39 protein-coding genes and 3 tRNA genes (1 of these 42 running past the window's edge) are annotated in these 57,671 nt (G+C 47.1%); 38 read left to right on the forward strand and 4 right to left on the reverse strand.

Going from position 1 to position 57,671, the window contains the following annotated elements; all coding sequences use genetic code 11:
• Positions 1 to 17: 17 nt before the first annotated feature.
• The 17 genes from hpf to rpoC all read left to right on the forward strand — a co-directional run bounded on the left by hpf (position 18) and on the right by rpoC (position 20,169).
• Positions 18 to 1,214, forward strand: a complete 1,197-nt coding sequence (hpf, locus tag POREN0001_RS08395; protein ID WP_004335245.1) for a ribosome hibernation-promoting factor, HPF/YfiA family — start codon at positions 18 to 20, stop codon at positions 1,212 to 1,214.
• A gap of 457 nt (positions 1,215 to 1,671) precedes the next feature.
• On the forward strand, positions 1,672 to 3,141 hold the full coding sequence (locus POREN0001_RS08405; RefSeq protein WP_169307838.1) for a fimbria major subunit: 1,470 nt from the start codon (positions 1,672 to 1,674) through the stop codon (positions 3,139 to 3,141).
• 250 nt (positions 3,142 to 3,391) lie between these two features.
• Positions 3,392 to 4,957: a hypothetical protein gene (locus tag POREN0001_RS08410; RefSeq protein WP_147286670.1), complete on the forward strand. Its 1,566-nt coding sequence runs from the start codon at positions 3,392 to 3,394 to the stop codon at positions 4,955 to 4,957.
• 5 nt (positions 4,958 to 4,962) lie between these two features.
• Positions 4,963 to 5,610 carry an ATP-binding cassette domain-containing protein gene (locus tag POREN0001_RS08415; RefSeq protein WP_004335212.1) on the forward strand — a complete coding sequence of 216 codons (648 nt, stop codon included), beginning with the start codon at positions 4,963 to 4,965 and terminating at the stop codon, positions 5,608 to 5,610.
• Positions 5,607 to 6,827, forward strand: a complete 1,221-nt coding sequence (locus POREN0001_RS08420; RefSeq protein ID WP_004335305.1) for a hypothetical protein — start codon at positions 5,607 to 5,609, stop codon at positions 6,825 to 6,827. Before POREN0001_RS08415 ends, POREN0001_RS08420 begins: the two co-directional genes overlap by 4 nt.
• Before the next feature lie 191 nt (positions 6,828 to 7,018).
• Positions 7,019 to 7,101 (forward strand) — tRNA-Tyr (locus tag POREN0001_RS08425).
• 43 nt (positions 7,102 to 7,144) lie between these two features.
• Positions 7,145 to 7,216, forward strand: a tRNA-Thr gene (locus tag POREN0001_RS08430).
• Positions 7,217 to 7,304: 88 nt separating this feature from the next.
• Positions 7,305 to 8,495, forward strand: coding sequence for an elongation factor Tu (gene tuf / locus POREN0001_RS08435; RefSeq protein WP_004335339.1), 1,191 nt, complete (start codon positions 7,305 to 7,307; stop codon positions 8,493 to 8,495).
• 125 nt (positions 8,496 to 8,620) lie between these two features.
• Positions 8,621 to 8,693 (forward strand) — tRNA-Trp (locus POREN0001_RS08440).
• Positions 8,694 to 8,708: 15 nt separating this feature from the next.
• Complete coding sequence (gene secE, locus POREN0001_RS08445; RefSeq protein ID WP_004335266.1) at positions 8,709 to 8,912, forward strand: preprotein translocase subunit SecE; 204 nt, start codon at positions 8,709 to 8,711, stop codon at positions 8,910 to 8,912.
• A 56-nt stretch (positions 8,913 to 8,968) separates the two neighbouring features.
• The gene (gene nusG, locus POREN0001_RS08450; protein ID WP_004335282.1) at positions 8,969 to 9,523 is read left to right on the forward strand and encodes a transcription termination/antitermination protein NusG; all 555 of its coding nucleotides are present in this window, start codon (positions 8,969 to 8,971) and stop codon (positions 9,521 to 9,523) included.
• A 114-nt stretch (positions 9,524 to 9,637) separates the two neighbouring features.
• The gene (gene rplK / locus POREN0001_RS08455) at positions 9,638 to 10,081 is read left to right on the forward strand and encodes a 50S ribosomal protein L11 (protein ID WP_004335256.1); all 444 of its coding nucleotides are present in this window, start codon (positions 9,638 to 9,640) and stop codon (positions 10,079 to 10,081) included.
• A 16-nt stretch (positions 10,082 to 10,097) separates the two neighbouring features.
• Entirely contained in the window at positions 10,098 to 10,793 is a 696-nt protein-coding gene (gene rplA, locus POREN0001_RS08460) for a 50S ribosomal protein L1 (protein ID WP_004335293.1), read from the forward strand.
• 15 nt (positions 10,794 to 10,808) lie between these two features.
• Positions 10,809 to 11,333: a 50S ribosomal protein L10 gene (gene rplJ / locus POREN0001_RS08465; protein WP_004335325.1), complete on the forward strand. Its 525-nt coding sequence runs from the start codon at positions 10,809 to 10,811 to the stop codon at positions 11,331 to 11,333.
• 41 nt (positions 11,334 to 11,374) lie between these two features.
• On the forward strand, positions 11,375 to 11,752 hold the full coding sequence (rplL, locus tag POREN0001_RS08470) for a 50S ribosomal protein L7/L12 (RefSeq protein ID WP_004335333.1): 378 nt from the start codon (positions 11,375 to 11,377) through the stop codon (positions 11,750 to 11,752).
• A 117-nt stretch (positions 11,753 to 11,869) separates the two neighbouring features.
• Positions 11,870 to 15,691 carry a DNA-directed RNA polymerase subunit beta gene (gene rpoB, locus POREN0001_RS08475; protein ID WP_004335236.1) on the forward strand — a complete coding sequence of 1,274 codons (3,822 nt, stop codon included), beginning with the start codon at positions 11,870 to 11,872 and terminating at the stop codon, positions 15,689 to 15,691.
• A gap of 26 nt (positions 15,692 to 15,717) precedes the next feature.
• Positions 15,718 to 20,169, forward strand: coding sequence for a DNA-directed RNA polymerase subunit beta' (gene rpoC / locus POREN0001_RS08480; RefSeq protein WP_004335286.1), 4,452 nt, complete (start codon positions 15,718 to 15,720; stop codon positions 20,167 to 20,169).
• 596 nt (positions 20,170 to 20,765) lie between these two features.
• Here the strand turns inward: rpoC and POREN0001_RS08485 are convergent.
• Both POREN0001_RS08485 and POREN0001_RS08490 read right to left on the reverse strand, forming a co-directional pair.
• Positions 20,766 to 24,929 (reverse strand): serine protease, encoded by a 4,164-nt coding sequence (locus tag POREN0001_RS08485; protein ID WP_115321296.1) that lies wholly within the window; start codon positions 24,927 to 24,929, stop codon positions 20,766 to 20,768.
• Positions 24,910 to 26,103: a ComEC/Rec2 family competence protein gene (locus POREN0001_RS08490; protein WP_040581624.1), complete on the reverse strand. Its 1,194-nt coding sequence runs from the start codon at positions 26,101 to 26,103 to the stop codon at positions 24,910 to 24,912. Before POREN0001_RS08490 ends, POREN0001_RS08485 begins: the two co-directional genes overlap by 20 nt.
• Positions 26,104 to 26,486: 383 nt before the next feature.
• Here POREN0001_RS08490 and POREN0001_RS08495 point away from each other — a divergent pair, with 383 nt between their 5' ends.
• From POREN0001_RS08495 to POREN0001_RS08590, 19 genes are all read left to right on the forward strand, one after another.
• Positions 26,487 to 27,167, forward strand: coding sequence for a TetR/AcrR family transcriptional regulator (locus POREN0001_RS08495; RefSeq protein WP_004335301.1), 681 nt, complete (start codon positions 26,487 to 26,489; stop codon positions 27,165 to 27,167).
• A gap of 19 nt (positions 27,168 to 27,186) precedes the next feature.
• Positions 27,187 to 29,520: an efflux RND transporter permease subunit gene (locus POREN0001_RS08500; protein ID WP_040581639.1), complete on the forward strand. Its 2,334-nt coding sequence runs from the start codon at positions 27,187 to 27,189 to the stop codon at positions 29,518 to 29,520.
• Positions 29,521 to 29,566: 46 nt separating this feature from the next.
• On the forward strand, positions 29,567 to 30,349 hold the full coding sequence (locus tag POREN0001_RS08505) for an outer membrane lipoprotein-sorting protein (RefSeq protein ID WP_040581626.1): 783 nt from the start codon (positions 29,567 to 29,569) through the stop codon (positions 30,347 to 30,349).
• Positions 30,346 to 31,620 (forward strand): DUF1302 family protein, encoded by a 1,275-nt coding sequence (locus POREN0001_RS08510; RefSeq protein WP_004335226.1) that lies wholly within the window; start codon positions 30,346 to 30,348, stop codon positions 31,618 to 31,620. Before POREN0001_RS08505 ends, POREN0001_RS08510 begins: the two co-directional genes overlap by 4 nt.
• A gap of 494 nt (positions 31,621 to 32,114) precedes the next feature.
• Positions 32,115 to 32,948, forward strand: a complete 834-nt coding sequence (gene murI, locus POREN0001_RS08515) for a glutamate racemase (protein ID WP_004335295.1) — start codon at positions 32,115 to 32,117, stop codon at positions 32,946 to 32,948.
• A gap of 49 nt (positions 32,949 to 32,997) precedes the next feature.
• Positions 32,998 to 33,432 (forward strand): META domain-containing protein, encoded by a 435-nt coding sequence (locus POREN0001_RS08520; RefSeq protein WP_004335299.1) that lies wholly within the window; start codon positions 32,998 to 33,000, stop codon positions 33,430 to 33,432.
• A 33-nt stretch (positions 33,433 to 33,465) separates the two neighbouring features.
• A complete protein-coding gene (locus tag POREN0001_RS08525; RefSeq protein WP_004335369.1) occupies positions 33,466 to 35,676 on the forward strand; it encodes a S9 family peptidase in 2,211 nt (736 codons plus the stop codon).
• A gap of 43 nt (positions 35,677 to 35,719) precedes the next feature.
• A complete protein-coding gene (lipA, locus tag POREN0001_RS08530) occupies positions 35,720 to 36,604 on the forward strand; it encodes a lipoyl synthase (protein WP_004335331.1) in 885 nt (294 codons plus the stop codon).
• A gap of 32 nt (positions 36,605 to 36,636) precedes the next feature.
• Entirely contained in the window at positions 36,637 to 37,404 is a 768-nt protein-coding gene (locus POREN0001_RS08535; protein ID WP_004335242.1) for a type III pantothenate kinase, read from the forward strand.
• Entirely contained in the window at positions 37,385 to 38,686 is a 1,302-nt protein-coding gene (bamG, locus tag POREN0001_RS08540) for a BamG family beta-barrel-assembly machinery protein (protein WP_040581628.1), read from the forward strand. The genes POREN0001_RS08535 and bamG overlap by 20 nt, the downstream gene beginning before the upstream one ends.
• Before the next feature lie 65 nt (positions 38,687 to 38,751).
• Positions 38,752 to 40,122, forward strand: coding sequence for a tetratricopeptide repeat protein (locus POREN0001_RS08545; protein WP_004335320.1), 1,371 nt, complete (start codon positions 38,752 to 38,754; stop codon positions 40,120 to 40,122).
• A gap of 86 nt (positions 40,123 to 40,208) precedes the next feature.
• Positions 40,209 to 40,808 carry an LPS export ABC transporter periplasmic protein LptC gene (gene lptC, locus POREN0001_RS08550; protein WP_004335252.1) on the forward strand — a complete coding sequence of 200 codons (600 nt, stop codon included), beginning with the start codon at positions 40,209 to 40,211 and terminating at the stop codon, positions 40,806 to 40,808.
• Positions 40,805 to 42,094, forward strand: a complete 1,290-nt coding sequence (locus POREN0001_RS08555; protein WP_004335343.1) for a hemolysin family protein — start codon at positions 40,805 to 40,807, stop codon at positions 42,092 to 42,094. Before lptC ends, POREN0001_RS08555 begins: the two co-directional genes overlap by 4 nt.
• A gap of 1,084 nt (positions 42,095 to 43,178) precedes the next feature.
• On the forward strand, positions 43,179 to 45,083 hold the full coding sequence (locus POREN0001_RS08565; protein WP_004335254.1) for an InlB B-repeat-containing protein: 1,905 nt from the start codon (positions 43,179 to 43,181) through the stop codon (positions 45,081 to 45,083).
• A gap of 352 nt (positions 45,084 to 45,435) precedes the next feature.
• Positions 45,436 to 47,187, forward strand: a complete 1,752-nt coding sequence (locus tag POREN0001_RS08570) for an ABC transporter ATP-binding protein (RefSeq protein WP_004335218.1) — start codon at positions 45,436 to 45,438, stop codon at positions 47,185 to 47,187.
• Positions 47,188 to 47,209: 22 nt separating this feature from the next.
• Positions 47,210 to 48,937, forward strand: a complete 1,728-nt coding sequence (locus tag POREN0001_RS08575) for an ABC transporter ATP-binding protein (RefSeq protein WP_004335268.1) — start codon at positions 47,210 to 47,212, stop codon at positions 48,935 to 48,937.
• A 94-nt stretch (positions 48,938 to 49,031) separates the two neighbouring features.
• Entirely contained in the window at positions 49,032 to 49,853 is an 822-nt protein-coding gene (locus POREN0001_RS08580) for a class I SAM-dependent methyltransferase (RefSeq protein ID WP_004335249.1), read from the forward strand.
• A 43-nt stretch (positions 49,854 to 49,896) separates the two neighbouring features.
• Positions 49,897 to 51,192: a tyrosine--tRNA ligase gene (gene tyrS / locus POREN0001_RS08585; protein WP_004335355.1), complete on the forward strand. Its 1,296-nt coding sequence runs from the start codon at positions 49,897 to 49,899 to the stop codon at positions 51,190 to 51,192.
• 23 nt (positions 51,193 to 51,215) lie between these two features.
• On the forward strand, positions 51,216 to 52,289 hold the full coding sequence (locus tag POREN0001_RS08590; RefSeq protein ID WP_004335336.1) for a glycosyltransferase family 2 protein: 1,074 nt from the start codon (positions 51,216 to 51,218) through the stop codon (positions 52,287 to 52,289).
• 69 nt (positions 52,290 to 52,358) lie between these two features.
• Here POREN0001_RS08590 and POREN0001_RS08595 read toward each other — a convergent pair whose 3' ends face one another.
• Together POREN0001_RS08595 and POREN0001_RS08600 are read right to left on the reverse strand one after the other, a co-directional pair.
• Positions 52,359 to 55,037, reverse strand: coding sequence for a transglutaminase-like domain-containing protein (locus tag POREN0001_RS08595; protein WP_040581632.1), 2,679 nt, complete (start codon positions 55,035 to 55,037; stop codon positions 52,359 to 52,361).
• A 29-nt stretch (positions 55,038 to 55,066) separates the two neighbouring features.
• Positions 55,067 to 55,936 carry an NAD(+)/NADH kinase gene (locus tag POREN0001_RS08600; protein ID WP_004335318.1) on the reverse strand — a complete coding sequence of 290 codons (870 nt, stop codon included), beginning with the start codon at positions 55,934 to 55,936 and terminating at the stop codon, positions 55,067 to 55,069.
• Positions 55,937 to 56,244: 308 nt separating this feature from the next.
• Here POREN0001_RS08600 and POREN0001_RS08610 point away from each other — a divergent pair, with 308 nt between their 5' ends.
• Both POREN0001_RS08610 and POREN0001_RS08615 read left to right on the forward strand, forming a co-directional pair.
• Positions 56,245 to 56,964 carry a pyridoxine 5'-phosphate synthase gene (locus POREN0001_RS08610; RefSeq protein ID WP_004335372.1) on the forward strand — a complete coding sequence of 240 codons (720 nt, stop codon included), beginning with the start codon at positions 56,245 to 56,247 and terminating at the stop codon, positions 56,962 to 56,964.
• Between the two features lie 37 nt (positions 56,965 to 57,001).
• Positions 57,002 to 57,671 carry the 5' portion of a MotA/TolQ/ExbB proton channel family protein gene (locus POREN0001_RS08615; protein WP_004335361.1) on the forward strand. 59 nt of this gene lie beyond the right edge of the window, so the window shows 670 of its 729 coding nt (coding positions 1-670); it begins with the start codon at positions 57,002 to 57,004; its stop codon lies off the right edge, out of view.

Raw genomic sequence — 57,671 nt, forward strand, 5'->3', positions numbered from 1 at the left:
TTCTTTTTTAGGAGCTTATGCCTCATTCGAGTATAGAACGTTTCCTTGGCTACCTCCGCTACGAGCGCAATCAGTCGGAGCATACGGTTGCAGCATACGAGTTGGATTTGCAACAGTATGTACGGTATGTGGAGGAGGTGCTAGGAGAGGAGTTTGTCCCCAGCGACGGGGATAGAGATCTGATCCGAGGTTTCTTGTCGTCTCTAATAGAGCAGGGGCGGAAGAGAAGTTCCGTGCATCGCAAATTGAGTTCCCTCAAGAGTTACTATCGTTATCTCGTAAAGATCGGACTGTTGGAGCAGAGTCCTGCTCGCTTGGTACGTGGCCCGCGAGGGGAGAGCCCGTTGCCTGCAGTGCTCTCGGAGCAAGAGATTAGTAACTTGCTTTATGCGCAAGAGGTAGACAAAGACGATTTTGTCGCTCTGCGGAATCAATTGATCCTAGAGATGTTCTACGAGACGGGCATGCGTAGAAGTGAATTGGTGGGCCTTTTGGAGGGGGGCGTTGATTTGTCTTCGAGGGTGCTACGTGTTTTTGGTAAGGGGCGGAAGGAGCGAATAATCCCCTTCGGAGATCGTCTTGCCGCACGTATCTCAGAATATCTTGCACTCAAGCACCAAAAGGTAGGCTTATCTCAGATTTTTTTTGTTTCTTTGGGTAACCAACCTCTTAGCGGAGAGGTAGTGTATCAGATTGTACACGAGCGGTTGCAATCTATCCCAGGTTTGGCACGTCGAGGTCCTCACGTATTAAGGCATACATTTGCCACGGCTATGCTCAACAATGGAGCGCAGCTAATGGCGGTAAAGGAGCTTTTGGGGCATAAAAGTGTGGCTACAACGGTACTATATACACACACTTCGCTAGCAGAGTTGCAACAGATGTATAACGCTCATCCACGAGCATCAAAGAAGAAGTCTATTATGGAAGTTAGGATTCAATCAGTACATTTTACCGCTACTATGGCACTAGAAGAGTTTGTACAAAAGAAGCTCGATCGTTTGGATCGTCTCTATGGAGGTGTAGTTAAAGCTGAGGTGGTGCTAAAGGTTGCCAAGGGAGGCGAAGATAAGAATAAGGAGGCTTCGATTCGTTTGGAAGTACCTGGTCCCGACCTTTTTGCAGAGAAGCAGGCTTCTAGTTTTGAGGAGGCTGTGGATTTGGCTGTAGATGCTCTTAAACGTCAAATCGAAAAGATAAAGGATCAGCATTAAGTATAGTCCTCAATCTTTGTTGAGGAGGATCCTCCCGATGTCTCTATTGAGGGACGTGGAAGTATTGCGCCGGAGGGAGGAGATCTGTAGGTTGTCTTTGAGACTTGCTTCACTCCTTCCAGTATTGAGGATTCAAGATATTTGTGACATAGATTGAGAGGACTTTTTTTTCGATACCGTGGGAGGGTATTTACTTCTAGAGTAAGCCCTCCCATTTTTATATCTTCTCTTTTCTCCAAAACGACCTCTAAACAACTTCTTTTGCCTTGAATCTCTCCTACAAAAAAGACCTAGAGAGACCTGTATGGTCATCCACATTCGGATGGTTTTGCCTAAACCGGAACCCCACGCTGAGCGTCTCTTCCCAGAGTTTATAGTCTAATTCCCAGTCGTACGGAAGAGGTCTCTTTTGAAAAAATCCCTAACTTTGCATAGGAATAAACAATATAAAATGTATATGAAATCTACAGCAAAGATTCTATTTGGAGGTCTTTTTATGGGCGTTTTGTTGTTGGCTTGCCACACTTCGTCTCCCAATAAGGGAAAGACCACAACCTCTAGTGCAGACTCTGCCTACATCTCTTTCTCCTTAGATTGCCCCCAAGGGGTATTGCGCGACGGGAGTGAAGATCCTATCCATCAGGTTCGTTGCCTTTCTCTTTACATCTTCGATGGGGATAAGCCCGAGAGCAAATTGTTCGGGATTAAGAAGCTGGAGGGCAACATGGCTTCACCAACACCCATCAAACTCGTTCGCAAAGAGTGCTACATTCTCTCCTTTGTCAATGTTACAGAAACGTTGGAAAGAAAGTTGCAAGGCTATACACAGCTCAAAGACTTCCGTGAGGCTATCAAGGGGGATATCGCCTATCTCGCAGACCTGGAGGGGGGTAAATTCCGTAGTGTAACCATGTCTCCCGTAAATAGCGCACCCTGCCATGTTACGGAAGATCAGTTTAGTGAAACAATAGAAGGGCTAGGGGGAAAACCAGCCTGTAAGCTAGAGGTAGAGCCGATGCTCGCTCGTGTTTTCGCTTATGGCACACCCCGCGTTGCGAACCAAGAAGCCCTGTTGTTGGATGAAAATATCTCTTTTCGTACGATATGTTTCTCTCGGGATTTTGATTTAATACGTCGGACAAAGATGGAGGGAGAGGTGCAGCCTCTTGCCAAAGATTATGCCTACAGTCCCGGTTATGAGGAGATAAAGGCTCAGTCTGCTGGCGCTTTGACGGATGAGTTTATAGGTAAATATCGAGTTGCTCCCAATCCAACGTTGTCTTTTGTTTCTGTGGGAAAGGATCGCAATAGCACAGACTTATCCAACAAGAGACTATACATAAAGGAGACAACTTGCCCACCCAATCATTTCCTTGTTTCCCTAATTCCCCATATTGTCGTAAGGGCAAAGGTGGTACCAAAGTCACTAAAAGATCAACTAGGGACAGAAGAGGGTTGGATCCGTTATAAGGGAGGAGCGATGAGGGAGAGCGCATTTGCTTCTCTCGTACAAGAGGTGCTGAAAAATATAGATGCCTATGATAAGCCTGTAAATGGGATGCCTTCTGGATTTTTAGAGGCTTTGAAGCAGGGTTTGAAAGACTCGAAAAAGAAAGGTTTGATCACAGTTCGCAAAGCCTCCTTTACCATTAATGAGATACAATTCTATCACCAGTCTTACAATTATTACCTTCTCCCGATTCGCCATTTCGGGCAAACAGAAGCGCCTTTGTGGAACTCCTTCGGGCGTTACGGAGTGGTGAGAAATAACGAATACGCCATCCATCTTAATACAATTCTAGGATTTGGAAGTAACCTTTTCCCCGACAAGCTGACCACAGATCGTATAGCAGAAAAATCCTCTCTCTCCTTTACCCTCACTGTCAAGGAGCTCTCTTCGCATACAATTGAGGCTGATTTGGAATAAAATCTCTCCCTAATAAGAGATCCGGTGCAGCCCTAAATCTGAAAAGGTTTAGGGCTGTTTTGTTTTCGTTCTTCCCCTGAAACTCCAGGAAAATCAGCCTTAAAGTGCTCAAGGAGAGTAGGCTGCAATTTTGTGCCTAGAGGGGGAGTGGGGAGGAGTGTCCATCTAAATGCCATTATATACATACCTTTGTTGCCAAAAGTGCCAGCCAATAATGGGCTGGGAGTTTAAACTAAAAGATGATATAGAGATGAAGACTTTTCGTTACACTTGGCTTGTGGCAACTTTGCTAGTTGTAGGACTTCTTGCCTCTTGTAGCCCTAAGGGCGCTAAGAAATTACTCGAGACGATCCCTCAAGAGAGCCTATTTGTTGGCTATTGCAACGGGGCAGATTTGATCAAAAAGGGGAACTTTGAAAAATATCTCCCCAAAGATGCTACCATAGATGAGGAGTTTAGCCTTATGATGGATTTGACCAAATCAATAAAGTTGCACGACCTTTTCTTCTTTATCACTCCGGAAAAGAATCTTACTTTTACCTTTTTCGTAAAAGACTTCAAGCAGTTTAGAGAAGCCTCTTCTAAGTTGGGCTATGGCGAACAAGGAGAGGAAAAAGATGGGTATTGGATTGCCTCTAATAATAATTCCACGATTGTAAGTAATAAAAAACAGGTCTGGATTTTTTCGAATGACATGGGCTTGGCGCCTCTTGAGGCAGTCAAGAAATATGTAGAAATAAAGCCTGAGAATAATGCTAATACCATACCGCACATCAGCGATATCTATGCTAAAGATGCCGGTATGTATATGAATTATGCTCTTATTACTGACCTAGAAGAACTTCGCGGTCTGAACTTTAACCACAACTATGCAGCGGACCAAGATATAGATTGGCGAGACTGGGAAGAGGATTTGGAAGAACTCTCTAAAGAGGGGGTAGAGCAAGATGAAGTAGAAGCCATTGAGGAAGAAGCTCCTCAAACCATGGACCTTGAAAAAGCGCTCCCCATGCTCAAAGAGCAAAAGGACATGCGTGTAATTGCTACCATCTCTTTTGAGAAAAAAGAAATCAGGAGCGAAATCAAACTTTATGATCCAGAGGGGAAGCCCTACACTAGTCCTTTTATGAGTGATGTTAAGGTGACAAAGGAACTTCTTGCCAACTTCCCAAAGGATGTCGCACTTATTGCTGTTTCGTCTCTTGGAGAGAAAGCCTTAGACGCAGTGTGCCAGGCATTGGCTCTTACAAGTGCATCGGAATCTGAGGCTCTCTTGGCGAAGCAGGTTATTTGCCGTCTTGGGGGAGAAATAGCAGGAGGCGTAAAGTTGCCAAGCTCAATCATGGATTGGGATTCTGCCCCTGAGTACATGTTGCTCGCTCAGAGCAAGAATAGCGCCGAACTTCTTCTGCATCTGGATACCCTCTTGTGCCAAGGGACCGGGATGAAGAGTTCGCAAAATAATGGAGTGTATCACCTAGATGAAGACTTCTTTAATAGTGACAATGGTGCTTACTATGGGACTCTAAACAACTACGTGTACTACCGAAATGCACCTTTTGTTCAGCCCAAAGAAAGTGCTCTTGAGAACAAGTATATTGCCTCTTTTGTGGGGAGTTATGGGGGATTGTTCGTTGATTTGTCTTCCCAATCTTCTCTAAGCACGCTTGTAAAGCAATTTACAGAGTATAGTTTGGATGGATACCTAATGGTGCATATGTCTTCTCCGCACGAATCTACTATCGTCTTCCGCAACGATGCTGCCGAGGGGGATAATATTCTAGAAGGATTCGTAAAACGCATGCTCCAAGCATAAGCAAAGTGCAAACAATTACCTTACAAGATACCCTGCCTTGTGTCTTCTCGGTAGAGCCACCTCTCCGGTCGGAGGTCTGGCTTCAGCCCGGGCTAGATCTAAAGCAGGGTGTCTCCTATCTTGTGTCGGCGGAGAGCGGTGCCGGCAAGTCGTCGCTGTGTGCCTATATCTGTGGTTACAGACGCGACTATAAGGGCTCGATTCTCTTTGATGGAAGGGATATAAACTCCCTTACCGTGAAAGATTGGTGCAGGATAAGAAGGGAAGAAATTGCCTATTTACCCCAAGATTTGGCGTTGTTCCCTGAGCTTTCGGCGGCGGACAATGTATTCCTCAAAAACCGACTTACCCATTACAAGTCCAAAGAGGAAATAGCTCGACTTTTCGATACCCTTGGGCTTAAGGATAAGTGGGATAGTCCCGTAAGTAAGTTGTCCGTGGGGCAGCAGCAGCGTGTGGCCATCATACGCCTACTTTGCCAAGCATGCCAATTCTATCTGATGGATGAGCCTGTGAGCCACTTAGATGAGGAGAATAATAGGATCGTTGCAGAGCTTGTTCGGGACGAGGCGAAGAAGCAGGGTGCGGCTATTATATCCACCTCTGTTGGTAACCCCTTACTCCTCGATTATACGCATACACTCAAGCTATGAACCGCAATCTATTAGGGAAGCTCTTGCGTAAAAACGTAAGTGCAGGACAATTGATCGGCTTTGCTCTTGCTAATGTGATAGGGCTATGTATCGTGATGATAGGGCTGCAATTCTATGCTGATGTACGCACTGTTTTCTCTAGCGAAGATAGCTTTATCAATAAGGATTATCTGGTGCTCACCAAAAAGGTGGGGGGATTAGATGCCGTAGGCGGCCTTTTCTCGAGGGGGAATAGCAAGACCGGGGTGTTTGCATCCAAGGAGATAGCGCAGCTCTCATCCCAGCCCTGGGTGCGTAAGTTAGGCACTTTCTCATCCTCCAAGTACAATGTGACGGCTGTTGTTGCTCAGCCGGGGCAGGGGGGCTTGGAGGCACAAATGTTTTTCGAATCCATGCCCGAGGAGTTTCTCGATGTAGAGGGGGCTGCTTGGCATTTCGATCCGGTTCAGCCTCAAGAGGTGCCGGTTATCATCCCGAAAGATTATCTAGCTCTCTACAACTTTGGGTTTGCCTCGTCGCAAGGCTTGCCACGCGTTAGCGAAGGAATGGTGGGGTTAATCCCGATTCAATTCTATCTGACGGGGAGTGAGGGACAGAGCTTGAGCGTTACGGGACATATCGTGGGTTTTTCTAGTCGTATCAACACAATAATAGTGCCGGAGAGCTTTATGGAGTGGAGTAGTAGGCAGTTGGGGACATACTCTTCTGCAAACGAAGTAAGCCGAATAATCCTAGAGGTCTCTCAGCCCGGGGATGCAAAGGTGGAGCAATACCTCAATGCACATAATTATGAGGTGGCAGGAGATAAGATGAATAGGAACAAAGCAAACTACCTCCTAACCATTAGTCTCGTTATTGTGCTCGCTGTGGGACTTCTTATCTCCACGTTGTCGTTTTTTATTCTCACCTTGAGCATCCATTTGCTCCTGCAGAAGAATACAGAGAAGCTGCGTATTTTGCTTCTATTGGGGTACTCTCCTTTTGAGGTTGCTCTCCCCTATGAGAGGCTTGTTTCTCTAGTGAATCTTGCCGTTTACATTCTTGCTGCGGGCGTGCTTTTTTTTGTGCGTAATCTATACCTTCCGAGGTTAGATGGACTTGCAACTCCCGGCAGTATATTCTCGTCTCTCAGTCTAGGTTTAATCATCATTCTTCTTATCTCTGTGGGGAATATCATTGCTATCAGACGCTTCATGAGGCGCCTTAGGTACCTATGAGTTTCTCAGAATCGAAATCTGCAAAGAAGTTTTTTTTCGCTAGAAGTTTGGTGATTTCTGATTTTGTGTGTACCTTTGTCCTCGATTCTTGAATGCCCTCCTGTGGATTGGTGTGTTTACAAGAGAATGCAGATCGTCCTTCCCACTCAGAGGAGTGATAGTAGATAAGGGATGATGCGCTATAGACGGAGGGGCAGTTACCAGAGTGGCCAAATGGGGCTGACTGTAACTCAGCTGGCTTACGCCTTCGGTGGTTCGAATCCATCACTGCCCACTCTTGAAGAGTGTAAATATAAGTCTCATTACGACTATAAGATGCCTGTGTAGCTCAGCGGTAGAGCACTTCCTTGGTAAGGAAGAGGTCCCGGGTTCAAGTCCCGGCACCGGCTCTCTGGAGTAGGGCAAAGAGATCGTTGTGTTGCTCAAGTGAGAGGGTGCGCAATCTCCAAAGTAAGATCAATAAGAATATAAATTGCTATGGCAAAAGAACATTTCAACAGAACGAAACCGCATGTAAACATCGGTACTATTGGTCACGTAGACCACGGTAAGACTACTCTTACGGCAGCTATTACGAAGGTGCTTGCTGATGCAGGTCTCTCGGAGGCTCGTTCGTTTGATTCAATTGACAACGCTCCTGAAGAAAAGGAACGTGGTATTACCATTAATACTTCACACGTTGAGTACGAAACAGCTAATCGTCACTATGCACACGTAGACTGCCCGGGTCACGCCGACTACGTTAAGAACATGGTAACGGGTGCTGCTCAGATGGACGGTGCTATCATCGTAGTTGCTGCTACTGATGGTCCTATGCCCCAGACTCGTGAGCACGTGCTTCTCGCTCGTCAGGTAAACGTTCCTCGTATCGTTGTGTTCTTGAACAAGTGTGACCTCGTTGAAGACGAAGAAATGCTTGAACTCGTAGAAATGGACATGCGTGAGCTTCTCAGTTTCTATGACTACGATGGCGATAATACTCCTATCATCCGTGGCTCTGCTCTTGGTGCTCTCAACGGAGATCCTAAATGGGTTGCCAAGATTATGGAACTAATGGAAGCTGTAGATACTTGGATTCCTCTGCCTCCTCGTGATGTGGATAAACCATTCCTTATGCCTGTAGAAGACGTGTTCTCTATCACAGGTCGTGGTACTGTAGCTACGGGTCGTATCGAAACCGGTGTTATTCACGTGAATGACGAAGTTCAGATGATCGGTCTCGGTGCTGAAGGTAAGAAGACTGTTGTTACAGGTGTGGAAATGTTCCGCAAGCTCCTTGATCAAGGTGAAGCTGGTGACAACGTAGGTCTCCTCCTCCGTGGTGTGGATAAGGATGAAATCAAGCGTGGTATGGTGCTCGCTCACCCCGGACAGGTTAAGCCTCACGATCACTTCAAGGCTGAGGTTTATATCTTGAAGAAAGAAGAAGGTGGTCGCCACACTCCTTTCATGCGTCACTATCGTCCTCAGTTCTACATCCGTACCCTCGACGTTACGGGTGAAATCAACCTCCCCGAAGGCGTTGATATGGTAATGCCTGGTGACAACGTGACGATCGACGTTAAGCTCATCGCTCCTGTAGCATGTAGCGTAGGTCTCCGCTTCGCTATCCGTGAAGGTGGTCGTACGGTAGGTGCAGGTCAGATTACAGAACTTATCGAAGACTAATTCTTCCTCCTCTTTTAGCTCTCGTTAGAAGAGTGTAGAGGATGTACATAATAAGAAGGGCACTTATCCTTTTGAGTGATCTCTTAGGGCTCTCGATGGAGGAGGGTGCTCTTCTTTTTAAGGATACGGGTTTAGCTCAGTTGGTAGAGCACTGGTCTCCAAAACCAGGTGTCGGGAGTTCGAGCCTCTCAACCCGTGCTAATATCGTAGTATATGAAGTTTTTTAGCAAGATCGGAAAGGCCTTCAAAGATTCTTACAATGAATTGGCGCACAAGGTGTCTTGGCCTACCAGAAGTGAACTGACAAACAGTGCGGTGGTGGTTATGATTGCCTCCGTGATTATTGCTGTCTGTATCTTTGCTGTTGATACGGTATTCAACTTTGGGATGGAACAGATCTACAAGTTGATTATCTAATCAGAGTAGACTAAAGCGATAAGCAGAGCATTCGTGCTGTGTAAGTTTATTGTTGTATGATTGAAGAAAGTAACGAGAAGCGCTTTTATGTGCTTCGTGCTATATCTGGGAAAGAGAAGAAGGTAAAAGAGACGATCGAGCGTGAGATGTCTCTTCCTGAGCCCTCTACCATTTCTCAGAGAGTGTTTCGGGTTGTAGTACCAACCGAGAAGGTGATGACGCAGCGTAAGACCAAGAAGGTTATTATAGAGCGCCCTTATCTCTCGGGCTATGTGCTTATTGAGTGCATGATGAGTCAGTTGCTTATCAATGCCCTTCGCGACTTGCCCGACGTTATTGGCTTCCTTGGTAATGACAATCCCAGCCCTCTCAGCTTGGCCGAAGTGGAGAAACTCCTCCACGAGGTAGATACGACGAACGAAGGTCCCGATGTCGTGGATATGCAGTTCGTGCTCGGAGAGAGCGTAAAGATCATAGATGGAGCCTTTGTGGGCTTCTCTGCTACGATAGAAGAGATATTATCAGAAAAGAAAAAGCTCAAGGTGATGGTGAAGATTTTCGGTAGAAAGACTCCACTAGAGCTTGGCTACGCACAAGTTGAAAAAGAGTAATCTGTTACGAGTATTGCTCTCTAGAGTCTATTGCCCTTGAGCTTCCAACAAGGAGATAGAATCTACTAGCAACGTGTGCAAAACTGTTTTATTCATAGATAAGACATTAAGACAATGGCAAAAGAAATTGCAGGACAAATCAAATTGCAAATTAAAGGTGGGGCTGCAAATCCTTCACCTCCCGTTGGCCCAGCACTTGGTGCCAAGGGGATTAACATCATGGAGTTTTGTAAGCAATTCAATGCCAGAACGCAAGACAAGGCCGGTAAGGTACTCCCTGTAGTAATTACTTACTATGCCGACAAGTCTTTCGACTTTATCGTTAAGACTCCTCCTGTGGCTGTACAACTCCTCGAAGTCTCCAAGGCTAAGACGGGTAGTGCGGAGCCTAACCGAAACAAGGTGGCTGAGATCACTTGGGAGCAGGTTAAGACGATAGCCCAAGACAAGATGACAGACCTAAACTGCTTCTCTATTGAGGCTGCCATGCGTATGGTTGCCGGTACAGCTCGCAGTATGGGTATTGCTATCAAAGGTGATTTTCCCGAACAACTATAAGATTCAATTGTAAGACATGAGTAAACTAAGCAAAAAGCAAAAGTTGGCTGCCGAGAAGATTGAACCCGGGAAGCTCTATACCCTTGATGAGGCATCATCATTGGTTAAGGAGATCACTTTCACGAAGTTCAATGCCTCTGTAGACATTGATATTCGTCTTGGTGTAGATCCTCGTAAGGCTAATCAAATGGTACGTGGGGTGGTAACCCTCCCTCATGGTACCGGTAAAGAAGTACGCGTTCTAGCGTTGTGTACACCCGACAAGGAAGCCGAAGCACAAGCTGCCGGTGCTGACCATGTTGGACTCGATGAATATATTGATAAGATCAAGGGTGGCTGGACAGACATCGACGTGATCATCACAATGCCCTCTGTAATGGGTAAGATTGGTGCTCTCGGTCGTGTGCTTGGTCCCCGCGGTTTGATGCCAAACCCTAAGAGTGGTACAGTAACGAACGAGATTGGTAATGCTGTACGCGAAGTGAAGGCAGGGAAGATCGATTTTAAGGTAGACAAGAGTGGTATCATTCATACCTCTGTAGGTAAGGTGTCTTTCACCCCCGAACAGATTAAGGAGAATGCACGCGAGTTTATCAATACGATCATTCGTCTCAAGCCAACCTCCGCAAAGGGTACCTATCTCAAGAGCATTCATATCTCTAGCACGATGAGTGCTGGTATCAAGATCGATCCTAAATCAGTAGACCTTTAATAAGAGATTCTAAAGATGAGAAAGGAAGTAAAAGGTACCGTAGTTGAGAAGCTCTCAGACTATTTGGCTCAATATCCCCACTTTTATCTTGCAGACATTGAAGCTCTTGATGCTGTGAAAACTGCTGAGCTTCGCGCTGTTTGCAATAAAGAAAATGTTAAGCTTGTCGTAGTTAAGAACACCCTTATGCGCAAGGCTCTCGCCGAAAGCGAGACTGACTTTGCAGAGCTATATGGTGCGCTCAAGGGCAATACTTGTGTAATGTTTACGCAGAATGCTAATGCACCTGCTCGCATTATCAAGGAGTTTGCTAAGGCTAATAAAGAACTCGGTAAGCCCGCTCTCAAGGCTGCTTATGCACAAGAAAGCATCTACCTTGGTCCTGAGAACCTCGAAGCTCTTGTTTCTATCAAGAGCAAAGAAGAGCTCGTGGCAGAAGTGGTTGCCCTCTTGCAGTCGCCTGCTAAGAACCTGATCTCAGCCCTCCAGGGCGCTGGTCAGACGATCCATGGTGTTCTTAAGACCTTGGAAGAAAGATAAGTAATAACAAAGAAATCAACGAATAATCCATTCATACTACAATGGCAGATATTAAAGCAATTGCTGAAACCCTCGTTAACCTTACTGTAAAAGAAGTAAGTGAATTGGCTAACGTTCTTAAGGAAGAATACGGTATCGAACCCGCTGCCGCTGCTGTAGCTGTAGCTGCTGCTCCCGGTGCTGCTGGTGCTGCTGAAGCTGAAGAAAAGACCTCGTTCGACGTGGTTCTTAAGAGCTTCGGTTCTGCTAAGCTCCAAGTTGTTAAGGCTGTAAAGGAACACTGCGGTCTTGGCCTCAAGGAAGCTAAAGATATCGTAGATGCTGCTCCTGCTACCCTCAAAGAAGGTGTAGACAAGGCTACTGCTGATGCAATGAAGGCTGCTCTCGAAGAAGCTGGTGCAGAAGTAGAATTGAAGTAATCCCCCTTACTGCCTGATTATCAGGTAATCAATGGTTGAGAACCCTGCTTGCAGGAGTTCTCGACCTTTTCTTGTCTTTTTCCACCTACTCGTAGAGAATCAATAATCTAGCAACAGATGGCTAATACTACTGATACTATCAGAGAGAATTTTTCCAAGATACAGAATACATTGCCCTATCCCGATTTCTTGGAAGTGCAGCTTAAGTCTTTTCAAGACTTCTTCCAGCTGCAGACTGCTACAGAATGCAGAAAACAAGAAGGGTTGTACAAGGTATTTGCCGAAAACTTTCCTATAAAAGACACACGCAATAGCTTCACTCTCGAGTTTATAGACTATTGTGTAGACCCTCCTAAGTATTCTATCGAGGAGTGTATTAGCCGGGGGCTCACTTACAGTGTTCCCCTTAAAGCAAAACTCAAGCTTTCTTGTAATGACCCTGAGCACGTAGACTTCGAGACGCAAGTCAAGGACGTGTATCTTGGGCCTATCCCCTATATGACACCGAGCGGCACCTTTGTGATCAATGGTGCAGAGCGTGTAGTGGTATCTCAGCTTCACCGCTCTCCCGGTGTTTTCTTTAGCTCCAATATCCTCCCCTCGGGTGTGCGTACCTTCTCGGCTCGTATCATCCCCTTCCGTGGAACTTGGATCGAAATTGCAACCGACCCCAACAACGTTCTTTATGCTTATATAGATCGTAAGAAGAAGGTGCCCGTAGCTACTCTTTTGCGTGCTATTGGCTATAGCTCCGACCGTGATATCTGGAGTGCTTTTGGGATTGGAGAGGTTGTAGAGACATCGAAACTTAAGAACTATATCGGACGACGTGTGGCAGAACGAATCGGAGTCCGCAATTTAGAAGAAGAGTCTCTGGACGCCGCTGCCGGAGAAGTAACGGCGCAGATGCGTTACGAACTTCGAGTGGAAAGAGACACGCTTCTTACCGAAGAGGTTGTGGAAGAAATCCAGAAGTTGCAAGAAGAGCGACTCACAATTCCCGACGTATTGCTCTTTAAGGAGTCTGATAATAGCAATGTTATCAATCTGCTTGTGCAGACTTTGAGTAAGGATAGCACGATCTCCGAAGTTGAAGCTTGGAGACAGTTCTACCTCATCCAGCGCAGTGTAATCGCTCCGGATGACCTTACGGCTAAGGAATCCTTCAATAATCTATTCTTCTCTGATAAGCGTTACGATCTTGGGGATGTAGGGCGTTACCGCATCAATTCCAAGCTCAATTTGGATGTTGATCCCGATGTTCGTGTGCTTACCAAAGAGGATATTGTTTCCATTGTTAACCACCTTCTATTGTTAGCAACAACGGGTGCTAACGTTGATGATATTGACCACCTTTCTAATCGTCGTGTTCGTACGGTGGGTGAGCAGCTTGCCGCCCAATTCGGAGTAGGACTAGCCCGTATGGCTCGTACTGTCCGTGAGCGTATGAATGTGCGGGATAATGAAGTGTTTGGTCCTACAGATCTTGTTAATGCCAAGACTATTAGCTCGGTAGTAAGTTCGTTCTTTGGTACCAATCAGCTCTCTCAGTTCATGGACCAAACGAACCCGCTTGCCGAGATTACTCATAAGCGTCGTCTCTCCGCTCTTGGACCTGGCGGTCTTACTCGAGAGCGCGCAGGCTTTGCCGTTCGAGACGTTCACTATACTCACTATGGCCGTTTGTGTCCTATTGAGACTCCGGAAGGTCCGAACATCGGCCTTATTTCCTCTCTTTGTGTTTATGCCAAGGTTAATAGTCTTGGATTTATAGAGACGCCCTACCGTGCTGTTAAGGATGGGAAAGTCGATTTCTCAGAGGAGGGGCTTAAGTACTATACGGCAGAGGAAGAAGAAGAAATGAACGTTGCTCAGGGTAATGCACCGCTTAATCCTGATGGAACGTTTGTTCGCGACAAAGTAAAGTCACGCTACGCTGCGGACTTCCCCATCGTTGCTCCTAATCAGGTGCACCTGATGGACGTTTCTCCTTCGCAGATCGCCTCTATTGCTGCTTCGTTAATTCCTTTCTTGGAGCACGACGACGCCAATCGTGCTCTCATGGGATCTAACATGATGCGCCAGGCAGTGCCCCTCATCCAGCCCGAGGCGCCTATCGTAGGTACCGGGGTGGAAGGCAAATTGGTTCGCGACTCTCGTACCCAAGTTATGGCAGAAGGAGCCGGCGAGGTTATCTACGTGGATGCAGATCAAATCAAGGTTCGTTACGACAAGACCGACGAGGAGCTTTTCGTTAGCTTTGAAGAACCTGTTGTTACCTATCCTCTCCCCAAATATCGCAAGACGAACCAGAGTACAACGATTGACCTCAAACCTATCTGTCGCAAGGGCGATCGCGTGGAAAAGGGAGATATCCTCACCGAGGGCTATGCAACTCAGAATGGAGAATTGGCTCTTGGGCGTAATATCCTTGTTGCTTACATGCCCTGGAAGGGATACAACTACGAGGATGCTATCGTGCTTAACGAGCGTATCGTACGCGAAGACTTCTTCACCTCGGTACACGTAGAAGAGCAACAACTTGAAGTGCGTGAGACCAAACGAGGCCTCGAAGAGCTTACGAGCGACATCCCCAACGTGAGCGAAGATGCAACGAAAGATTTGGCAGAAAACGGGATCGTGCGCATTGGTGCACATATTGTTCCCGGAGACATCCTCGTGGGTAAGATAACCCCCAAGGGCGAATCTGATCCCACACCAGAAGAGCGTCTTCTCCGTGCCATCTTTGGTGACAAGGCGAGCGATGTAAAGGATGCTTCCCTCAAAGCTTCTCCCTCATTGCGCGGGGTCGTTATTGATACCAAGCTCTTCTCCAAGAATTTGGATAAGAAGCGCAAGGACATCAAAGAGATCACAGAGCGTATCGAAGGTGAGTATAGCAAAAAGAAAGAGCAGCTTCGTAAAGTATTTATTGATAAGTTGCTCAAGCTCACCGATGGGCATACTTCCAATCTTGTAGAGGACTTCGCTTCTCTTGAGATCATTGCTGCCGGTAAGAAGTTTAACCGCACCATGCTCGAAAGTATTGACGAGTATAGCAACATTAAGAGCAGTAACTGGACAGAAGACGCCCATACAAACGAACTTATCACAACCCTTATTGCTAATTACATCCGTAAGGATAAGGAGTTGGAAGCAGAGTTCCGTCGTCGTATTCAAGACGAAACAATCGGAGACGAACTTGCTAGCGGCATCGTACAGACTGCAAAGGTTTATATCGCCAAGAAGCGTAAGATCCAAGTGGGAGACAAGATGGCAGGGCGCCATGGTAATAAGGGTATTGTATCTAAGATTGTACGTCAAGAAGACATGCCTTTCCTCGAAGATGGTACTCCGGTAGACATCTGTCTTAATCCTCTAGGGGTACCCTCTCGTATGAACCTTGGTCAGCTCTTCGAAGCTGTCTTGGCTCGTGCCGGACGTAAGTTGGGCAAGCGCTTTGCTTCTCCTGTATTTGATGGGGCTTCTCCCGAAGACATCGAAGAGTACATCAAGGAGGCTGGGATTGATCCCGGTGCTAAGACGCAGCTCTACGATGGTGGTACGGGAGAGCCCTTCAAGCAACGTGCTACGGTAGGGGTAACTTACTTCTTGAAGTTGGGTCACATGGTCGACGACAAGATGCACGCTCGCTCTATCGGTCCCTACTCATTGGTTACACAACAACCTCTTGGGGGGAAGGCCCAGTTCGGGGGACAGCGTTTCGGGGAAATGGAAGTTTGGGCCCTCGAAGCCTTTGGTGCGGCCCATATCCTACAAGAAATTCTCACGATTAAGAGTGACGATACAATCGGTCGCTCACGTGCCTATGAGGCAATCGTAAAGGGAACTCCTATGCCTACTCCCGGTATCCCCGAGTCTCTCAATGTGTTGATGAACGAGCTAAAAGGCCTCGGTTTGAGCCTTTCTCTGGATTAATCTAAACGCTCAACGTTTCTATATATATGGCTTTTAGAAAGGATAATAAGTTAAAGACAAACTTCTCCAAGATCAGAGTGTCATTGGCATCTCCTGAGCAGATTCTGGAGAACTCTTATGGGGAAGTCACAAAGCACGAAACGGTAAGTTACCGCACGCTCAAACCCGAGCGTGATGGGCTTTACTGTGAGCGTATCTTTGGTCCGGTAAAAGATTACGAATGCCATTGTGGTAAGTACAAAGGCAATAAGTATCGTGGAATTACGTGCGACCGATGCGGTGTTGAGGTGACCCAAAAGATGGTTCGCCGCGAGCGTATGGGGCACATTGCCCTCAAGGTGCCTGTGGTACATGTTTGGTACTCTCGCTCCATCCCCAATAAAATTGCATATCTACTAGGGTTCTCTTCCAAGGAGCTTGAGTCTATCATTTACTACGATCGTTACGTGGTAATACAGCCCGGTGTCTTTGCAGTTCCTGAAGGAGAGGCTCCCGAGTCTCACCCCGTTAATTCGCAAGAATGCCCCAAGTATCTAGAAGCAAAGCAGCTTCTAAAGAATGAACATTACGAGCAATTCTGCGATCGTATTTACGAAGACTTCCCAGGCAATGACAGCTTGGAGAACTCAGATCCAAATAAGTTTATCGCAAAGTCGGGTGCCGAGGCTATCTACGATTTGCTGGCCAACATCGACCTAGATGCTCTTGCAGACGACTTGCGCAACATAGCACAAACGGCTACTTCTCAGCAGAAGAAAGCTGAGGCTCTTAAGCGTCTTCCCGTGGTGGAAGCCTTCCGCGCTTCGGCAGGAATTAACCGCCCGGAGTGGATGGTGCTTAAGGTAATCCCCGTAATTCCTCCCGATCTTCGTCCTCTTATGCCTTTGGATGGAGGGCGTTTTGCCACCTCGGATCTCAACGACCTTTACATCCGTGTCATCACGCGAAATAACCGTTTGGGACGTATGATTGAGGCGAATGCACCCGAAGTGATCATGCGAAACGAAAAGCGTATGTTGCAGGAGGCTGTGGATGCTTTGTTCGATAATTCGCGCAAAACCAGCGCTCTCAAGAGTGATCAGGGACGTGCTCTCAAATCGCTCTCAGATAGCCTTAAGGGTAAGCAAGGGCGTTTCCGTCAAAACCTTCTCGGTAAGCGTGTAGACTATTCTGCGCGTTCGGTTATTGTCGTAGGCCCTGAGCTGAAGATGAACGAATGCGGTCTGCCTAAGGATATGGCAGCCGAGCTTTACAAGCCGTTTGTGATGCGCAAGCTTATCGAGCGTGGTATTGTAAAGACAGAAAAAAGTGCGAAAAAGATTGTAGATCGTCGTGATCCCGTTATTTGGGAGATTGTCGAAAATGTAATCAAAGGGCATCCTGTTCTTCTTAACCGTGCTCCGACGCTTCACCGTCTTGGTATCCAAGCTTTCCAACCCAAGCTGATTGAGGGTAAGGCTATTCAGCTACCTCCTCTCTCGTGTGCCGCCTTCAATGCCGACTTTGACGGCGACCAGATGGCTGTTCACCTCCCCTTGGGTAATGAAGCTATTGCCGAAGCTCAGCTCCTAATGTTGGCTTCACATAATATCCTGAATCCTGCTAGTGGTGAGCCTATTACCGTGCCTTCGCAAGACATGGTGCTCGGGCTTTACTACATCTCTAAGTTCCGCAGCTTGACTCCTCAAGAGCAAGAGCTTGAGCAGCAGGTTATTGACAAGAAACGTATCCCCTCCATTTTCTATAGTGCACAAGAGGCCTATATCGCTTACGACAATGGGCGTATAGATATCCATAAGCCCATTAAGGTAATGGTGCCCAATGCAAGAATTGTGGATGGAGAGCCTCAACGTGATGTTGTAGAGACCTCGGTTGGGCGACTTATGTTCAACGACCTTGTCCCCAATGAGGTTGGTTATATCAACGAACTCCTCGGGAAGAAGTCTCTCAAGAGGATCATTAAAGATGTGCTCAAGGTCTGCGGAGTTGCTCGCACAGCTCAGTTCCTTGACGACATAAAGAACCTCGGTTATCGTATGGCGTTCCTTGGCGGTCTTTCCTTTAACCTCCAGGATGTGCTTATCCCTGCCGAGAAGAAGAGAATTATCACAGAGGCTACGGCTGAGGCAGATAGTATTATCGAACAGAACCGTATGGGGGAAATCGATAATCAGACGCGCTACAACAAAGTCGTGGCTATCTGGAATGAAGCCACCGATCTCCTCTCTAATTTGGTGATGGAGGGCTTCAAAAAAGACAACGACGGCTTCAATAGTATTTACATGATGCTTGACTCCGGAGCCCGTGGTTCTAAGGAGCAGATCCGTCAGTTGGCTGGGCTTCGTGGTCTTATGGCTAAGCCTCAGAAGAGTGGTAGCGAAGGTGGGGCTGTTATTGAGAACCCTATTACTTCGAACTTCCTCGAAGGACTTTCTGTACAAGAGTACTTTATCTCTACCCACGGTGCTCGTAAGGGTCTTGCGGATACGGCTCTTAAGACTGCCGATGCCGGTTACCTTACTCGTCGTTTGGTGGATGTATCTCATGATGTGATCATTAACGAAGAAGATTGTGGTACCCTCCGTGGTATCGAAGTCTCTGCCGTGGTAGACGAAAGCGACAACGAAGTGGCTTCTCTCGAGTCTCGCATCATTGGGCGTACTTCTGTACAAGATATCTATAATACGAACGATTATACAGACCCCAACCGCAAGCTTATTGTGGCTGCCGGTGAAGAGATCCGCGAACAAGAGGCTGAGCAAATCAAGGCTGCCAACATCAAGAGTGTTGAGATTCGCTCGGTATTGACGTGCGACTCGCGCTATGGCGTTTGTGCAAAGTGCTACGGTCGCAATCTCGCTACGCACCGTCCCGTTCAGATTGGGGAGGTCGTAGGGGTAATTGCAGCTCAGTCCATCGGTGAACCCGGTACACAGTTGACCCTCCGTACATTCCATGCGGGAGGGGTTGCAGGTAGCGAAAATACGAACCGTTCGATTGTGGTTAAGGAAGAAGAGGCTATCGTAGAATTGAGTCTGGACCTCCGTGCGATTGAGATCCCTGGACAAGACTATCGTGTGATTGCCAGCCGAGAGTCAGAAATCTTCCTCTATCATCCCGAGTCGCACAACCTTTTGAAGACCTACGACCTCCAGTATGGATCGAAGCTTCATTGCAAGACCGGCGATAAGGTAGTAAAGGGGCAAACCCTTGCTGAGTGGGATCCTTTCAACTCCGTAGTAGTGGCAGAAACTGCCGGTACCCTCGAGTATGTAAACCTCGAAGAGGGCGTTAACTACAAGGATACGGTCGATGCTACTTCGGGTTACCACGACGTGATGGTTATTGAGTCCAAGGAAAAGAGCAAACTCCCCGAGTTAAAGATCATCGATCCTGCCACAGGTACAGAAAAACTTTACTCTCTCCCTGCCGGCTGTCGTCTTACCTTCAATCCTAAGACTAAGGGTAAGATGCAGGTGAATCCGGGTGATGAGCTCTACAAGATACCTCGTGTGCTGGCAAGTGCCGGCGACATCACGGGAGGTCTTCCCCGAGTAACGGAGCTATTTGAGGCTCGTAATCCGTCTAATCCTGCTATCCTTTCCGAAATTGATGGTGTGGTAGAGATTGGTAAGATCAAGCGTAACAACCGCGAAGTCTCAGTTACAAGCCGTTTGGGAGAAGTCCGTAAATATCTTATCCCTACAGCAAAGCATATCTTGGTACAGAATGGCGACGTAGTACGTGCCGGTACCCCTCTCTCTGATGGGGCGGTAACACCGAGTGACATTCTCGCGATCAAGGGGCCGACGGCTCTCCAAGAGTACATAGTAAACGAGATCCAAGGCGTATATCGTAAGCAGAACGTAGGTATTAACGATAAGCACTTCGAAGTAATTGTGCGTCAGATGATGCGTAAGGTCGAAATCATGGAGCCGGGCGACTCTCTCTTCCTCGAGAAGCAGATGGTCGATAAGCAGGACGTCCAAGAAGAGAACGACCGCCTCTGGGGTATGAATGTGGTAGAAGATGCCGGTGATTCGGAGAAATATCGTGCAGGAGCTCTTATCCCTGCCTCTGCTGTTCGAGACGAAAATAGTTCGCTCCAACGCCGTGATTTGACGCCGATGCGCGTACGCGAAGCTGTGCCTGCGACCAGTCGCCAAGTACTCCAAGGTATCACACGTGCTGCCCTGCAGACGAAGAGCTTTATGTCTGCGGCTTCATTCCAGGAGACCACAAAGGTACTCAATGAGGCTGCCATCAATGCCAAGGTAGACGATTTGCTCGGTCTCAAAGAAAACGTAATCTGCGGTCATCTTATCCCTGCAGGTACCGGTTTGCGGGCGTTTAATGGCATGGTGGTAATGCGCCGTGAAGACTATGAACGCGCTAAGGCTGCTCGAGAAGAAACCGGGCATGACCCCGAGTTCGTAGAAGAGGTAGCTGCTGAGGCTGCTACTGAGACGGCTGAGTAATCCGCTTTATCACTTCTTTTTGCTAGACCTTCTCTCATAAACGAGAGGGGTCTACGGGAGAAGAAGATATATTTCCCCAGTAAAAAGAGGGGCATGGTTATACACTCCATACGAAGGAGGGTTGGCCGTGCCCCTCTTCTGTTTCTGCTTCTTCTCGTGGAGAAATGAGTGGATCCTCGAGTTTTCTTCGCCTTTTTCTCCTAATCTCCAGGGTAATAAAATTTTTGTTTTAGGCTGTACTTACCACGAAGTACAGCCTATTCTTTTTTCGGATTTAGGTATAAATATTTGAGGAATAGGTTACTATATTACCCCTGTTCCGATTTGCAGCCCGAAAGAACGCTTGCTTCCCCTCGTAAATCAGAAATCATTTCCATCTTTTACCGGACAGCAATATTTTTAAGTATGCATCCCTTCACAAAATGGCGTGGCTAAGGTGACGAATGAAGGGGGCGTGGCGAATAGATTCAACTTCTCCGGATCCTCACGGATGTTGGGAGGCGGAGAGATGAGATATGATTTGGACGAAAGAGGAGACTTAAGCTAGGCTTCATCTTGAGAGGCATCATCAGACTTATTGCTTTCTGTCTGTCCCATCATAAACTCCGAGAAAAATCGTTTGTCATATTATCCTCAACCTCTTTGCTTATACTTCTTTCTATTACTCGCATAGGTTGTATTACACTAACCTCATCATCTGGCTGATACTGATATGCTGCAGATAGGTCCTTCTTATTAAAATTCATCTTCTCTATCTTCTGGACTTTTTCTCCTAGAACATAATAGAACATCGTATATCCGTTACTTTTTAGGTATTCATTTAAAAGGTCTCTGCGCACAAATAGACCATTAATGAAATTCCCGTGATCAGTATTTAGAGCAGCCACACTTCCGTTAGATTCTTTTATTACCCCTCGAAATTCAGAACAATACAGATTCATTTGTTCCATCATCTCAACACAAGGCATATAAACTGTGCTCAAAAATTCATCATCTCGATCTATGCCTTCCCAGTCTTCTTGTAGTTGTGCTTCATAGGACAACTGCATATCACAAGGGCAATCATACGGACGAGACCACACCTCGTGTTCAACTGAAGATTTATACACATCAGCCCAAGGGTATTCATTCCACAGAAATTCTGTTACTCCATGATGCTCAGGCATCCATCGCCCATAGAAGTCCTTATCCCTTGCCCATTTTGCAAACTTATCAGCATCTTTTTGTTTAACGAATCCGGTATTACTAAATAAGAAGGTTTCTTTGTTCTGATCTTTAGTCCTATCATACCCTATTAGCATAACAAACTCTGCCCCTTCTTTATGTTTGACGATGCCCCTGAAGTCTGGTAGATACTCATTTTTGCTAATCCACTCTTCATCATCTTTCCCCTTTATCAATTGGTTCTCTATTCCTATTAGTCCAGCCTTTGGTTCATATTTCGATTCTATATCAAGCGTTGGATCGAAACGGGAAACTTCTGCACTGCTCCATGGATATGGATGAGGTGTAAAATCATTTGTCTCAGGTTCTTCGCCGTAGTAGTATTGTATTTTTGTTGTTTGATAAAGATCCATTAGGTGTGCATTTACCCTATACCAAGCTAGCCACTGAAATTTCTTACCTATTCTTTCCTGGTCGTTGTGTACTCTATAGGGTGAATATTTTCCATTATCCAAATATCCTAACTTATCGTTCCAACCGAATATATGCAAAATATAATAAGCCATTTCTGCTTTAATATCGTCAAGAGGTACCCCTCGAAAGTTCCCATCTTCTGTTGGCAGGAAATAATCCGTGCTCCGATTTCTCATATTGGTCCCAATGATATAACGATTGAAATCCTCAAAACTAAATAGGGAGTTATACATCATAATAGAGCCGTTTTGTGATCCGAAAAAATACTTGTCGATATCTCCGTTTTTGGAAATCTCCTCCAGATCAATTTGTTGAGGTTTGAAGGGTGTCTTAATATTTTTCCAATAGTTACATGTTTCGTCAATATAGTAAGCTCGCTCTATGATTTTCAGAGTCCACTGGCGGACTATCAAGTCCTGCGGAACGGAATCTTCTTTCTCGTAATAGCAATGATAAATATGTTTGGCTATGGAAGTCGTTAATATCTTATCTCTAGAAGGTAAAACAACTCCGTAAATAGCACAGAAGAGTCCTCCTGTTACATATGGATCATTGACTTCTTCAAACAAACTCACAAGCCACAAGATCAGAGTCTGATGTGTGCTTAAAATCTTTCTTAACTTTCTGATGATAATTGAACGGAACTTGGGATGCGAAGAACTTAGCATCCACGTAATGCGTATTAGATTCTTCCGTTTATCATCACTTTCTTCTAATGTCTGGCCTTGTTCCAGCAGAATCTCTTCGATATAATAATCGTCATACATCTCATACATTTGATTTACATAACGAGTCCATATTAAATCTCTGCTACCAATTTTAGGATGTTTTTTCAGCTTATTGTGTATCTCCAAGACCTCATTCAAAGGAACCTCTGTACATTGTTTAAGAAGGATCAGGGGATTAATCTTATCATTCTCAAGTCTAAGAAGAATGGATGTTAGTCCCCTATTAGGGATATCCGATTCCATCAGAAATTCATAATAGAGTTCATACAATGGGCCATCTCTTTGTAGCATTTTTTCATCACAAACATTCAGATTTTTATGATACCAACAATCAAACAATGCTTTCACAGTTGTCCTAAATTTTTCTGATGGTATATCCGTATTTCGTTCCAAGAACCTTCTCTCTCGGTCTATCCAACGTAACAGCCCCTTTACATCCATATTGGAACGCAACAATTCTCCCGCTTTATAGTAGTCGCCCAAGTTTTCATATTCAAACATAACGGCTGGAACTTCCGTATTCGAGTGGTCTTCCAAAAGCAAATTTGCCGTCAAACATGCATGTAGTAAATCTTGATTCCAGAGCCTATAAGGGGCCATTCTCTGACCATATTGGCGAGCTTTTTGTCTAGAGATTGGATTGAAATGCCCATAGTAGACGCTATGGTTTGCAAGTTTCGACATATAGCGATCTGCAATATGAAGTTCGGGATCCTCATTTATAAAATCTGTTACGATTTGGTTTTTCTTAGCCACATAGCGTTTATACAACACGTGCTTGTTAATATGCTGTTTTTCTTCTTCTGTCAGTGAATGAAAAGTCTCACAGAATATCTTTAGGAATAGAGGATTCTTGAAAGCTTCTATTCTTTGGGAGTTGCAGTTTGGGTCAATACCATATTTATTGAAATAGGCAGAAATGGCTCTGTCTTTGTCCGCAAAACCATCGATTGTTTGTACGTGCCACTTCCCGCTTTCGGAGAGATCATTTACTTCTTTGTCAAAAGGAGTACGGATCGAAATGACAAGACGGAAATGGTCATGTTTTTCCAATTCCGTTCGTAATGCTCCTAAATGATTGTTCCAATAGCTACACCCTAATCCTTCATTAATAGCATCTATTACTACTACTGTATATCTGCCTCGTTTCTTTAATTCTTCATTAAAATCCGTAAAACTCATCTTTTGGCAAATAGTGTCCTTAATTAAGTTGATCGCAGGTTGATTGACTTTGAAGTTTGTCCCAAAGAAAAGGTAAATATTAGCTTTTCCCTGTTTCTTCAGAGCATAATCACATAGACTGTGTGTCTTTCCTGAACCGGCTTTCCCGATCAGGCACGAGTTCTTTTTATGGGAGTATTTTATTCGTTCAAAATCTTCATCATTCAGTTGATTGACTTTTGGATATATATCCAATCCTCTGCTCCTTCTGTCAAAACCACTGAAAGGGTTCTCCCTTAGGTACTCATGGCAATGTCTCAGCAAGCCGCAGTCGTTAGCAATAAGTATATCTACATTTAGGGTCTGCTGTATCTTTAGCTTTTTCTGAATCATTTCCCTTTTTTTCTCAGGAAGCTGACATACAAACCTCGCTAAATCAATTGTCTTCTTTGTAACCTCGTCTAATTGTGATTTGTCAGAGATATAATCAAGGAGGTTTTCCAGATCCTCATTCTCTTGATGTAACTCGGGTGTATAGCGATCATGAATAGTTGCAATGGCATCTTTACATAGCTGTAGACTACGACCTATCCCTATTGTGGTAATATCATCTTCCGCCCAGTTCGTGTCATAGCTAATACCTTTAGCCTTAAGATGTTCTTTTACGGTAGAAATAGAAAGGTAACTCAGCATTTCATTAATTTGAAGTACAATGATACCATTTACCCGACCTGATATACTGACCACAGGAGATCCAGATAGCCCATCATAATTATGTAGGGTACATTTATCATCACGTGTTAGTGCTCGATCGTTCCATTCCCCATCTTTTATTTCAATACTATTTCTTACTTCCAAGTCCACCAAATTACGTCCCATGGCTAATTCCTGTGGATAGCCATATATATGGAGGGGCATGTTTTTTACATACTCATCACACAGTAGAGATAGTGATTCTGTGGAATGATAGCTCTCTTCCGGGGCTATAGTCAGCAATGCTAAGTCGATTTTTTTTTCTGTCGTTGATAACTCTTCTCCCCGACACAACAAAGTCTGTCCAGGCAGATAAATATGGGTAGGAGCAGATGCTACTGTACTTTGAAAATGTGCTTTTACTACATGGCGTGCTGTCAATAACTGTGTTTCGCTAATAAAGAAAGCCGTTCCCTGCTCAGATTCGCAGCGTACGGGAACTATTATAGTTTCTAATGTCTTAGCATTCAAATAACTCATACTCTTGTTCCGAAATAATAGTTACTACACCTAAGTCCTGCTTTACTTCTTTCTCTAGTTCGTCGATTTTTTTTGTGATATCGCACTGGTGACTGAAAACGATTTTTTTTACCTGATTATCCTTATGAGTTTCTGCTATTCGTCCGAAAGTACTCCATGTTGGATATTTTTCCCCTTTCCCTCCTGAAATGAAATACAGATGAGAGTTGATGCGCTCAAATAAAGCTCTGCTGTTGTTACCATTGCTTCCATGATGGGAAATCTTGATGGCGTCGCACAATAATGGTCGTGGTTCATTCTTATACTTGCAATCAATACTTTGTTCCAAAGTACTGGCAACAGCATCACCTAGCATAGCTATCTTGTGACCTCCACATTCCAGTATAAAAGCTATGGATGAATAGTTGGTGTCGGAATCGTCAATTGATTCTTCTTTGGCCTGTTCTCTTACATATGCCGCATCATAAACAGGACTGGTTCTCGCAGAAATAAGTTTCTCTCCAAATTTTTCTTGATGGGCATCTACTAACCTTATTAGTAGCTCTTGAAGTTCTTCTCCATTTTCTATGCTTTTAGTCCATTCGTGCATAAAGAACTTATCAAAAGCATCTTTGAATTTCTTGTCAATCGCTTTTAATGCATCTTGTGTGGGTGACAAGAGCACTATCTTCCCAAAATCGCCAGGAATGTCAAAATCCTTCATCTCGCAGGTGATTTTCTCAAATTCCCAAACTTTTCTCAGATTTTCATTTTCAAGGATGGTCCTAGCAAGTGTTTTTCCCTGTGAGGCACTAATTTCTCTATAGTTGATTGCATCAAACTCTACGGGTAGTACCTTTTGGATCTGCTTGATAATTGCTTTTTGCTGTTCATCTAACTCTATCGTTTCCCCTCCATTTCCCCGTTTATAACTATTATACCATATTTTGTCTATTGTCAACCCTTCGTGTTCTTTTAGCATAGTGGACATCCCTTGTATATGGTCGCTGTCTATATGGGTCGCTATAAGTAGGTCAATATGGTTTTGAAGTGTATCTTGTAAGTACTCTTTCAAGGGGGTTGTGTATTTCCCACAATCCACCATAATAACGTATTGCTTCCCATCTTCCTTTACCAAACGGATCACAATACAATCGCCTATACCAACATCAAATGATCGAAGAAAACATTTCATCCTTTTTGTAGATAACATTACGTTTTTACGAAGGTAGCTACATATTGTCAATCTGTCTACATGTCCATACGTTGTTGTTTATTTAATTCTTCATTATCTAGCTCTCTATTTCAGCTTGGGATGATAACCTCTATAATTAGTTTCTTAAGTCCTTGGTAATCAGTGTTTTTATCGGGGCGTAATCGATGCTTCTAGCAATAGTTGTATTCTGATTGTTTCTCTTTAGTTTGTCATAAGCATTTGACAGATAGGAGGGTATCGTACTCTCATGTGGGGAGTTTAGAGCAAAAAATCCCCATTGTTAGGGATTGCGAACAGTGTTCATCTATTTTACCTTTGCCTTTGATTAAAGAAGAGGTTAAGGAAATCATTTTGGAGTAGTAATGAGAAAAGAGAAAGGCGAGAGGGAGGAACCCCTACAAGCTATGGTCCCTAAGAAGAGGAGCGAAAAGCAACGAACGGGAGATCGCATGCGAGAGAAAATCTTACAAGTCGCGCGTGCTGAGTTTCTAGAGTATGGATTTAGGGATGCTTCGCTGCGGCGAATCGCCGTGAAAACGAGCATTTCCGTGAGCAATATCTACAATCATTACAAAAGTAAAGACGACCTTTTTAGAGCAGTACTGCAACCCCTATTAGAATCTTTTACTGAGATGCTTCGAGAGCATAATAGCGAGAAGAGTATGGAGCTGTATGTGGAGCAAACGGAGGAATTCCAACGGGCGATGATAAAGGAATTTCTCGCCCTGATGCTTCGTTTCCGCACTGAGTTAAAACTCCTTCTCCTTGGTTCGGGAGGTTCGTCGTTAGAGGGTTTCAAAGAAGAGATTATCCAACAGCAATCAGAGGTCGGGGTAGAGTACATACACAAGCTCAGGATAAAGTACCCCAAAGCGAATAGAGCGATTTCGCCTCTTTTCATCCGCATTTGCTCGCATTGGTGGCTCATTTTCATGCTGGAGTTGGTCACCAACGAAAGTTTGACAAAGAAGGATATAGAGCAGGCTTTGAGTGAGTATGTGTGCTTTGGTACAGCCGGTTGGAAAAGCCTGATGGGGATATAAATAGAACGCAAATAAGATGATAAACGTAGAACGAATCAATCGATGGTTCTTCCGTGTGGGAGACCGAATTATCCGCCATCGCTGGTGGGTATTAGCCGCCTTTGTGCTGTTGCTGGCAGTCGGAGCCAATGGGATGCGAATGCTCAATATCAAGACTTCGTGGGAGGATTATTTCCTGGAAGATGACCCGATGCTCCTACAAACAAAGGAGTTTAAGGAGGTGTTTGGTAATGATAATTACGCTGCGGTACTCCTTGAGTGTGACAATATATTCACCAAAGAAAAGTTAGAACTTATCCGCCGGCTCTCTAATGAGATGATGGATAGTATGACCTATGCCGATAAGATCACCTCTCTTACAGACATTGAGTTTATGGAGGGGAACGAAGAGGGAATGACGATTGAGCAGATTGTGCCCGAGGAGATCCCTAGTGATCCTGCCGGGTTGGCGGAGATACGGCGTAGAGCATTCCTCAAACCCAACATTGCCAATCGTCTTGTATCAAAGGATGGTCGCCTCTCGTGGATTTTGCTGAAACTGAGCCCATTCCCGGAGACAGGGGGAGCAGAGATGCTTACGGGCAAAGAGTTATATCACATCATAACCAAGCCTGAGTATGCTGCTCTTCATCCAAAGGGTACCGGGATGCCCTACCTTTCCGAACGAAAAGTGGAATGGGTGAATCACGAACTGCCCCTAGTGATGGGGATTGCGATCCTCTTTGCCATCTTTGTTTTGGCGTTGGCTACTCGTTCGCTTCGAGGGGTGGTTGTACCGGTAATAACAGCTTTCTCTGCCATTATTATGGCGTATGGTCTTACGGGTTACCTACGTTTGAGTATCGATAGTGGTATGATGCTTGTGCCGATGCTTTTGGCTTTTGCCGTCTCGGTGGCGTACAATATACATATACACTCTTACTTCCGAAGGCAGATGCGTATTCATGGCAAACGCAAGCAAGCGGCTATTGAGACCATAAGCGAGACCGGGTGGCCCACCCTCTTTAGTGCGCTTACCACCCTTGTAGCTCTCCTTTCATTTCTTGCCATCCCTATGGTGCCCATGCACTTTGTGGGTATTGCCACAGCGTCAAGTGTTTTCTTCGCCTTCTTTGTTACACTAATGGTGATGCCGACCCTCTTGAGTTTTGGTAAAGATAAACAACCCAAGGAGGGGGCTTGCAAAGAGGGGATGCATTGGTTAGATCGTAAGCTAGAGCTGTTTGGCAGCAATGTATTGCGGCACGAGAGATTGGTTTGGATTGTCTTCTTTGTTTTTACCGCAGGTATGATATATGGTTTTACCAAAATAGAACCTGCCTTTGATGTGGAGCGCACTCAGGGACGACGCATCCAGTACGTTCGGGACATTCTCGAAGTGGCAGAGAGCGAGTTAGGGTCCATTTATTCATATGATATAATGATTGAGTTCCCGGAAGAGGGGCAAGCCAAGACGCCACAGGCACTGCAAGCTCTCGACTCTCTTGCTCACCTTGCGGATAGTTATGTCCTTACCAAGCGTACTACTTCGATTCTCAATATTCTCAAAGACCTTAATCAGACGCTTCATGCGGATAATCCCGCCTACTATCGTTTGCCTGACACGTCAGACGAGATTGCACAGCAGCTACTCCTCTATGAGAATGCGGGAGGGAGCGAAGCCGAGAGTTGGATAGACTATGAGTACCGATTCTTGCGCTTGCGAGTAGAGATGGCAAACTACAATTCTGCAGAGATTGAGCGTGAAATGGCGGAATTAGTCTCTGTGGCAGGCAATTTGCTGCCCAACGCCAAGGTAACTCCTGTGGGTACAATGCCGCAGTTCTCGGTGATGATGCAGTATGTAGTACGTGGGCAAATCGTCTCTTTCTTGCTCTCGCTACTTATCATTGGCGTGCTGATGATGGTGGTGTTTGGTAGCGTGCGTGTCGGCCTTATTGGCTTGATCCCCAATATAATGCCAGCTATTGTGGTGGGGGGCTTGATGGGATTCCTCGATTATCCCCTTGATATGATGACGGCGACTATTATGCCGATGATATTAGGGCTTGCCGTAGACGATACCATCCATTTTATCAATCATGGGCATTTGGAGTTTGACCGCCAGCGCAATTACCGATCCTCGATACTCAAAACTTTTCACATTGTAGGTACTCCTATTGTTCTTACGAGCGTGATTATTTCTAGTAACTTTGCTGCCTATTGTATCTCCGAAGGTATGATGTTCGTCCATATGGGGATCTTGTCGGTTGCCGGGATGCTAACAGCTCTTCTTGCGGACTTATGTATTACGCCACTCCTTTTCCGCCGCTTCAAAATCTTTGGCAAAGAGGAGGAGAAAGAGGCTCAGTAATGGAGAAGAAACATATTCGATAGTAAAAGTATTATACCGATATAGTATGAAAAGAATAGCAATACTAGGCATTGCCGCGATGCTTGCCGTAAGTAGTGCCTTGGCACAAACCGGGCGTGAGATAGCCCAAAAGGTGAAAGATAGACCCGATGGAGATACACGTCAGTCGGAGATGACCATGAAGCTGATCAATAAGCGTGGTAGTGTGAGAGAACGCAAACTTATCTCCTACTCCATTGACGTAGGAAAGGGGAAGAAAGACCGTAAAACGATGATGTTCTTCCTTTACCCGGGAGATGTAAAAGGGACGGGGTTCCTTACTTGGGATTACGACGAAATAGGGAAAGACGACGACAAGTGGCTCTACCTCCCTGCCATGAAGAAAACCCGACGCATCAGTGGATCTTCTGCAAAAAAAGACTATTTCATGGGCAGCGACTTTACCTACGACGATATGGGGAGCCGCAATGTAGATGAGGATACGCACAAATATCTAGGAGAGGAAACAATTGATGGGCACAAGTGCTGGAAGCTGGAGTCTACCTCCAAAGATAGTCGGGATGTCTTTAGTAAGAAAGTCGCTTGGATTCGCCAAGATTGCTATATTCCAGTGGTAGTGGAGTACTATGATCGAACAGGGCGACTGCATCGTAAACTTGAGATCTCCGATATTCACAAAATAGATGGCTTTTGGACTCCCCAAAAAATGCAGATGACCAACGTACAAACAGAGCACAAAACCATCCTAGAGTTTAAGAATAGTAAGTTTAACACCCCCCTAGCCGAAGCCAAGTTTAGTGTTACTTCGCTAGAGAAAGGATCCTTATGATACAATTTGCTAGAATGCGCTGTCTCCTCCTATGGGGGGCAGCGTTGCTAACCTCCTTACCTCTCATGGGGCAAAATGAAGAGGGTACTTCTACCCCCTTTGACCTCAAAGGGTTTGTTGATACGTACCACGCTGTACGCAGTCACTCGCCTTTCCAATTTATGAGTTCGCGCACTCGTGTGCGAGGAGAGTTTGAGAAACACTTTGGGCAGTCGCTTGTGGGGGTCTCTATCAATGCTACTTATAACGCTGTTCGCCCTGCTGAGACGGGGATTCGTTTGCGAGAGGCTTTCTTCGAGCATCGGGGGGAGCACTGGGGGATACGCGCCGGACGACAGTTCGTTATTTGGGGTGCAGCAGATGGCGTGCGCATTACCGACCTCGTCTCTCCGTTGGATCTGACGGAGTTCTTAGCACAAGATTATGACGATGTGCGTATGCCGGTAAACGCCCTACGTCTATCGCTTTTCAATGAGACATTTAAGGCAGAGGGCATTTTCGTTCCTACTTTCGAGGGGTATAAACTCCCCACAGATCGCTCCAATCCGTGGAATATTTTTGCTCAAACTAAGGAGCATCCTAACCTTAATATTGTGTGGAACGACAAGGGGAGTACACCTGCGCTTAAACTTGCCAATATGGAGTATGGTCTGCGCTTGAGTGCGACGTTACCGGGGGTAGACTTCTCGGTGGCAGCCCTACATACATGGAATAAAATGCCCGTTATCACGCGGCAATTCCTATCCCCTACGGAGGTGCAGGTGGTGCCGCGTTATTATCGTATGGGCTTTGTGGGAGGCGATGTGGCTGTGCCTCTTGGGCAATTTGTCCTGCGTGGGGAAGCCGCATTCAATATTAATAAGCACTTTACATACAAAGGAGTAGGAGAGCAGCGTGGCTTCAATACCCTCAATTGGCTAACGGGTGTTGATTGGTACGGCCCCAATGATTGGCTCGCTTCGGCGCAATTTTCTATGGAGAATATCTTTCGGTATAGCGATCTTATTGCCCAAAAGCGCAATACCTCTCTCTTGACTTTTCAGCTCTCGAAAAAACTATTGGGAGCTACACTTGAGCTTTCGGACTTTACCTATATCGACCTGACGGGTAAGGGCTGGTTTAGTCGCTTTACGGCAGGCTATGCTCTCAGCGATCAAGTCCGTCTTATCGTTGGTTACGATTGGTTGGGAGCTTCGGAAGGGCACGACAGTCTCTTTGCTAACTACAAGGATAATTCGGAGTTTTGGTTCAAGGCTCGTTATAGTTTTTGAGTTTTCTCTCCCTTTCTCGTTGGGGAGTATCTATCTTTTGCGGCAAGCTGCCTCTCTCTAGAGGGGCAGCTTGTTTGTTTTTGTTCCTCCCGAAGATGCTTCTTTATCTTTCTAAGGAGCAAGTGAGAGGTGCATAAATGTCAAATGTTGCTTGAGGTAAATGTCAGATGTTGTTTTTTCGATTTTCTCTCTATGTCGCTTATTTACAAGGGTGTTTGTTTGTGTAATGTCAAATGTCTCGTTTGCGAACCGATATATGATGCCTTCTATCACTAAAATGCTTTCGGCGGAAGGCTTTCTGCCCGAATCACTATAATTCTTTCAGTTTGGGATGAAGGTACGGATGGCTTCCCCCTTTCCCTTTGACCTGTCTTTGTTCATGTTTTTACTATTTCTACGAGAGCATTCTTCACGCTATTGTGCGAAGATTTGGTATCTTTACACTCCGAACAGCGAAGACCTGTCCCATAAGAAAGAGCGATTGAGAGAATAGAATGAACGAACAGATTGCCCCAATTGGTATTTTTGATTCCGGTTATGGTGGGCTTACCATTTTGCGAGAGATTCGTAAACTAATGCCTCAGTATGATTATCTATATTTGGGAGATAACGCTCGCTCTCCGTATGGTAGTCGCTCCTTCGAAATCGTCTATAAGTTTACATTGCAGGCTGTAGAGCGTCTGTTTGAGATGGGGTGCCCTTTGGTTATCTTGGCGTGCAATACGGCGTCTGCCAAGGCATTGCGTACCATTCAGCAGCAAGATTTGCCTCAGATGAGCGACCCCTCTCGTCGTGTATTGGGGATTATTCGTCCCACGGTGGAGGCTGTTGATACGATCACAGCGAGTAAGCATGTGGGTATCTTGGCAACGGAAGGAACCGTCAGCAGTCATAGCTATCAGATGGAGATTGCGAAGCTTTTCCCTCACATTATCGTGAGCGAGGAGGCTTGCCCCATGTGGGTTCCTTTGGTGGAAAACGGCGAAGCCGATAGCCCCGGAGCCGATTATTATGTACGCAAACACCTTGATGCGCTACTTTGCAAGGATAAGGCAATTGACACAATTGTCTTGGCATGTACCCACTATCCCCTGCTGCGTCAGAAAATTAAAAGACTTATCACTCCCAGCATTACGGTGGTATCCCAAGGAGAGTACGTGGCTTCTTCGTTGCAAGATTACCTTGGGCGACAGACAGAGATGGATGCTCGTCTATCCAAATCCGGTTCTATCCGTTATCTGACAACGGAGCAAGCCGATAAGTTTGCGGAGAAGGCCTCCGTTTTCCTCGAAGAAAAAGTACAAGCTGAGCAGGCTACAATCGATTAGCCTCCGGAGTATAAATAGAAAAAGAAACATACTAGATAGATCCTTTCCTATGAAAAGAAAAATCGTTTTTACCATTATCTCTTTTGTTGCAATTGCCGCACTTTCTCTTTCGTGCTGCGCTAAGAAAGCGAGCAAAGCGACCCTCGATGGGTTGTGGTTTGTGCAGGTTCTTAATGATAATCCTATAGAACACTCCGAAGGGAAAAAGGAGATGACCCTCTCGTTTGATACCAAATCAATGCGCCTTGGAGGCATGGGGATTTGCAATAGCTATGGTGGGGACTTCCAGATGACACCCGAAGGTGCTTTCACGGTCTCCAATATTATATCCACACGCGTTGGCTGTGAGGGGATGGCTTTAGAGACAAGTCTCTTTAGAACACTGGAAAAGTCTGCCAAGATAAAGGTCAAAGGTGATAAGGCGGAGCTATACGATGCCGCAGGAAAGTTGATTGTGGTATTGCAACGTCAAGCTGAGAAGTAGGTCTTAGTAAGAGTAGATAAAACTATAAAGGCAATGAATATCCGTATTTCCGTACGTCCTTTTTGGGTTGTGATGGTGTTGTTTATGCTCTCTTCCATGGGGGTACAGGCGCAGCAAGGTAAGCGTCTTTTCTCTCTTAAGGAGATTACAAATTGGCATTTTTCTCCCAGAGGAGCCGGGGGGTCTTTCCGCTCGATGGAGGATGGTCGCTACTACACGACACTCAACGATGCCCACACCGCCATTGTGCAGTATGAGTTTGCTACGGGGCGTGAGGTCGGCACTCTTTTCGATCTTTCGCAGCTAGCGTCGCGTACCATTAGCAAGAATGGCGACTTTAAGACTCCTGAGAAAATTGACGATTATCAGATATCTCCTTGTGGCCATCATATCTTGATTATGACGGAAAGGGAGCGGATTTATCGCCGTTCGTCTCGCTCTACGACTTATCACTACGACGTGCGTCGTAAGCAATTTGAGCCCCTCAGCTCCGGCAAGCTGATGATCCCCACCTTCAGCCCTGATGGACGTATGGTCGCTTTTGTGCGAGATAATAACATCTTCATTCGCAAGTTCGACTACAACAGCGAGGTGCAAGTAACAACCGATGGCAAGCGCAATGAAGTAATCAATGGGGCTACCGATTGGGTCTACGAGGAGGAACTCTATTGCACGAAATTGCTCACATGGAGCCAAGATGGTGGCTATTTGGCATTCGTTCGCTTCGATGAGTCGGAGGTGCCGGCTTATAGCATGCCTATCTACGGGAATGGTCTTTACCCGGGAGAGTACACCTACAAATACCCCAAGGCTGGAGAGAAAAATTCGTCCATATCGCTGCATGTCTACAATGTGGATCAGAAGGTAGTACGCCCCGTGTCTCTCCCCATTGACAAGGAGAGCTACATCCCTCGTATTGAGTTTACACCTATAAACAATGCTTTGGCTGTGTGCACTCTCAATCGCCATCAAAATGACTTCCGACTTTTCTTGGTAGACCCTGCAACGCTTATTGCCAAGCAGACCTTACGAGATACTGATGCCGCGTATGTAAAAATCGAATGGGTGAATAGCCTTGCGATTGATGCCAAGGGCTTTACTATGGTGAGTGAGGCGGATGGCTATGCACACCTCTATCGCTATAGCACCACGGGTGAGCGTGTTCGTCAATTGACAAAGGGGGAATGGGATATTATCACCCTTTATGGTGTGGATAAGGAGGGGAATGCTTACTATCAAGCTGCCGATGAGACCCCTATTCGTCGCCGTATCCTCAAAGTTTCGCCTGTGGGTGAGACCAAGGTTCTTGCCGGCGAGGCTGGTATTAACCAAGCGACTTTTAGTCAAGACTTCTCCTACTTCCTCAATGTGTATAGCAGTAGCTCTGTAGCACCTCAGTACACAATCCGCTCTAGTAAAGACGGCAAGATACAGCGCACGCTCGAAGACAACAAAGACCTTACCGCTCGACTTGCGAAATATAATTACCTGCCAAAGGAATTTATCCAACTTGAGATTGGGAAGGGGATTACCCTAAATGGCTGGATGCAGAAGCCTGTGAATTTCGATCCCAATAAGAAGTATCCTCTCCTCATGGTGCAGTATAGCGGACCCGATTCGCAAGAAGTGCTTGATAAGTTTGAGATCGACTGGGAGTTCGCTCTTGCGCAAGAGGGCTACATCGTGGCCTGTGTGGATGGTAGAGGAACCGGGGCTAGAGGGCGAGAATGGCGCAAGTGTACCTATATGAATTTGGGCATCCTAGAGAGCGACGACCAGATAGCCGCTGCCAAGGCTTTCGGCAAATATAGTTACATAGATGCTTCGCGCATTGGCATTTGGGGCTGGAGTTTTGGTGGGTATATGACCCTCCTTTCACTCTGCCGTGGTGAGGGCACCTTTAAGGCTGGGGTGTCAATTGCCCCTGTAACGGACTGGCGTTTCTACGATTCGATATACACAGAGCGTTACTTGCGGACCCCACAAGAGAATCCCGAAGGCTATCGCAAGGGAGCTCCTCTCGCTTTGGCGGATCGCTTAAAGGGCAATCTACTCATTATCCATGGTAGTGCAGACGATAATGTACACCTCCAAAATACGATGGATTTTACCGAGAAACTGGTGCAGAGCGACGTGCCTTTTGAGATGGCTGTGTACACCGATCGAGATCATGGTATCTATGGCGGTAATACTCGCTACCATCTTTTCTCTCGGATTATTAACTACCTCAAGAAAAACTTATAAGGAAGAGGCTCAATCGTAAAAAGGCACAACTCGTACCCAAACTATGTCTAGCAACTTTGTCAAGAAGCCTGAGTGGCTCCGCATCAAGCTGGGAGGCTCCATTACGTACGGGGAGACACGTAAGGTGATCGAAGGGCATTGCCTGCATACCATTTGCAGTAGCGGTCGGTGTCCCAATCAAGGAGAGTGCTGGAGCCGAGGTACGGCAACCTTTATGATTGGTGGGAACATTTGTACGCGTAGTTGTCGCTTTTGCAATACCCTCTCGGGGCATCCACTCCCTCTCGACCCTAACGAACCTCGTGCTGTGGCAGAGAGCGTACGAGCCATGGGTTTGAAGCACGCCGTAATTACAAGTGTGGATCGCGATGATCTGCCCGATGGCGGAGCGCATCATTGGCAAGAGACGATACTTGCGATACGAGAGCTTAATCCGAATGTGACTTGTGAGGTACTTATCCCCGATTTTCGAGGAGATCTATCCATGGTCGATCTTGTGATTGCTGCCCGCCCCAACATCATTTCCCATAATCTTGAAACGGTAAAACGTTTGACTCCTCTCGTGCGCAGTGTCGCTACCTATGAGCGCAGTTTGTCCGTACTGGGGCATATTGCCAAGCAGGGTATCCTCGCAAAAACGGGCATTATGCTAGGGCTAGGGGAGACCGAAGAAGAGATCTTAGAGACGATGGACGATGCCCTTAGTGTGGGCGTTAGCATCCTCACCATAGGGCAGTATTTGCGCCCGAGCCGCAAAAATATTCCCGTGGAGGCATATATTGAGCCGGCGCAGTTCGACCACCTTCGAGAGGTCGCTCTCCAAAAGGGATTTACCCATGTGGTTAGTGGTCCTTTAGTGCGCTCTTCGTACCACGCTGAGGAGCAAGTCAATCGCACTTCGCCCACGGATACTCCGCACGAACACTGATACTTTCCCACCCTTAGGCAGATAAGAGAATTATGGCATCCCTACCTCACGAGCGGCATCTGCTCATAGACAAAGGCAACAGCTACGCAAAAGTGGCTGTGGTAGACGATGGCGTTTTTTCTCCCGAGGTGGCATTTGTGGAGCAACTTACCCCCGAAACTTTAGCTCCTTTGTGCCGAGTGGCCCCCGGAGGGCGACTATTTACCGTCTATTCATCCGTGGGGGAACCTCAACTATTTGCTCCTGCCTATCTGCAAGAGCAGTCATACTATTTCTTACAAATCGACGCTGAGACCGAGTCTCCTCTCCGTGCTCTCCACTACGAAAGAGCGCAGCTTGGAGCCGATCGTCTTGCTCTCGCCGTTGGAGCCTTGGCTTTTACCGAGAAGGATACAGACGTGCTTGTTATAGATATTGGCACAGCTATTACCTACGAATGGGTCTCTAGTACAGGAGAGTACCTCGGAGGCAATATCTCTCCCGGCCCTCGCACTCGGAGTCGTGCGCTACATATGGCAACGGCTCTCCTACCCGAGGTGGAGCTTACGTCCGATGCTCCCGAGATGGGAAGCAATACACATGATGCTATTTTGGGAGGAATCGCTTGGGGGATTGGCTACGAAATTGAGGGATACATTCGCCATCTTCAGTCCAAAAAACCTCGTCTAAAGGTAATTTTGACGGGTGGATACGCTACATATTTTGCCGATAAAGTAAAAAATGTGACCTTTGTAGTGCCCGACCTTGTTTTGAGGGGGCTTGATAGATTATTAGAGTACAATGCACAGAACCATAAGTAACACCTTCCGTTGGATGTCAGCCCTCTTAGTGCTGGCTCTCACTTTCGCCCTTCCTCATGGGTTGGGGGCACAGAGCAATAGTACGGAGTCTCCCTATTCTCGCTTTGGCATCGGAGAGTTGTCTCAGAAGACAGCCGGAGTATCACGAGGTATGGGTAATGTCGGTATTGCCTTACGCTCCGATCGCTTTGTCAATCCTAAGAATCCGGCCTCCTATGCAGCGGTGGATAGTCAGACTTTTATCTTCGACTTTAGTGCCAGTGCAGGTACTTCGTGGTTCGTTGAGGGGAATAACAAAGATGCTCGCCTATTGGGTAACTTCGAGTATGCAACCTTGCTTTTCCCTGTCGCTCCCTGGATGTCTGTAAGTGCAGGGATTATGCCCTTTTCTACCGTTGGGTATCGCTTTGGGGCTTCCCAATCAATCGATGGGGCAACCAATAGGCAGTATACAACGCTCTATCAGGGGAACGGTAATATTTCGGAGGCCTATTTGGGGATCGCTTTCGACCCCACTAAGAACTTTTCTTTTGGTCTGAACGGTTCGTATCTTTTTGGTTCGCTTACGAATCGACGTACCGTAGATTTTAATTCTTCCACAGCCTACAATCCTACAAATATCGAGATACTTTCGTTGCACGGCTTTAAGCTAGATGCCGGGGTGCAGTACGGGTTTGCCATCTCTAAAGAGCACTCACTAACGCTCGGGCTTACCTATTCGCCCTCTTTGCCGCTTGCCAGTAGTTTTGTACATCGCAAGCTGCTCTCTTCCGGCACCTCGTCTACAACGTATGAGTCGGATACCATCACTGCCAAGAACGCTTACCATACGCCCAATGCTTTTGGGCTAGGGCTTGCTTACCAGTGGAGCAGTAAACTATTGCTTGCTGCCGATGTCCAATATAATATGTGGCAAAAAGCCCTCTCGGGGCACCCGAATTATCGGGCTCGCGATCAGTGGCAAATAGGTTTGGGCGCAACCTATACCCCCAGTGAGATAGCACGTTCTATTTGGCAGAGAATGGAGTATCGATTCGGTCTCTCTGCGGAGAATAGCTACATCACCTTGCCGAGTGATCAAGTCTACAAAGGCTATATGAAGGGGGGAATTTCATTTGGTTTGGGGATCCCGATGGTGGACAGACGCTCTTGGCTAGATCTGACCTTCGATTATAATCACCTCTTCCCCCAACAAACAAGTTGGGTACACGAAAACTATTTCCGTATTACCTTGGGATTGCGCTTCAATGAAGGTTGGTTCCGCAAAATACGTCTCGACTAAAAACTCTACAACTATATCTACCAATCCATTTTACAAGACGAAATAAATAGTAAACAAGCAACACTATGAAAGGACTAAAGTGTATTATCTTTTCGGCTACGCTACTTGCCTCTTCGCTTGTAGCTTTGGCACAAACCGGGATAGCCTCCGGTACTCCATATGGCTCGGGACAGGACAGTATCCGCTGCCGCGAAAATATCAGCCTTTTCTCTACCTATGTAAAGAGTGAGAGCTATACGGATGCGTATGAATTTTGGAAGAAAGCCTATGCAGAGTGCCCCGGCTCTTCAAAGAATATATACATCTCCGGAGTAAAGATTCTCAATTGGCAAATACAACAAGAGACAGACCCTGCAAAGCGCGCTGCAAAGCTCGAAGAGTTGATGAAACTCTACGACGATAGAGCAAAGTACTTTGGTGACGATCCTCGTTATGGCTTGGATTGGATCACCGCTAGCAAGGTTACGGATTACCTCCAGATTGTTCCCAAAGAAAAAGTGGACTACGACAAAATCTATGGCTGGACAAAGCCCGTTATAGAGAAGATTGGAGGGGATACGGATGCCAAGGTGGTGTACTTCAATGTTTACTCTTCGCTCAACAAGGCTATTGGCAACGAGGCTTGGCACCAGCAGTATATCAACGACTACATGAGTGGTAATGATATCATGGAAAAAGCCGTGGAAGCTGCTGAGGCAACGGGTGATACGGTACGCATCGAATATGTGAGAAGCCTCAAAGGTCAGCTTGATATGCTCTTTGTACAGAGTGGGCTTGCCAAGTGCGATATGCTGGTAAAGATCTATGGTAAAGACCTAGAAGCCAACAAAGAAAACATCGCTTTCTTGCAGGCAATGCTTGATATGTTCCGCAATGCCGATTGCGAAAAAGATCCTCTTTACTTCAAAGCGAGTAAGTATCTCTTTGCCATCAAACCAACAGCTGCTTCAGCTCTCGGGTTGGCTAAGGAAGCTATGAGTGCGAATAAGAACGCCGAAGCTACCGAATTCCTCAATAAAGCAATCTCACTTACAAGTGACAAGAACATAAAAGCGAGCTGCTACTATACACTGGCTGTGATGAGTATGAATGCGCGTCAGTACTCGCAGAGCCGTGCTTATTGCCAAAAAGCAATGGCCGAGAACCCCTCCATGGGTAGCCCTCTTATCCTCATTGCCAAGATGTATGCTGCAACGGCGAGTAGCATCTTCCCCGGAGATGCCCTCAAACAACGCTGTGTATTCTATCTCGTATTGGATAAGCTAGAGCGCGCTCGCTCCATAGACTCACGTGTAGCCGGCGAAGCTGCTTCTCTCATTGCGCAGTATCGCCGTCACCTCCCCAGCTCGTCGGACGTTTTCATGCACCCCGAGCTAGACAAGGGTAAGAGCTTCTATGTCGGTGGTTGGATTGGCGAAAGCACAACCATCCGCTAACCATTATCATTCATGCCCCAAGGGGGGAGAGGATTCTTTCCCTGGGGCGTGAATCAATTTTTTTTGACGTTGTTTCCCTTAGAGTCGTGCCAACTGCTCCTCATCTACAGGTCAAGCGTTCTCATCTTTGGGTGCTGAGCGTCTTGGCTTTTTTGTTTCTCCCTCTGCTCTATGGTTGTGGAGGCGATGGTACTACGCAGGTGGTAAAGCACGAGTTTAGTCTCGACTCTATCTACAGCATGTACACCGATAGCGTAGATGTACTTATCTCAGACTCGGGGAAAACTCAGTACCGCATGGTGGCCTTGGAGTGGTATATCTATGAGAAGCGGGAGCGCCCTTGCTGGGTTTTTCCAAAGGGGTTTTATGCCGAGAAGTTCGACGATAAGAAAAACAAGCTAGCCCAAGTAAAATGCGATACAGCCTACTACTATATGAACGAAGAGCTGTGGAATTTTATCGGGCACGTCTTGGTGGTCAATCTCTCGGGCGAGCGTTTTACCACTCGTCACCTCTATTGGGATAAGAATCAGGGAAAAGTCTTTTCGCAAGACACTGTACGGATCGAAGGACTGGGGCGTTCGCTGATGGGGAGCCACTTTGAGGCGTCTCAAAATTTTCAGCAGTACACGTTCTACAACAACGTCGGTCAGATGGATGTAAAAGAAGAAAATTCGGAAGAATGATGCTCCTCTCTACCTCTTTACCCCCTTTCTCGTTGCTTTCTGTGTTGGGGGTGATTGCCCTGCTTATCCTCTCTGCCTTTTTTTCGGGGATGGAGATTGCCTACCTCACGAGTGACCGCCTTAGGGTAGAGGTGGATCTCTCAAAAGGCGGGGTGGTCTCGAAGGCTCTCAAAATGCTCTTCCGCAATCCCGACCGCTATGTTACAACCGTACTCGTGGGCAATAACATTGTGCTCGTAATGTATGGTCTACTGATGTCGCTCATTTTAGACCCCTATTTGGAGCAATTCATCCATGCCGGGTGGCTTCTAGTCTTGGTGGATTCTCTCATATCTACTCTCGTTATCATTGTGTTTGGGGAGTATCTCCCTAAGTCTCAATTTAAGAGGAATCCCAATAGTGCGATGCGGCATTTTTCATTGCTTTCTGCCTTTTTTTATTTCCTCCTTCTGCCTATCACCCTCTTCTGCTCGGTATTGTCGAGAGGCTTTCTCCGGCTTATGGGAGTGCGAGGGAACCAAGCTGTGGTACATCGTCACCTAACGACAATTGACCTAGATCACTACCTGAGTGATACTCTCCTGCACGACGACGATCAGGGGACGCTCAATACGGAGGTCAAGATTATTCAGAATGCAATTGGCTTCTCCGATGTGCGAGCACGAGACTGTATGGTGCCGCGTAGTGAGGTGGTGGCCTGCGATCTTGCGACCCCGCTAGAGACTTTAAGGGGTATCTTTGTCTCCACGGGGCTATCCAAAATAATTGTGTACGACGGAAGCATAGACAACGTGGTTGGCTATATTCACTCCTCAGAGATGTTTCGCGGGGATGATTGGCAGCAGCGCATGAAGCAGGCTCTTTTTGTGCCGGAGAGTGTCTTTGGGCATAAGTTGATGAAGCAACTGATGCAGCGGAAGCAGTCCGTGGCTATCGTGGTAGATGAGCTGGGCGGAATGGCGGGTATCGTAACGATGGAAGACCTCGTGGAGGAGATCTTTGGGGATATAGAGGACGAGCACGACAAGAAACAGTTGGTTATCCGCCAAATAGATGATAGTAACTACATCTTTTCGGCGCGTTGTGAGATTGACCTTATTAACGAAGAATACCACCTCAACCTGCCCGAGAGCGACGAATATAACACCCTGGCAGGGCTTATCCTTGCCCATCATGGAGACATCCCCAAGACTCGTGAGATTGTAGAGATCGGTAAGCTACGCTTTACCATATTGCGTTCTAGTTCTACGCGGATAGAGCTGGTCAAGTTGACGCTCCTTGACTAGTAGCCTGCCTCTCTCCCTCCCTTTCCCTATTCTTTTTTCTCCCTTTTTCTTTTCCTCTCTAGCCTCTTTAGTGCCATGATAGGGGCTGGGGCTTTCTGTCTGCCCTCGGAGGGTGGTTTTCTTCTTCGGTCGTTTATTTTCTTCTCGTATGGGGGGCCTCTTCTCTTTTTCGCACTTCAATACGGAGTCCTCTTCGGGAGGTATTTTTGGGTGAAAGGAGAGGAGTGAGAAAAAGTCCGCCTAGAATCCTAATCGTTTTCGGGCAAAATATAGCCTCCATACTGCCCAAAACTTTTTTATTTTTCAGGCAAAAATGGGTGCGCATTTTGGGTGGAAACAAAAAATTTTTCACCCCATAAAACTCCTTTTCATTCCGCAAGGGGGTGTTCTTCTCTCTTGGGGAGGAGTTTTCGCCGGAGTCCGAAATTTCTTTTAAACCTGTCACTGCTAAATTGTTATGGTACAGTGAATTGTGAGGTTGTTATGACCGATTTTGCAAGATGGGTCAATATGAAGAATGCAAGATTTTGCAATGTTTTTGACCGATTTTGCAAGATTTTTTTTGCCTAAGCACCCTACCTTTGCTCACAAGAAAACAACGCTCATGTAGGAGCAGAAACTGAAGGATAGAAGAAAAAATAGTCGTCTACCTATAAAGAGAGTTAGGAGGCAATTTATGATAACGAAAAGCACAAATCGTTCCGGAGAGCGTCGGGAGCAAAACCTTAGAATTCATGAAGACCGCATGGATCTTCTCGGTACTATACACGAGATGATCGATGCGGAGTTCGCCCGACGTGAAGAGGGGCAATGGGGGAGCAAGCCACAGCCACGAGCGCCATCCGCTCCAAGGCATTCGGAGCTTGCTCCCAAGCCTCCTCTTTGCAGTGGTTGTCTTTTGCAACGATTTAGGGCGCTCTTTCATAGGAAAGGGGATAGAGACAAAAGAGTCATAGAATAGAAAGTAGTAATATAGTATAGCAGTAGAGAAAAGAAAATAGACCCGTCTTGCCCGCTCTTCTCTTTGAGTGAGAGCACGTGACAAAAGGAGAAAAAGAGGGCAAGACACAAAACGAAGAAAGATATGAAAAAAACGGTACACAAAGGGGGGCTATATATAGTCTCCATCGCTTTAGCGTTACTAGGGCTGGTAGGGGCATCCTACACGTCATTGGCGCAAAAGCTTACAGTGTTGGGCAAGAGTGTTCCTCTGGATGAGGATGCTTCGGGGAATCAATCCGGACACGATCTCGACAATGAGAAAAATTGGAATGGCTCTTGGTCTTGGAATCATACAACCAAAACACTTCGCCTCACAAAACTTAAAAGTAATATGGATGTACGGGGCATCTATGTGGAGGGGATTTTTAACCTTACGATAGAAGTAGCAGGGGAGTGTTTCCTCTTATCCTCTGAGGAGGATAAGCCTGTAATAGAAGGTCTAGAATCTAACATGACCATTACGGGAGTAGGGCAAGGTGCTGAACTAATAGTTCGTACCAGTAAAGATGGTAGTGTTGGCATTCTGATAGATAAAAATCGAGATCTCTACATAAACAATTGCTTGGTAGATGTTAGATCCGATGAGTATTACGGAGTTGCAGGCAATTATGATGAAAACAACACCGGTATAATCATCTCTAATGGAGGAGCCCTGGAGGCTTGGGGCAAGAGTGGCTCTATTGCCGATATCGGACAGTACTTCTCTGTAGAAGAGGGGGCAGATCATAAGGAAATTGATGTCAATAAAACTACAACGCATGCTCTCACAGCTGCTTTCCCTGATCGGGACGTGAAGTATGAGAATGGAGATATTGTGTATGCTTCCGGAGCTGATGCCGGTACTCTTGTAAAGGAACATTGGGTTTTGGTCACTCCTTACTACCCCATCACGATTGGAGGTAACAGGTTACGCAAGTATAAGAATGTTTTGAAATCTGAGAATTCCTCCTTTGTTAGTTCCGGAGAAGTTGAATATAATGCCAAGCTGCACACCCTAACCCTCAAGGATGCTACCATTGCCTTCGCTGGGGAAAATATTGGGATTTTGTCTAACCACCCCTCTACCTACCTCAGAGTAGTGTGTATAGGTGCAAATAAGATTACTACCGAAGCTGCGGATTGTTTCCTAACGAGAGACGCAGAAAGCCCTGTTTTTGTAGGGGAAAGTGATAATCCCTCTCTTGCGTTATATCCCGGTACAGGAGCTGAGTATTCCGGTATTTGGGATCAATCCGAAAAAGAAGATGATCAGCTAATTATTAGTGATATTAATCTCAAGATACAAAGTGATGGTCCCTGTATCTATACAGGCATGCAGAATAAAGAGATATCATTGGATTTTCTTAATGCTACGCTTACTAATATTAAGCCCGGCTATCTGTTGATTCAGGGCTTTAAGACGTTGGGGCTTGAGAATGCCTATATCTACTCTCCCCTTGGCGCTGTTGTGGATGGGGGTACTATCAGTCTTGATGGAAAGTCTCTTGCAGATACTACGTGCGAGATCAAGAAGGGTGCTGCTCCTGCTTACCAAATCACGATTGACCCAAATATGAAGAATGGTAAGGTCACACTCTCACAGAATGGTTCGGTAGCGTATGGTACAACGGTTACGGTAACAGTAAAACCGGATGGTGGCTACAAATTGGCAAAACTCACTGCCAACGGCGTGGATATCACGGCCACGAAGAAGTTCGTGGTGCAGGCAGCCACCACGGTAGCAGCTACCTTTACGAGAGACAATGCTATCGAAGAGGTTGCGACTACAGATGTACTCCTCTTCCCGAATCCTGCGGCAGAAGCTACGACTCTCTCGGGTGTAGAGCCCGGGGCTATGGTACAGGTCCTCTCGCTCGACGGCGTAGAAGTACTTCGCACCGTGGCTAATGAGGCAGGTGTAGCTCGTCTCGACTTCGCCGGTGTGGCAGCCGGTAAGTACCTCGTGAAGAGCGGTGAGACAACGGTAGTCCTGCTCGTTACGAAGTAAGATTCTATTGACAACGGAAAGAGGGTGAGGGCAGAACTCCCCGTTGGGAAGCACCTCTTGCCACTCTTTCCTCCCTAAGTGAAGTCGGGGTTGTGGGTTCGCCTGCAGCCCCGATTTCGTTTGTCCGTTTCATTCTCCCCATTGTTTCCCTTCATAGGAAATAGGGCTACTAATTGCCTTTTTTCCTCTCTCTTACGAGGAGACAGAGGAGGAATATTGTGCCATGAAATACTTTTAAGTAGGGAGTTTGTAGTAAAAAATCCCCAATAGTGGGGATTGTGAACACTGTTCATCTGCTCTACCTTTGCTTGCGAATTGATATGCAAGTAAATCCTATTATAACCATAAACAGATGAATGTGTTACAGCGATTGGGGATCTATATGGGCAACCGTAAACCCCTGCTTCCCATTAGTTTAGTACTGTCGGGCTTGACAGGGCTCGTCTCCCTTCTTCCCTTTATCTTCGTTTGGCTTATTGTGCATCAGTTGCTTGTAGAGCCCGAGGGTGTGGAGCCGGATAGCGTTTTCTCTCTTGCATGGTGGGCTTTCGGGTCTGCCGTATTGGCTATTTTGCTTAGCTTTCTCTCTCTTATCTTCTCGCACGTTGCGGCATTTCGGGTTGAGTGCTCCATGCGGCGCTCTGCTTTGTCGCGGTTGATGCGGATGCCTCTGGGCTATTTCGATACCCACACCACGGGGCGTATACGCAAGATTATCGACGAAGACTCGTCTCAAACACATACCTTTATTGCCCATCTTTTGCCCGATCTGATGGGAAGTATTCTCTCGCCCATTGGGGTGCTTGTTTTGCTCTTTGTTGTGGATTGGCACTTAGGGCTGGCATGTATGATCCCTATTTTGATGGCTTTTGCCACCCTCGGGGTCATGATGAACCCAAGGCAACAGAGCTTCCAAAGGGAGTATCTTGATGCTCAAGAGCGGATGAGTACCGAAGCGGTAGAGTATGTGCGAGGTGTGCCTGTTGTCAAGGTTTTTCAGCAGACCGTTTTCTCCTTCAAACGTTTCTATGATAGTATTATTTGCTATCGCGATCTTGTGACCAAGTGTACCCTTCGTTGGCAGTACCCCATGTCGTTTTATACCGCAGTGATCAATACGATTGCCTTCTTCTTAATCCCGATGGCGATAATCTTGATCCACAATACTGGCAACTATGGGGGTGTGATAGCCGATATGATACTATTCCTCCTTATTACGCCGGTTATTTCCGGCAATATCATGAAGATAATGTTTCTACAGCAGGGTATGTTTATGGCAGGGGAGGCGATCAACCGCATGGAGGCTCTTACGGAGGATGCCCCTCTCCCCGAAGCTGAGCACCCACAACCAATAACCTCTTATAGTATTGCCTTCGAGGGCGTTACCTTTTCCTATTCCGGTGCCAATACCCCTGCCGTGCAGGAGCTCTCTTTTACCCTGCCTGAAGGGAAAACGTATGCTTTGGTAGGACCCTCGGGAGGGGGTAAGAGTACAATTGCTCGCCTTATCCCTCGCTTCTATGATGTGGCGCAGGGGAGTATCTCTATTGGGGGCGTGGATGTACGCCAAGTGGCTACGCACGACCTTATGAATGCCGTATCTTTTGTTTTCCAAAATGGGAAACTCTTTCACTCTTCGTTGCGCCACAATGTGACGTATGGTTCCCCTAATGCTACCGAAGAACAGATCCGGCGTGCCCTCAATCTTGCCCAGTGTAGGGAGATTATAGAGCGTCTCCCCCAGGGGTTGGATACTCGGATTGGTGTAGAGGGTACCTATCTCTCCGGGGGAGAGCAACAACGTATTATCCTTGCTCGTGCCCTTCTCAAAGATGCTCCCATCGTGGTTCTAGATGAAGCTACTGCTTTTGCCGACCCCGAAAACGAGCAATTGATTCGCCGTGCTCTGGCTGAGCTAACAAAGGGGAAGACTGTACTTCTCATAGCCCATCGCCTAACCAATGTGGTGGATGCCGATGCTATTTTGGTGGTTGACGGGGGGCGCCTTGTGCAGCAGGGTACGCACCAAGCTCTCGTGGAACAGGAGGGGTTGTACCGCTCAATGTGGGAAGAATATAACCGCTCTATCAACTGGACCATCTAACCTTTTAATCCTCAAAATCATTATGATCCACCTCATACAAAATCGTTTTGCCCTCACCCGTGATGGAGCTATCTCCTTTGTTAAGGCTGTTGTGTGGTCGTTGTTGCTCAACCTAGCCTTTATGCTCCCCGCAATTTATCTCTTTCTCTACCTTACGGATTACCTTGATCCGCTAATACACCCCGGGGCTACTCCCTCCCATGGATTGGGCTACTATATCCTCATAGGTCTGCTTTGCTTCCTTGTAATCTTTGTTATTGCTTTTAGGCAGTATGCTTCTACCTATACAAAGATTTATACCGAGAGTGCCGAGCGTCGTATAGCCCTGGCCGAGAAACTTCGCAAGTTGCCTTTGGCGTTCTTTGGTGAGCGTAATCTCTCGGATCTTACCTCTACTATTATGGCAGATTGCTCCGAGATAGAGCACGTTTTCTCGCACGCTGTACCTCAGCTCTTCGCTGCAGCCGGGAGTATCCTCCTCATTACCATAGGATTGTTTTTCTACAATTGGCAACTCTCTTTGGCTCTCTTTTGGGTCGTGCCTCTGGCTCTGCTTGTACTGATCCTCTCTAAGCGAGCTATGGAGCGTGAACTCAAAAGGGTACATTGTACGAACCTCTCGATCGCGCAGCAGATACAAGAGGGGTTGGAGAGTGTGCAGGAGATTAAAGCGTATAACGGCGAGGAGGAGTACCTCAAGACCTTCGATGAGACAATTACAACCTACGAACGACAGTTGATGCGAGGCGAAACTTTGGCTGGGAGTACTCTCAATCTTTCCCATATACTCCTCAAATTGGGCATTGCATCCGTTATCTTGGTTGGGGCTTATCTACTGGCAGATGGTACAATTCCCATGCTTACCTATCTTATCTTTTTAATTGTTTCAGCCTCTATCTACAACCCTATTATGGAGGTGATGAATAGCTTTGCTGCTCTTCTCTACTTGGATGTGCGTATCAATCGTTTCCGCGAAATGGATCAAATGCCTGTCCAGACGGGAGTGCAAGAGTGCCACCCCAAGGGGTTTGATATAGCCTTTGATGGGGTCGAATTTTCCTACGAAACCGGCAAACAGGTGCTTCGGGGCGTCTCTTTTGTGGCTCGCCAAGGTGAGGTTACGGCTCTTGTTGGCCCCTCGGGTGGCGGTAAGAGCACCACGGCCAAGTTGGCTGCTCGCTTTTGGGATGTAGACCAAGGGCGCATTACCCTAGGCGGAGAAGACATTAGCAAAATAGACCCTGAGACTCTGTTGCAATACTACTCTGTGGTGTTCCAAGATGTGCTTCTATTCAATGCCTCTATTGCCGATAATATCCGCGTCGGGCGTAAAGATGCTTCCGACGAAGAGGTACGCCGCGTGGCGCGATTGGCGCAGTGCGAAGAGTTTATACAGCGTATGCCCCAAGGCTACGATACGCAGATAGGAGAAAATGGCGAAACCCTCTCGGGTGGAGAGCGTCAGCGCATCTCTATTGCACGTGCTTTGCTAAAAGATGCTCCCATCGTACTGCTGGACGAGGCAACTGCCAGTCTCGACGTAGAGAACGAATCGAAGATACAGACGGCGATCTCTGCCCTCATCAAGGATAAAACAGTGCTGATTATTGCCCATCGTATGCGCACGGTGGCTCATGCTCATAAGATAGTGGTAATAAAGGAGGGGCAGGTAGTGGAGATGGGGGCTCCGGAGGAACTCCTGGCACAGGGAGGGGAGTTCGCGCGTATGGTAGCTGCTCAGAATGCCTGATTTCTAGCCCTAGAACTAAAAAGATACTGGGAGCCTCTTGCCGGCCGGTGAGCAAGAGGTTAAGCTCAGACCGAACGAGATACAAATAAAGTATATGAATAGTGCGATACAAAACAACCTAACCAAGGTGCCCGAGACGATGCTTATACCGCTTCGTGCTCGCTACAACGAAACCAAGCGACCCCACGGTATTATTCGAGATCCTAAGTCGGTGGAGATATTAGATCGTATTGAACCCTTTTTTGAGGGTAGGCGAGAGGTCTCAATTCTCTCGCAAATGGGAGTGGCCGTGCGTACGGATATTCTGGATCGCCTCACCCTGCAATTCCTAGAAAAGCACCCCAATGGATTCGTGGTTAACCTCGGTTGTGGATTGGATACTCGCTTTCACCGCTTGGATAATGGCAAGGTTACTTGGTTTGATTTGGATCTGCCCGAGGGTATAGACTTGCGCAGAAACTTCTTTGAAGAGAGTGAGCGATTCCATTTTGTAGCCGCCTCAATACTCGACCCCTCTTGGCTCGATCTCCTCCCCAAAGATGCCCCAAAACTCTTTATAGCTGAGGGGCTTTTGATGTATTTTACGGAGGAAGAGGTGCACTCTCTCCTCGCTACCTTGGCAGAGCGTTGCCCTCGGTCGGAATTTATTTTTGAGGCCATGTCTCCCCGTATGGCACGTCATACCGAGCAGCATAGTGATATGAAAGGGTACGAGGCGCAGTTCAAATGGGGTATCAAGTCGGGGCGAGATTTGCTCAATTGGGGCATAAAACTTCGCTTTGAGCAGGAGTACTTCTACAATATCCACCTCAAGAAAATGCCTTGGTATGTAGCTCTCTTTTATCAGACTGTGGCTCGCCGTGTGATGAAGATTGTACACCTAACATTGGGAGAAGAGCAGTTGAGAGTCGCCTGAGAAGTCGTACCTTTGCAGTCGGTATTTAGTAATCTGATAGACGATGAACGACTTTGTAGAAGAACTTAGGTGGCGCGGGATGCTCCACAATATCATGCCCGGGACAGAGGAGCAACTCTCTAAAGAACTCTCTACGGCATACGTGGGGATTGACCCGACAGCAGACTCGCTACACATAGGGCACCTTGTGGGAGTGATGATGCTTCGTCACTTTCAGAGGTTTGGGCACCGCCCCATAGCTCTCTTAGGTGGAGCCACGGGTATGATTGGCGACCCCTCGATGAAAAGTGCCGAACGCAACCTTTTGTCTCTAGAGACCTTGCGCCACAATCAAGAGGCGATTGGTAAGCAACTTGCCAAATTCCTCGACTTCGATAGCGAGCAACCCAACGCCGCAAAGTTGGTCAATAACTACGACTGGATGAGTGAATGGCGCTTCTTAGACTTTATTCGCGAGGTCGGGAAGCACATTACCGTTAACTATATGATGGCCAAAGATTCCGTGAAGAAGCGTTTCGAAGGGACGGCAGGCTCGGGGCTTTCGTTTACAGAGTTTTCGTACCAGTTGCTCCAGGGCTACGACTATCTATACCTCTACCGCCATGAGAATTGCCGCCTACAGATGGGCGGATCCGATCAGTGGGGGAATATCACTACAGGTACGGAACTAATTCGCCGTATAGAGGGGGGCGAGGCTTTCGCTCTTACATGTCCCCTCATTACCAAGGCAGATGGAGGAAAGTTTGGCAAGACCGAGAAAGGGAATGTTTGGCTCGATCGTCGCTACACTTCGCCTTACGCTTTCTACCAATTCTGGTTGAATGTGAGTGACGAAGATGCCGCTCGTTACATTAAGATTTTCACTTTCTTGGGAAAAGAAGAGATCGAAGATCTTGTAGCACAGCAGGCTGCGGCTGCACATCTCCGCCCCTTGCAACGACGTCTTGCCGAGGAGCTTACGGTACTCGTACACAGTCGCGAAGATTACGAAGCTGCAGTATCTGCCAGCGAGATTCTCTTTGGTAATGGTACGGCAGATGCTCTCCGCTCGTTGGATGAGGAGATGCTTCTCTCTGTGATGGAGGGGGTACCTCACTTCTCTATTGCTCGCGATACACTGGCTACTCAGCCCAAAGCGGTCGATCTCTTTACCGAGGGAGCTGCTATTTTCCCCTCAAAGGGAGAACTTCGCAAGCTCATCAAATCGGGAGGCGTGAGCCTGAATAAGGCGAAGCTTACAGATACAGAAGCTACGGTTAGTGCCAGTGATTTAATTGCCGGTCGCTACCTATTGGTACAGCGCGGCAAGAAGCAATACTACCTCGTAACGGCTGAGTAAAGAATTGCCAATAGGAGCTTGTAATGAAGCAGTTAGCCATTGTAATTGTCAATTACAAGGTACCGCATTTTGTAGCTCAGTGCCTCGACTCTGTTTTACAAGCCACACGCAATATCGATGCTGAGGTATGGGTCGTAGACAATGCCTCGGGAGATGGCTCTCTGGAGATGCTCTCTCCGCAATATCCGAGCGTTCACTTCATCGCCAATAGCGAGAATGTGGGCTTTGCACGGGCTAATAATCAAGCCCTCAGGCAGGTTGATGCCGAGTACTCTTTGTTGCTTAACCCCGATACGCTTATTGGCGAATCGACGTTGGAGGCGAGCCTCCGCTTTATGCAGGAGCACCCTGAGGCCGGAGCTTTAGGAGTGCGCATGATGAATGCTCAGGGCGAGTTCTTAGCGGAGAGTAAGCGAGGTCTTGTCACTCCCTTTGTGGCATTTTGTAAGATTGCGCAGCTAGGGCGATTATTCCCCAAAAGTGCAGTTTTTAATCGATACTACCTAGGTCATCTCTCTAAAGTGGAGGTGCAGGAGGCTCCCATCCTATCGGGAGCATTCTTTTTTGCACGTAGTGAAGCTCTTCGCAAGGTGGGATACCTTGACGAACGGTACTTTATGTATGGCGAGGATATAGACCTATCGTATAGTATTTTACAGGCCGGCTATCGCAATTATTATCTGCCTATCCCGATGCTCCACTACAAGGGCGAGAGCGAGAGTGCAGCCCAAGGTGAGGGGCGTTATTTGGATGCCTTTTACGGTGCTATGGAGCTATTTTACGATAAGTATCATACGGGGCAGGCATGGCTCCGACGGCTGATGCACGGGGCTATTCGCCTGAAGAAGTCGCTGGATAAGCGTAGCCAAAAGAAGACGCTCCCTCTTACAAACCGACCCATCGCGGTGGATCTCAGGCAGCCTGATGCCCTAGATGCTATCCCCTCGGGGAGTGCCGTTGTGGTGGATTTGAGCCTTATCTCCTACGACCTTTTGTTGCAAACCATGTGTGGAGCCGAGGGGCGTGGCATTACCTTTCTTTTGCACGACCCAAAACGCAAAGTAACCTTGGGCCCCGGTGGTATAGTACCGGAATAAAATCCCCCTTTTCTTCTAGAGGAAAGGGGGATTCGCATGTAGTAAGTCGCAATTCGGCTTACGGAGCGTCTACTCTAGCTTAGGGAGTGTAGCTACAATTTGGTCTCCGATACCAATTGTATAGCCCTCGTGGATAAACACAACTCGACCAAACGAATCTGCAATGACCACTAGGGGCAAACTCCCTCGTTCTCTGTTGGTCGCCTTATAAATCATTTGACGAATTGTGCCGTCTTGGTCCACTCCATAGTGGCTTGCCTTGGGCAGTCGGGGAAACTCCGAAGCCTTGAAGCTCTTTGCGGCAGCCGACGAAGGGAAGAGGAAGACGAAGGGGCGTCCCCAAATGTTGAGTTTCTCTTCTACTCGCTCAAGGTCTTTGAGTACATGGTTGGTTGGCTCCGTACCCGGTTCGAGCAGTGCCAGAACAAAAAATCCGCGCCCCGTAGTGCTGATTAGGCTTTGGGTAGCCGTCTTCTCTTCTTTTGTTGGTTCGCCTTGTAGGGTGCAGTAGGGTTGCTCTACGTTGATAGAGCCCAACACAGATAGTTCATTCGCATCTTGGGGGAGGGTTAGGCTCAGCGTTGTTGTAGAGTCCCTCTCTATTTGGAATCGTTGCATCCGCACTTTTACAGCCCCTGAGGCCATACGCGTGCCTGCAATGAGGTAATAGCGTCCTATGGCAAGGGGCATGGGCTTGGCAAACAGGGCGGAGACCTCTAGGGGGCCATCCTCATCAAAGTAGAGGGTTTGGGGGAGAGCGGTTCCTTTGAGGTGGGCAAGGGAGAAATGACTATAGTACTTGGGTACAATGGAATTGGCTTTGTCGGTCTGAGACAAGAAGGCAACTTCTCCCTTAGGTTGGTCTGCCGGTGGAGTATCCAGAGGGTATGCTTGCCAAGTTTTGCCCCTATCAAAAGATATTTCTACCACTCTTAGGGTCGCATTATATCGAGAGAAAAGGCCTCGGGTACGGGCGAGTTGCACGAGAGCAATCTCCATGCTTCGCTTATCTCCTCGTTTGTATTTCAGAAGAGACCCAAGAGAGAGGGGAGAGGGATAGCCCCCATCTCTTTGGCAGTCGGCAAGTATTTGTAGTGTGTTGGCAAGCCATAATTCATCCTCTACCAAGGCACCTACAAAGGGTTGCTCCTCTGCCACAGTGCGCCAATCACGTAGGGGTTCATAGGCAACGCGTGGAGAGTATTGATAGAGTAGCTCCTCTTGTGTAGCACCTGTGGGTACTTGCGCAAAGAGTTTTTCGAGGAGGGGGAGGGGAATATCTGTCCAATCCTTTTCACTAAGCACGTGTAAGAAGTCGAAGGCGAGCTTTCTACGTTCGCTAGGTTGTGCATCGAGGAATTTATAGAGGTTTCGAGCATTGGCACGAGCGGTGGTGAATAGATAGCCTACAGCTGCAGGATCAAGCGCCCACTTCTTGGCCGCTTCGTTGGCAGATGTAGGGGTGGCAAAAGTGGCTTCGTAGGCGTGACGGATAGAATCGTCCATGGCGATACGTTTGTCGCAGCTTGCCATCTCCTCTTCCGTAGCCCGTACAGGGATTGCGTTTTCGTGAGGAGGGGTTAGCTTAAACTCCAAACTATCGGGGAGGTTCCCCTCGGGGGTAAGGCGCAGGATGGCAGGCTTGGATAGATCTGCCGGTAGGATATCGAAGGCTTGTTCTTGGCGTTTTTCGTCTTCTGCCCATACGAAAAGATCTCCGTGCCCTGTGGAGATCCCGGCATAACCACTGCCATTGGTACGAAGGGTAGCTACGGGGTAAAACTCGGCATAGTTGTAGACACAGAAGTGTACCAAGGCGCCCTCGCTAGGCGAGCCATCGGCATTTTTTACCACTACTTCGGCCTTGTGTGTAGGAGTGTAGTGCGCTGTGCAATTGATGGTTGTGGTGTTCCGCTCGGTAGAAATGATCTCCTCATTCCCTTCATAGCGACCAAATACTTTGGCGTGAACAAACATCGCACGAGAGGCTGCACCGTTAAACCACGCAATATCTAGGTTCGCTGCCGGTTCAGACCCTCCCAAGAAGTGCCATTCGCCATCCACCCATACCTCTACCCAAGCATGGTTGTCGTCGGTATGTGCCCAGCGCGGGGTGTATACTTGTCGAGCAGGAATCCCCATAGCGCGCAGGGCTGCTACGGCAAAGGTCGATTGCTCACCGCAACGCCCCAATGCGTTGTAGACAGTCTCCAGCGGCGAGTGTGTACGGCCATCACTCGGAGCATAAGTTACTTTTTGTCTACACCAGTGGTTAATCTCGAGTACGGCATCGTGCATCGAAAGCCCCACTATGCGATCGCGTAGCTCGTTGTAGAAAATCGCTCTACTACTATCGAGAGGTTCGTTGTTGACTCTCGGGGGAAGTACAAAGTGAAGGAACTCACGATCGGGTATGCGTTTGCCCCATGGCATCTCTTTGCGCGCTTGGAGAGCCGTGCGTACGTTGGCCAAGTGGAAGTCTACGGAGTAGTCCGCTACATCCGAAAAAGGCATGTAGGCATAGAGGAATTGCAGACCTTCGCGCTCTTCTGTCGTGAGGTCGTCTCGGAGAATTGCTTCGTAGAGATCACCTCCATTTTGGGTACGTGCAGAATCGAAATCTTCCTGTACACGCCGGCGCATCGCAGAGTCTTTTATTAGATGCCCATCACTGCAGGAGAAGAGCAGCAAGCTCGTGACAGCAAAAAAAGCTGCTAGGAATAGGGAATGTAGTTTGTGAGGTTTCATATCATATAATAGTGTTGTTATTGTTCTCTCTATCGTAGATTTTGCCCCCAATGGAGCTTCTCCCTTAGGGTCTCTGCAAAGGTGTGATTGCTCAGGCGAATAAGGCGTACAGGGTGCTTTGCTCGGGCAATCGTTAGAGGGGTCCCTGTTGGGAATACAGCCACGTTGCCATCTGTTACAAGCATAAAAGTACTGCTGCGAGAAAAAACCTTGAGGTGTAGTGTCACGGTGTCGGGTAGTACAATCGGGCGCATACTTAGGCTGTGGGGCGCGATGGGGGTAATGAGTAGTACAGGACAATCCGGTGAGACGAGAGGCCCATTCAGGCTAAGCGAATAGGCGGTGGAGCCTGTGGGCGTTGCAACAATCAGTCCATCGGCAGCATAGTCTGCTAAGAAATACTCATTGATATGGGTCTCAACATTGATAATCGACCCCGTTTCTCTTTTTTGTATGGCAATCTCGTTGAGGGCATAGGCTTGGTATCCCTCTACTTCCACCGAGAGTAATCGACGCTCCTCTATAAGGTATTCGCCTGAGATAAGGCGGTCTATGTACTGGGCAGCGTCGTGTATGTCGAGGTCAGTAAGGAAACCTAGATGCCCACTGTTAATCGCGAGAATAGGCGTTGTAGGGCTGGCAATGCGGTGTAGAGTACGCAGGAATGTACCATCTCCTCCAAAACAGATAATGTAATCTATCTTCCTAGGGGCGTTGCCTGCAAATCTCTCCATTTTTTCTAGGGCGGTACTTGTCCCCGGGTGCTGTGTCAGCTCCGAAAAGAAAGTCTCCTCAAGGAGTATTTGTTCGCCTTTTTGAGCTAAGGCGGAGAGGAATGCAGCTACATCTGAAACTGCCTCTACTACGTGTCCGGAGCCAAATACTGCTACTGTGTTCATAGTCTATGGAACGAAAGTGGGGAGGGGAGAGCGAGAGCGGTTTTCTTGCAGGGTAATTCCATTTCTTTTTCTGCCCTATTCTCAAAAAGTTTTAGCCCTAAAAGTAGTGACAGTTTTGCCTGAAAAATAAAACTTTTCTGCCCAGAAGAGGAGACCAAAACCAGCCAAGAAAAAATAGCTCCTGAGCCGATGCTCCTCAGCATGGTGAGACTAGCTTGGGAGTCTGTTTTGCCTATTCGTCGAACCTCTTTCTCTGCCATCTCCGCAAGTTGTACTAAATTTGCTACCGACAAAGATAGTATTTACCGATGACTAAGCTAAGTGTAAATATCAATAAAGTGGCTACGATACGCAATGCACGCGGCGGTAATATCCCCAATGTACTGCAAGTAGCTTTGAATTGCGAACGGTTTGGAGCGCAGGGAATTACTGTGCACCCTCGCCCCGATGAGCGGCATATACGCTATGCGGATGTACGAGCACTCAAGCAGGTGCTCTCTACCGAGTTTAATATAGAGGGGAACCCTATTCCCTCGTTTGTAGACCTTGTCTTAGAGGTAGTCCCTGCCCAAGTAACCCTCGTGCCGGACGCTCCCGATGCCCTTACATCCGATGCCGGTTGGGAGGTAGATCAGCACTTCGACTTCTTACGAGATACCATTCGTCGTTTCGAGGCTGAGGGTATTCGCACCTCGATATTCGTTGGCACGGACCTCGATAACATTGCCCGAGCTGCGGATGCCGGATGCCGTAGAGTGGAGCTCTACACAGAGCCGTACGCCACCGCTTTTCTCGAGGGAGAAGTGGAGCCGGTGATAGAGCGATTTGCCCGAGCTGCGGAGCATGCTGCCGCTTGTGGGCTGGAAGTAAATGCGGGGCACGACCTCAATCTTGATAATCTCAACTATTTCGTTCGTCGGGTACAGCCCCTTGCCGAGGTGTCTATTGGGCATGCTCTTATCTCCGATGCTCTCTATTTGGGGCTCGAAGAGACGATCCGCCGCTACCGGCACGAGCTTATTCTCTAGCGTTTTATCCTAAAAAGAAAACATTAATAATAGTGATATGTACATACCCTTGATGCAAGTAAATGCCGCTGTGGCAGATACAACCGCCACCCTCATTGAGGCTGGTACGGCTACCCCTGTTGCTACCCTTTCTGTATGGGATCTCGCCCTCAAAGGGGGCTGGATTATGCTTGTACTCCTTTTGCTCTCTCTCTTGGGGATCTATATTTTTGTCAAGAAGCTCTTGCAGGTAAAGGCAGCGCACAAGTCCGACTCCTCCTTTATGGATCGCATTAAAGACTACATCAATACACAGCGGATCGACGCTGCACACAACCTCTGTATCTCTGTCAATACACCGGAGTCTCGCATGATCGACAAAGGCCTTATGCGCCTAGGTAGACCCATGAGCGACATCTCGGTGGCAATAGAGAATGCCGGTAACGTAGAAGCCGGTAAGTTGCAAACCTCCATGCCTCTGATGGCAACCATTGCAGCATCTGCGCCCATGATCGGCTTCTTGGGTACGGTTACGGGTATGGTGCGTGCCTTCTTTGATATGGCCAATGCAGGCTCTTCTGTCGATATTTCGCTCCTCTCCGGGGGGATATATGAGGCTCTTGTTACTACGGTAGGGGGGCTTATTGTGGGTATTATTACCCTTTTTGCTTACAACTATTTGGTCGCTCGTATTGACAAAGCCCTCAATGTACTGGAGGCGCGCAGCA

The sequence above is a fragment of the Porphyromonas endodontalis ATCC 35406 genome, from assembly GCF_000174815.1.
Lineage (GTDB): Bacteria > Bacteroidota > Bacteroidia > Bacteroidales > Porphyromonadaceae > Porphyromonas > Porphyromonas endodontalis.

What these genes read in the sequence shown, in the direction of transcription:
- POREN0001_RS08495 (WP_004335301.1), top strand. Translation starts at nt 26,487, where the DNA reads ATGAGAAAAGAGAAAGGCGAGAGGGAGGAACCCCTACAAGCTATGGTC.
- rplA (WP_004335293.1), top strand. Translation starts at nt 10,098, where the DNA reads ATGAGTAAACTAAGCAAAAAGCAAAAGTTGGCTGCCGAGAAGATTGAA.
- POREN0001_RS08490 (WP_040581624.1), bottom strand. Translation starts at nt 26,103, where the DNA reads ATGAAATGTTTTCTTCGATCATTTGATGTTGGTATAGGCGATTGTATT.
- lipA (WP_004335331.1), top strand. Translation starts at nt 35,720, where the DNA reads ATGTCTAGCAACTTTGTCAAGAAGCCTGAGTGGCTCCGCATCAAGCTG.
- POREN0001_RS08600 (WP_004335318.1), bottom strand. Translation starts at nt 55,936, where the DNA reads ATGAACACAGTAGCAGTATTTGGCTCCGGACACGTAGTAGAGGCAGTT.
- POREN0001_RS08420 (WP_004335305.1), top strand. Translation starts at nt 5,607, where the DNA reads ATGAACCGCAATCTATTAGGGAAGCTCTTGCGTAAAAACGTAAGTGCA.
- POREN0001_RS08570 (WP_004335218.1), top strand. Translation starts at nt 45,436, where the DNA reads ATGAATGTGTTACAGCGATTGGGGATCTATATGGGCAACCGTAAACCC.
- rpoC (WP_004335286.1), top strand. Translation starts at nt 15,718, where the DNA reads ATGGCTTTTAGAAAGGATAATAAGTTAAAGACAAACTTCTCCAAGATC.
- POREN0001_RS08410 (WP_147286670.1), top strand. Translation starts at nt 3,392, where the DNA reads ATGAAGACTTTTCGTTACACTTGGCTTGTGGCAACTTTGCTAGTTGTA.
- POREN0001_RS08610 (WP_004335372.1), top strand. Translation starts at nt 56,245, where the DNA reads ATGACTAAGCTAAGTGTAAATATCAATAAAGTGGCTACGATACGCAAT.
- rplL (WP_004335333.1), top strand. Translation starts at nt 11,375, where the DNA reads ATGGCAGATATTAAAGCAATTGCTGAAACCCTCGTTAACCTTACTGTA.
- POREN0001_RS08535 (WP_004335242.1), top strand. Translation starts at nt 36,637, where the DNA reads ATGGCATCCCTACCTCACGAGCGGCATCTGCTCATAGACAAAGGCAAC.
- POREN0001_RS08510 (WP_004335226.1), top strand. Translation starts at nt 30,346, where the DNA reads ATGATACAATTTGCTAGAATGCGCTGTCTCCTCCTATGGGGGGCAGCG.
- hpf (WP_004335245.1), top strand. Translation starts at nt 18, where the DNA reads ATGCCTCATTCGAGTATAGAACGTTTCCTTGGCTACCTCCGCTACGAG.
- rplK (WP_004335256.1), top strand. Translation starts at nt 9,638, where the DNA reads ATGGCAAAAGAAATTGCAGGACAAATCAAATTGCAAATTAAAGGTGGG.
- POREN0001_RS08590 (WP_004335336.1), top strand. Translation starts at nt 51,216, where the DNA reads ATGAAGCAGTTAGCCATTGTAATTGTCAATTACAAGGTACCGCATTTT.
- murI (WP_004335295.1), top strand. Translation starts at nt 32,115, where the DNA reads ATGAACGAACAGATTGCCCCAATTGGTATTTTTGATTCCGGTTATGGT.
- tuf (WP_004335339.1), top strand. Translation starts at nt 7,305, where the DNA reads ATGGCAAAAGAACATTTCAACAGAACGAAACCGCATGTAAACATCGGT.
- rplJ (WP_004335325.1), top strand. Translation starts at nt 10,809, where the DNA reads ATGAGAAAGGAAGTAAAAGGTACCGTAGTTGAGAAGCTCTCAGACTAT.
- nusG (WP_004335282.1), top strand. Translation starts at nt 8,969, where the DNA reads ATGATTGAAGAAAGTAACGAGAAGCGCTTTTATGTGCTTCGTGCTATA.
- POREN0001_RS08595 (WP_040581632.1), bottom strand. Translation starts at nt 55,037, where the DNA reads ATGAAACCTCACAAACTACATTCCCTATTCCTAGCAGCTTTTTTTGCT.
- POREN0001_RS08545 (WP_004335320.1), top strand. Translation starts at nt 38,752, where the DNA reads ATGAAAGGACTAAAGTGTATTATCTTTTCGGCTACGCTACTTGCCTCT.
- POREN0001_RS08405 (WP_169307838.1), top strand. Translation starts at nt 1,672, where the DNA reads ATGAAATCTACAGCAAAGATTCTATTTGGAGGTCTTTTTATGGGCGTT.
- tyrS (WP_004335355.1), top strand. Translation starts at nt 49,897, where the DNA reads ATGAACGACTTTGTAGAAGAACTTAGGTGGCGCGGGATGCTCCACAAT.
- POREN0001_RS08565 (WP_004335254.1), top strand. Translation starts at nt 43,179, where the DNA reads ATGAAAAAAACGGTACACAAAGGGGGGCTATATATAGTCTCCATCGCT.
- POREN0001_RS08555 (WP_004335343.1), top strand. Translation starts at nt 40,805, where the DNA reads ATGATGCTCCTCTCTACCTCTTTACCCCCTTTCTCGTTGCTTTCTGTG.
- secE (WP_004335266.1), top strand. Translation starts at nt 8,709, where the DNA reads ATGAAGTTTTTTAGCAAGATCGGAAAGGCCTTCAAAGATTCTTACAAT.
- POREN0001_RS08505 (WP_040581626.1), top strand. Translation starts at nt 29,567, where the DNA reads ATGAAAAGAATAGCAATACTAGGCATTGCCGCGATGCTTGCCGTAAGT.
- POREN0001_RS08520 (WP_004335299.1), top strand. Translation starts at nt 32,998, where the DNA reads ATGAAAAGAAAAATCGTTTTTACCATTATCTCTTTTGTTGCAATTGCC.
- POREN0001_RS08525 (WP_004335369.1), top strand. Translation starts at nt 33,466, where the DNA reads ATGAATATCCGTATTTCCGTACGTCCTTTTTGGGTTGTGATGGTGTTG.
- POREN0001_RS08575 (WP_004335268.1), top strand. Translation starts at nt 47,210, where the DNA reads ATGATCCACCTCATACAAAATCGTTTTGCCCTCACCCGTGATGGAGCT.
- bamG (WP_040581628.1), top strand. Translation starts at nt 37,385, where the DNA reads ATGCACAGAACCATAAGTAACACCTTCCGTTGGATGTCAGCCCTCTTA.
- rpoB (WP_004335236.1), top strand. Translation starts at nt 11,870, where the DNA reads ATGGCTAATACTACTGATACTATCAGAGAGAATTTTTCCAAGATACAG.
- POREN0001_RS08485 (WP_115321296.1), bottom strand. Translation starts at nt 24,929, where the DNA reads ATGAGTTATTTGAATGCTAAGACATTAGAAACTATAATAGTTCCCGTA.
- POREN0001_RS08580 (WP_004335249.1), top strand. Translation starts at nt 49,032, where the DNA reads ATGAATAGTGCGATACAAAACAACCTAACCAAGGTGCCCGAGACGATG.